This window comes from Kribbella sp. NPDC050124 (genome assembly GCF_044460355.1).
Lineage (GTDB): Bacteria > Actinomycetota > Actinomycetes > Propionibacteriales > Kribbellaceae > Kribbella.
In genome coordinates, this window is sequence record NZ_JBITJU010000003.1 from 394467 (window position 1) to 447811 (window position 53345).

Here is a 53345-nt window from a genome sequence, read left to right on the forward strand (position 1 = left end):
GCTGGAAACGTGGGAGCGCGAAAGCACCCATGACGTGATCGAGAGCATCGAGTCCGAGGGCGGCGATCCGCGAGCCAAGATCCACCGCGCCGGATTGCTCACCTTCTCCGACGATCGACTGCTTCCGATCGACCTGGCGATCCGCGACTGGGCCCGGCGTGACCAGAAGGTGGCGGCGCGCCTGCGCCGGGTGGACAACCGCCGCATGGATCTCCTGCGGGAGATGATCGGCACGTTCTGTTCCGATCCCGTCGAAGTCGAGGCGCGCAGCCTGATCGCCTTCTCTACCGCGATCGGGATGCACTTCCTCGCCGCGGACGCCGGCGAACTCCCCCGCGATCAGGTCCGTGCCCGCGCTGTCGACCTCATCCTCGACCGGCCGCCTGCCAAGCCGAAGAAGTAGACGAAGGAGCCGAGCGTGCCGAATTCCACGGACACCCTTGACCAGAAGCTGCTTGCCGAGCGCCGGGTACAGGTCGGAGAGCACTCGCTCAACGTTGCCGAGGGCCCCGACAACGGGCCGGCCGTGGTGCTGTTGCACGGTCAGGGGTCCCGGTGGCAGGACCACCAGCGGGTGCTGCCCACGCTGGTGGAAGGCCATCATGTCTTCGCGATCGACGTACCCGGCCACGGATCCTCGGCCGCGCTGCCCGCGTCGTCGTACACGCTCTCGAACGTCGGCGAGCTCCTCGCGCAGACCATCGAGCAGGTCGTGACGGAGCCCGCGATCGTGTCGGGGCATTCCTCCGGGGGCCTCGTCGCGCTCGGGATCGCCGCCAATCGGCCCGACCTGGTGCGCGGCCTGCTCCTGGAGGACCCTCCGCTGTTCTCCTCGGTCCTCCCCCGCGGCGACAAGACCACCGGCGGAACCCTCCACCGGCTCGCCGCCGCCTACCTACGGGAGCGCCCCGAGGTGAGCTTCCAACGGTACTACGTTGCGCACAGCAACTACTTCGCCTTCTTCGGGCCATTCGCCCGTCCACTCACGAACTACTCCCTGCGATGGATCGACCGCCACCCAGACCGGCCGCTGCGCATCTGGTTCCTGCCGGGGCTGATCACCGTCTTCTTCGAGGGCCTGATCCACTACGATCCCGCCTTCGGAGCCGCCTGGGACACCGACCAGTGGTACGGCGGATTCGACACCGCCGCCGCACTCGCCGCCGTCAGCGCGCCCACCGTGTTGATCCACACCACGTGGTGGCACGACCACCGCGGCGGTACCTCCTACGACAAGTCCGGCGTACTCATGGCGGCCATGGACACCGACGATGCCACGCGATCGATCGACCTGCTGCCCGAGGCCGAGCTGATCACCGTGAGTTCCGGGCACCTCGTCCACTTCGAACGCCCGAAGGGCTACCTCGCCGCCTTCAGGCGCCTGGCAGACCGCGTGGCGACCGACCGCTGAACCGGACGTCGTCCGCGGCCCGAGCGAGCGGGAAGACTCGGTCGACAGCGGGTTCGAGAGCACCAGAAGCGAGGTACTCGAGCAGCGTGCGGTAGGTGTCGGCGAGGACCGACTGCGGGAAGGCCGTGAAGAGAAAGCCCTTGAGTTGCGAGGTTTTCCAGATCAGATCCGTCACTTCGATCGTGGCCGCTGTGCCCGCGGTGTACCCGATACTGACCTGCATTCCGCCATGCCGGAGGGTGTGCAGGGCTTGGCCAGTGATCGCACCGCCGAGGCTGTCCAGGACAAGTCGTGGAGATCACCTGAGCGGCGCCGAGGACCGGAGCCACCTGAGCGGCTGCCGACGCCGGCCCCGGCGGCCGCTACATCACCGGCACCACCCTCGCTGTGGACGGCGGCTACACCGTCTGACCCAGCCGGGCCGGCGGCGTCAGTAGTACTGAACCAGGCAGAACTCGTTCGCTTCCGGATCTGTCATGATGACGACCACCCCCTCGGTGTAGTCGTGGCGTTCCCCGGTGAGGTGGCCGCCGAGTGCGATGACCTGGGCGATACCCTCGTCGATGTCATCGACTGCGATGTCGAGGTGCAGGCGGACCTTACCGATCTTCGGCTCGGTCACCGGCTGGAAGACGAGGCGTGGTCGCGGGTCGCCAGGCCGGCCGAGATAGATCCAGCCGGGCCGTGACTCCGCGCGCGGACGGTCGAGCAAGGCACCCCAGAAGTCCGCGACCCGTTCGACATCGACACAGTCGACAGTCACGCCGACCCAACGGTTGGTCATCCTTCGCTCAGCCGTCCCGTGTGAGTCCGCTGCCAGGCTAGCTCGGCGGCGGCCTCCGCCGGTGTGATCTGGCGGGTCCGGGCGGCGTCGAAGATCTGCCGGAGGGTCCCCGCGATGCCGTCGATGCGCTCAGACAGACGGTCCTCGGATTCTCGACGTAGTTCGACGCCGGTGGCGTGGATGACTCCTCCGGCGCTGACAGCCACATCCGGAGCCCAGAGGATGCCTCGCTCTGCGAGCAGCTTGGCGGTGGCTGGCTGATCGAGTTGATTGTTGGCCGGACCCGCAACAGCAGCGCATCGCAGCTGCGGAACAGTTTCGGGTGTCAGGAGGCCGCCGAGCGCGGCAGGCACGAGGATGTCGACTTCGGCGGCGAGCGCGTCGCCTGGTTCCGACCAGCTCGCGCCCAGTTCCTCGGCCACGTCCCGAGCGGCGGGGGCGACGTCTGTCACGACGAGCCGCGCGCCGGCCTGGTGCAGGAGCCGCGCGACGTGGGTGCCGACGGCGCCGAGGCCGATCACTCCGAAGGTGCGGCCGGCGAGTTCCGGCGTACCGAAGATCTCTTCGGCCACCGCGTGCAGGGCTGCCAGGGTGCCCCGCGCGGTGTGCAAGGAGGAGTCGCCGCTCCCGCCGTCCTCGACGGGCCTGCAGCAGACGTACGAGGTGCGTTCGCCGAGGACCGACATGTCCACCGGACTGCTTCCGACGTCTGGGCCCGCGATGTAGCGACCGCCGAGCGATTCGATCGCGTCGCCGATGTCGTGGAGGAGTTCCCCACGCTCCGCTCCCGTGGGCCGAGCGGCAGTGGGAAGGGCCACGACCGCCTTCCCGCCGCCGTGTTCCAGACCCGCCAACGCATTCTTCTCGGTCATCGCCGCGGACAGCCGGAGCGCGTCCGCGATCGCGGCGCTCGGGTCTGTGTAGTGCGCGATACGGCACCCGCCGGCGGCCGGCCCGAGAGCGGTGGAATGGATCGCCACGCAGATCGCGAAGCCGCTGCGCGGGCCGCGGACAACTTGGACCAGCTCATGAGACGGATTCGGGATAGTCACCGACAAGGCGTGCTGAAATGCGACTGTCATGGGCCGAAGCTAACTGCTTCGACGACGCTGACGGCAGCAGTCCGAACTTCATTCGAGCGGAAACGGATATTGACCAGATGGACGAACTTGATTCGGCGATCATCCGGCATCTGCAGCGCGATGCGCGGCAGACCAACCGCGACCTCGCCCGCGCGCTCGGAGTCGCCCCGTCGACCTGCCTGGAGCGCGTCCGTTCCTTACGCGCTCGCGGTGTCATCACCGGGTACCACGCCGCCGTCGACCCAGCGGCGTTGAACCGCAACGTCCAGGCGCTCATCCACTTCCAGATCCGGCCTCTCAACCGGGCCGTCATCGAGGCGTTCAAGACCTATGCCGCCGGACTGCCCGAGGTCATCACGGTCTATGTCGTCACCGGCGGCGACGACATGATCGTGCACGTCTCCGTACCCAGCACCGACTACCTCCACGGTTTCCTGATGGACAAGTTCACGCAGCGCCGCGAAGTGGTTGGATTCCGGAGCTCCGTGATCTACCAACACGCCCACAACCGGGTGCTCGCGCCTCTTAACCCGTGACTCCGAACCCCGCGAACCACGCGGCGTAGCTGCCACTGGCAATCCACGGGGAGCTGCGACGGGCATCACAGCGCACTCGCCTATACGTCGCCGTATAGATGGGTCTACGCTCCATCTATACGCAATCGTATGGATGGGCGGGACACAGATGAGGATTCCGAAGTCGGAGCACACCGCACGGCCCTGGCGGATCCATGAGATCACCCAGGATTTCACTCTCGAGGACGTCTGGAGGCTGCCCGCATCGGGCGGGCCGGACAATCTTCAGCTCTTCGTGGCGGACGTCACCGGTACGACCGACCCGTCGGCGAACTGGGCCTGGCCGGCCCGCGCGCTCTGGGCGATCCGCTGGAAGCTCGGCGAGCTGTTCGGGTGGGACGACCCGGATTACGGGCTGAAGGCCAGGGTGCCCTCCCTGCGCGACCGGCTGCCGGATGACCTGCGAGACGGGCCGTCCGGACCGGAGTTCACCGGACTGCCGTTCTCGCCGCTCTACCAGTTGCAGGACGAGTGGGCGTCCGAGATGGCCAACCGCACCGTGCACGGGGTGATGCACGTCGGCTGGGTGCCGGACGGGGAGGGTCGCTACCACGCCCAGATGGCGGTGCTGGTGCGGCCGAACGGATTCTTCGGCCGGCTGTACATGTCCGGGATCGCGCCGTTCCGCTACTGGATCGTCTATCCGCAACTCATGCGCGCGATGGAACGCGAATGGCGCGCGGCCGAAGGCCGCGTCCGTGCCGTGCGGTGAGCGGAGGCCTGGTTGCGGCCGCGGCGGTGATCGTGGGCTTGCTCGGTGCCGCGCATCTGGTGTTGTCCGACTCGCCGTACCTGCTCGTGGTCGGCGCGGTGTACCTGCTGACGATGCTGCCGGCCAGCCTCCGCTACTGGTTCAACGTGCCGAGCACCGGTCTTGCTCTCGCAACCCTTCTCTACCTCGTCGGTGCCGTGCTGGGCGCGACCGGCGTGGCGTGAATCCCACGAAATTCTCTTCGTTGAAAGGTGATTGGCTTCAATGGCACAACCTCTGCGCACCATAATCGGGTCGGCGCTGTCCGTGACGGGCCTTGCGATCGCGGCGGGCGTTTCCGCGACGCCGGCCCAGGCGGCCACGTATTACGCCTACCAGAACGAGCATTCGCGCACCTGCCTGACCGGCGGCAAGACCGGGACGGTGTTCGTCTCGACCTGCAACGGCAGCTGGTATCAGCAGTGGACGACGGCCGGCGGGGACGACGCCGGCTACTACCGGTTGAAGAACCGCGCGACCGGCAAGTGCCTGATGACCGACTACAAGAGCCAGGTCAACGCAGTGTGGACCAGTACGTGCAGCACCGACGACGACGTACAGGGTCAGCTCTGGCGGACACCTGGCTACATCATCAACCGCGACTTCATCAGCAGCCTGCGGACGAGCCCGCGCGCCGGTGCCGTCTACAGCGACAAGAGCATCAGCTCCTATGACGCGTCCTACTACGAATGGCACTCGAGGCTTCCGTAGTCCATCACCGAGGGGGTCGCGCCACAAAGCGCGGCTCCCTCGCTCTCGGGTTGTAGAGGTGTGCAGATGATTCGCACTGTGGTTCCGGTTGTCCTGGTGTTCGTCCTTGCGGTGATTGGTGTTCTGCACTTTGTCTGGGCGGTCACGCCTTGGCCGTGGCGCGACAAGATCGCTTTCACCAAGGCGATCTACGGCAGCGACAGTGGCGAGCTGCCGCCGCCGCCGTTGTCGGCTCTGGTTGGTGCTGCATTGCTCGGTAGTGCGGTCCTGACGCTCATGGTCAGCGACGCCATTCCGGGGATCGGGCCGGATTGGCTTCAGTTCACCGGCATGGTCGGTTTGGCGCTGGTGATGCTCGGGCGCGGCGCCGGCGGCTACTTCATGAACGCCGGTCGGGCTGCCGAGTTCAGACGATGGAACTCGGTCCTCTATTCACCGTTGTGTCTCGGCCTGTTCCTGTTGGCGACAGTCGTCGCGGTGTCGGCGACTGCCCGTTAGAGAGTGAAAGCGGAGGATTCGTGCGAGATTTCAGATTCGGCTGCAGCGTGTTGGGACTGCGGTCCCGGAAGGACTTCGTTGAGCAGTGCCGCGCTGCCGAGCGGTACGGCTACGACGTCGTGGTCGCTGCCGATCACTTGGGAATGCCGGCGCCGTTTCCAGTTCTCACCGCCGCGGCCGATGCCACCACCCGGCTCCGCGTCGGCACGTTCGTGCTCAACGCCGGCCTGTGGAATCCCCACGTGCTCGCCCGTGAGGTGGCGACCGTCGACCGGCTCACCGGCGGTCGCCTCGAAGTGGGGCTTGGTACGGGGTACGTGAAATGGGAGAACGACGCGGCGGCAATCGGATGGGGAGGACAGGCCGCTCGAGTCGACCGGCTGCACGCCACAGTGGACAAGCTCACCGAATTGTTCGCGGCACCGGGCTATGAGGAGCAGCGGCCGCTGCGTGACATGTTCGACCTGCCGGTCCTCGCACCGACACAGTCGCGAGGCTTCGGCGGGTACGGTCCGCCGCTGCTCGTGGGCGGCACCGGCGACGCCGTACTGGAACTGGCAGCGCAGCGCGCCGACATCGTCAGCATCGCGGGCACCTACCAGATCAAAGGCATGCCGCCGGGAACCGTCCGGCTCGGCACCGCGCGAGAGGCCGAGGAACGGGTGCAGTTCGTACGGCGTGCGGCCGGGGCGCGGTTCGCCGACATCGAGTTGAACACGATCGTGCAGCTGGTCATCGTCACCGACGACCGACGCGCTGCAGCAGAGAAGCTGATCGCCACGCAGCTACCCACCCTGTCGGTCGACGAAGCCCTCGCAACACCCCATCTGCTCATCGGAACCGTGGACGAGATCGCCGGCCAACTCAAGGCGCGACGAGAGCAGTACGGCTTCAGCTACTTCACCGTCCAGGAACCTTTCCTGCCGGTCCTTGCCCCCGTCATCGAACGCCTTCGAGCCTGAGGTCCAGCTGCTGTTCGCCGCGCGCGGTCTGATCGCCCGGATGCGTCACGGCCACACGCAGCTCGACCTGCCGAACCTCTTCATCCCGCTGGCAGAGGATCACCCGCACGAGATCGTGGAGGGAGTCGTGGGCCGATGGTGGGCCTTCGGAGCACACGACAACTGAACCGAGATCGACGGTCCCGACGCCTTCCAGGCGTTCGCCGAGCCTGGCTACGGCAAGGGGATCATCGCCTTCCGTCTCAGGGAAGTGCCGCCCGGACGAACCCGCGTAACCACCGAGACCCGGGTGAGCCGGCGTCGTGCAGCACTCTGCGCAGATGCTCGATCTTGAGATGCTCGTGAGTGTCGATCGTGGCCGCGATGGTGCGGGCCACCCCGGACCCGAGCTGGGTTACGTCGCACACCTGCCGGAAGACCGTCGCGACCCGGCTGGATGAGGTGGGGCTCTCTGCCCGGGAGATCGCCGATCACCTCGGGCATGCCAAGCCCTCGATGACTCAGGACGTGCACACGGGGCGCGGGTGTGGCGAGCGCTGCGGCGGCCCAGGTTCCGCTCCGGGCGGCAGCATGAGGTGGTCGTTAAGTGGTCGCGGACAGCAGAACGCGCAGGTCAGATGTGCTCTGACCTGCGCGTTCTCCAGGGGTGGAGGTGGCGGGAATCGAACCCGCGTCCTTCAGCGTTGCTCCAAGACTTCTCCGGGCGCAGTCTGTTAGGCGTTTTTCTCAGCCTCAGCGCTCTCACAGACAAGTCGCTGACAGGCTCAGTCACTGTAAATGTCCCGTGCTAGCCCCGTGACCGGGCTAACAAAGCAAGCTTCCTAGCTGAGGCCAGGAACCGGGTCGGAAGCATCCCCGGGCTGACCGCTTCTTTAGGTGCTCAGGCCGTCAGGCGGCGAGAGCGAAGCTACTGCGCGTCTTAGCGTTGGCAGTTATTGGTTTCCAGAGATCGTTAACGAGATAACCCTGGATCCTCGGCCCGCTTCCCTTGGAACTAACGTCCAAAGTCGAAACCGTTCACCCCCTGTTGAGTTGTCAAACTCCCACCGGCGCCGGAGCCCCGGTGGAAGATCCACACTACCAAGTCCAACAACCCGCCCGCACCTCGGATTCCCGCGCGGCGCGACCCGCGGGCGCGACCACCTGAGTCACGCCGTGGGGTTACCCAGCGTCACTTGATCAGACGGAGCGTGAACGGGTAGCGGAAGTTGGAGCCGACCGCGGTGGCCAGGCCGCCGATCCCGGTGAGAACGAACCACAGTACGCCGAGCAGCGGGAACAGGAACGCGGTGAACCCCTCCGTCACCCCGGTCATGATCCCCAGCAGCACGAACGCGCCGAACGCGCTCAACTGGAAGTTGAGCGCCTCGACGGCGTGCTTGCGGACCGCCGGGTTCTTCTGGCCGGCGGTCGCGACCACGATCGCCGGGCCGACGAACGAGGTCGGGTACCCGAGCCAGTGGGCGACCGTACCCATCCCGCGCCCGTCGCCGTTGTACCGCTGCAACTGCGCCGGCCGGGTGAAGGCGGCGGGTGCGAACGTCGGGACGGGCCGGGATACGAGGCCGTTGAACGTGCTGTTCAGCTCGGCCCGGGTGCGCGCCTTGAGCGCGAGCTCCAGCCGGGTGTCGAACTCGCCGTGGTCCAGCCGGCCGTCGGCGTACATTTCTTTGAGGATCTCGACGGCTCGGTCCCGTTGGGCCGGCGTCACCAGCAGGTCTGAAGTGGACATGTACCCACTCTGCGCGCCAAGCGCCCCGCCCCCCATCGGGTGCAGCCCCCACCCACCCCTGACCGGACCCCAGCCCTCGGCCCGGGCCGGGGCGTGCACCGCGATCCAGCGCGAACGGCGGGAGCCAGCGGACTGCGGAAGCCAGTGGGACCGCGGGACCGCAGACCCCGGGGCGTCGGGTGGGGCGGTCCGGTGGCGGCGAGGGTGGGGGGTACGGCGGTCAGCGGCGACGGCGGTCCGAGAGGGCTCGCTGGGCCTCGCGGTTCGCCTGGCGCTCGGCCAGGGCGTGACGCTTGTCGTAGTCCTTCTTGCCCCGGCCGGTGCCGAGCTCGACCTTGGCGTAGCCGTCCTTGAAGTACAGCGACAGCGGGATCAGCGACACGCCCTGCTGCTCGACGGCGCGGATCAGCTTCTGGAGCTCGTCCTTGTGCAGGAGCAGCTTGCGGGTACGGCGCGGCTCGTGGTTGGTCCACGTGCCGTGCTTGTACTCGGGGATGTGCATCCCCTGCAGCCACAGCTCGTTCCCCCGGACGGCCGCGAACGCGTCGACCAGGGAGGCCCGGCCCTGCCGCAGGGACTTCACCTCGGTCCCGGTCAGCACGAGCCCGGCCTCCACCACATCCTCGATGTGGTAGTCGTGTCGCGCCTTACGGTTCTGCGCGATCGGTTTCCGACCGGTCTCTTTCACCATCCGACCAGTATCCCAGATCGCTCACAACCACTTCATCGGATTAACCACGCGACCGTCCTGGTAGACCATGAAGTGCAGGTGGCAGCCGGTGGAGTAGCCCGTCGTACCGACGTACCCGATGATCTCGCCTCGGGAGACGCGCTCGCCGACGCGGGCCTTGTAGCGGGACAGGTGGTTGTAGACGGTGGTGATGGAGGAGCCGTCGATCACCCCGTGCGAGATGAACAGCCGGTTTCCGTAGCCGCCGTTGTAGTACTTGTCGGTGACGACCCCGCTGGCCGCCGCGCGGATCGGCGTACCGCAGCCACCGCCGAAGTCGGTGCCGTCGTGCAGCTTCCAGTAGTGCAGGACCGGGTGGAACCGCATGCCGAACGGTGACGTGATGTAGCTGCGGATCGGGTAGCTGAGCCGCCCGTTGTCCTTCGGCTCGTCCGGGACGTCCCGCGGCGGCCGGCCCTCCTTGCGGGCCTTCTCCCGCTCGGCCTTCTCCCGGGCTGCCTTCCGGCGGGCCGCGGCGGCCTTCTCGGCGCGGGCGCGGGCGATCAGGATCTGCTCGACCCGGTTCCGCTCCCGGACCAGGGCGTTGTACTGCGCCTGCTCGGAGTTCCTCTCCATCTCGGCGGCTTTGAACGCAACCAACTTGAGCTGCGTGACCGCGGCGGCCTCGGCCTTGTCGGCGGCGACCTGCTTGGTCAGCGCGGTCACCTGCCGGACGGTGCGAGCCGCCTCGGCGCGCGCCTCCTCGGCCGCCTTCTCCGCCGCCGCGACCTTGACCCGCCGGCTGGCGAGCTGGGCCTGGGCGTTGTTCAGGTTGGTGATCGCGTTGCCCTGGATGCCGAACACGTTGCGCTGGACCTGCATCCCGGTGGCGATGTCGGCCGGCGACGCGCCGCGGAGCGCGATCGACAGCCCGACCAGGCTGTTCTGCTGCTGGTACGCCGACCGTACGGCGCGACCCGCCACCGCTCGCTTCTCGGCGATCTGCCGCTCGCCCGCCTCGACGTCGGCGACCGCCGACCGGAGCGCCTGCTCGGCGGCCCGGAGCTTGCCCGCGGCCACCGCATCGGCGGCTTTCGCGGCCGCGAGTTTGCCCTGGGCAACGGCGTACCGGGCCTGGACGACCTTGTACCGCGCCTCCGCCTGGTTGTAGGCGAGCACGGACTTGCCCAGCTGGTCGGACGCGTGCGCGAGATCGGCCTTGGACTGGTCGATCTGCGAGTCGAGTTGCTTCTTCTTGGCGGCCGGGTCGGGTGGGTCCGCCTGGGCAGACGGAACCACCGCCAGGGCGCCGGCGGACAGGGACAGGACAAGGCAGCAGGCGGCGACGACCGTCGGCCGACCCGGCGCCCTCGTGCGGAGGCGCAGGCGTGGCTTCGCGGAGGTGCCGCTGCTGTCGTCTCGCTTGATGCTCCCCCGCTCACGCGGGTTCGCACCGGGGAAGTGCGGGACCACAGTCGACCCCTTGCTCTGGATTGAGTTGTCGTGCTACCGAAGCACGATAAGTCACCCGGGTCAGACTTTGAGGTATTTCCGCGTTGTCAGGAATGTCGGGACCACGGCGAGCACCAGTCCGACCACGACCATGATGAGCGTGGCGCGGAAGGTTTCGGTGGCGCCGATCCATTGCCAGACCCGGAACGTCTCCTGGGCCCGCTGCATGACCACGAAGTACACGCCGACCCACAAGGTGCCGCAGGCAAGGACCGCGCCGATCAGCGCAGCCAGCACCGCTTCTAACAAGAACGGGAGCTGGATATAGAAGTTCGAGGCGCCGACCAGGCGCATGATGCCTATCTCACGTCTGCGTGCGTACGCCGCCAGCCGGATCGTGTTCGAGATCTGCATCAGCGCGGCAACCAGCAGCAGTCCGGCGGCCACCAGCGCGCCGACTTGCAAGCCGTTGAGGGCCTTGAACAAGGGATCCAGGTACTGCCGGAGATCCTGGACGGTGTCGACTCCGGGCAGGCCGGCGACCGCGCTGACCAGGTTCTGGTAGCGCTGCGGATCCTTCAGCTTGACCCGGAAGGACTCCTGCATCTGGTCCTCGGTGACCGTGCTGACGATCGGCGAGTCCTTGTAGAGCTTCTTGAACTGGTCGAACGCTTCCTTCTTCGACTCGCCGAAGACGCCGTCCGGGGCGGTGTCCGGGTTCGACTCGATCACCTGCCGGATCCGGTTCTTCTGCTCCTGGGTCACCTCGGCGCCCGAGCAGCCGCGGCCGCCGGAGTCCTTGGTGCAGAGGAAGACCGAGATCTGGATCTTGTCGTACCAGTTGCCCTTCATCAGCTCGACCTGCTCGCGGGCGAGCAGCGCACTGCCGAACAGCGACAGCGAGACCCAGATGGTGACGACGACCGCGATCGTCATCGACAGGTTCCGCTTCAGGCCGATGCCGAGGTCGGAGAGGATGTAGTTCAAGCGCATCAGTCAGTAGTCCCTGCTTCTCAGTGCTGGTAGCCGTAGACGCCGCGCGACTCGTCGCGGACGACATGACCGTTCTCCAGCTCGATCACGCGCTTGCGCATCTGGTCGACGATGGACACGTCGTGGGTGGCCATCACGACCGTCGTCCCGGTGCGGTTGATCCGGTCCAGCAGCTTCATGATGCCGACCGACGTGCCGGGGTCGAGGTTTCCGGTGGGCTCGTCGGCGATCAGGATCATCGGCCGGTTCACGAACGCCCGGGCGATCGCGACCCGCTGCTGCTCGCCGCCGGACAGCTCGTCGGGCAGCCGGTCCTCCTTGCCGTCCAGACCGACCAGCTCGAGGACCTCGGGGACCGTCTTGCGGATGTGCGAGCGCGGTTTGCCGATCACCTGCAGCGCGAACGCCACGTTCTCGGCGACGGTCTTGTTCGGCAGCAGCCGGAAGTCCTGGAAGACGGTGCCGATCTGGCGGCGCATCTGCGGGATCCGCCAACTGGCCAGCCGGTTCAGGTCCTTGCCGGCCACCATGATGTGGCCCTTGGACGACCGGTGCTCACGCAGGACCAGGCGCAGGAACGTCGACTTGCCGGACCCGGAGGTGCCGACGAGGAAGACGAACTCGCCCTTCTCGATCTCGACGTTGACGTTCAGCAGAGCGGCCTTGGACTGGCCCTCGTACGTCTTTGACACATTCTCGAAGCGGATCACGGGATCATCCGGCCGTGGTCGGGAACAGGGAGCGGCGCAGCGGTAACCACCAGGAGACCGTACGCCACCGGAGCGGCCGCAGGTCAGTCTAGGTGGTCCCGGGCGTGCCGCCGACCAGGCATGCCGCACCGTACGGCGGCGTCCGATACCCGGTCGCCACGAGAGCGTTACGGACGGCTACCGGCTGCTTCGGCGCCGATGCTGCCCGCCCCTGTTCTTCCTGCTTGAGCGTATCCGTTTCCACCGGTTCGCCGGTGGAGTTATCCACAGGGTCAGGCGGGGGCTGGGGCGGTGCCGTTGCCGTTGTCGGGGCGGGCGTCGGCGATGCGGGCCAGGCCGGGCTCGGGTTTGCGGCCGGCTCTGCGGGCCGCCTCGACGTGCAGCCGGGCCAGCTCGACGGCCTGGCGGGAGACCTTGACGGTCTTCTTCTCAGCCATTGGCACTGACTCCCTCGACGACTTCGGTGTCGGACTCCGCGATATCAGCGTACGCGGCCTGACCGACGCGGTCGATCGCAACCGAGGCGGTCAGCGCGGCCACCAGGTCGTAGTCCTCGGGCTGTAACAGCTCCGACCGCATCAGTGAGCGGAGCGTGACGACACCGGCGTCCGTCCCGGGGTCGCTCCCCTCGAGGATCTGCTCGACCGCCCAACGGACCATCCGCATCGTCTCCTCGCGGTGCCGCCAGGTGTCCAGCTCGCGATCGGACTTACGGATCAGGTACGCGCCGAGCATGACGCCACCGAGAGCCAGGAACGGGCTCAGCACAGTCACCACCACGCCGACCACCGAGATCCAGGTAGGTATCACGGACACACCCCGCCGCTCATACGCGACCTCCCAATTCCATGGAGTTGATCGCCCGAAGATGTTACGAAAGGAAGCATTCCACCCGCGACCGACAAGAACTGCCAAAGTCTGACAAGGAGCAGTGTCACTGAGATGGACGAGCCGGACGCCTACGACGTGTTCGTGCAGGGGACCGTGTTCCTCGACATCGTGCTGACCGGTCTGGAGTCCGCCCCGGCCACCGGGACCGAGATCTTCGCCGAGGGGATGGGGTCGTGCCCCGGCGGCGTCGCGAACTTCGCCATCGCCGCCAGCCGGCTGGGCCTGAAGACCGGCCTGGCGTCGGTGTTCGGCGACGACGTGTACGCCGACTTCTGCTGGCGGACCCTGGCCGACCAGGAGGGTGTGGACCTGTCGCACTCCCGCCGGATCGGGCACTGGCACTCCCCCGTCACCGTCTCGATGACGCTCGACCGGGACCGGGCGATGGTGACGCATGCCCATGAGGCCCCCGGCGACCCGAGCAAGCTGGTCGGCCCGGGTCTGAACACCCGCTCCGCGATCGTCCCGGTCGAGGACGAGCTGCCGGGCTGGACGCTCGACGCGATGCGGTCCGGCGCGCTGCTGTTCGGCGACGTCGGCTGGGACCCGACCGACCAGTGGTCCCCCGCCGTACTCGACGTGCTCGAGGGCTTCCACGCGTTCACGCCGAACGCGAGCGAGGCGATGGCGTACACCCGGACCGATTCTCCGAAGGCCGCGCTGCACAAGCTGGCCGACCGGGTGCCGCTGGCGGTGGTGACGAACGGCGCGGACGGCGTACTGGCGATCGACGCGACCACCGGCGAGGAGGAGCAGGTGCCGGCGTTGCCGGTCAGGTCCTACGACCCGACCGGCGCCGGTGACGTCTTCCTCGCGTCACTCGTCCTGGGCACGCTCCGTGGCTGGCCGCTCGCGCATCGGCTTGCGTTCGGCAACCTCTGCGCGGGGCTGTCGGTGCAGCACTTCGGCGGCTCGCTCGCCGCTCCGGGCTGGGGCGACATCATCGACTGGGTCCGCGACCACAGCCGGCACCGCCCCGGCGGGATCGACCCCGAGGTGCTTGCCCACTACAACTTCATTGGCGACGTCTTGCCCGAGGGCCCGGTCCCGATCGTCCGCCGCGCCTCGGCCACCATCGCGCGCCTGTCGGACGCCTGACCGCCACGGCGACCAGGGCAAGGAGGACGCCGCCACCCAGGAAGCCGTGGGACGGCGTCGTCCGATCGAGCGTCAGGCCCGTGAGCGCAGACCCGGCCGCGCTGCCGAGGTTGTTGGCGGTGTTGATCCAGGTGCTGGCCTCGGTGCGCTGGTACGGCGGCGTGACCGTGTCGGCCGCCAAGTAGGACACCACGAAGATCGGCGCCACAGCGACCCCTGCGGCCGCCATTACCAGCCCGAGCACGACCAGGTTGCCCACGAGCGAGGCCGTGAGCAGTCCAGCAGCCAGTACGGCGATCAGTCCGCCGAGGTGCACGTGCCACGGCCGGGTGTGCTGACGACGACCCCACAGGAGCCCGCCGACGACGCTCCCGGCTCCGATGGCGGCCTCGACGTACCCCGCCGCGCCCGGACTGCCGCTGCGCTGAGCCACTCCGGCCACGCACAGGTACGCGACGCTGATCCCCGCGGCTGTGGCCGCTATGACCAGCAGGATCCGCTGCAGCCCCGGGATGACGAGCGGGCCTAGAATCTGGCGGGTCGTCGGAGGCGCTGCGGTGTGCGAGGTGACCGGACTGGTCACCATGGCGAGCGTGCCGACGACCATCAGCCCAGCGCTGCAGCCGAGTGCCGCGGGTGCGGAGACCACACTGATCAGTACGCCGACCAGCAGCGGACCGCCGAGGAAGAGCGACTCCTCGCAGACCGCGTCCAGCGCGTAGGCCCGCTCCTTGAGTGGCGACCCTTCGGTCAGCAACCGCCAGTTCGACCGCATCGACGGCCCGAGGGGCGGGGCGAGTAGGCCGGCCAGGCCGACCAGCGCCAGGTTGGTCGTCGTACTGGCGATGAGCACCAGAGCGGCGGAGCAACTGACCGCGAGGACCGGGAGCACCCGGCGCTGGCTGAAGCGGTCGACGAGTCGTGCCTTGTAGGGCATCGACAACGAGGTGAGCCCGAACAGCGCGACCGCGGCGCCGGCGGTAGCGAAGGAGTCGGTGGACTCCTGGACAGTGAACAGCAGAGACAACGGGAGCAGACCGTACGACAGCCGCCCGAGCAGCGCCGGCACGAAGGTGCGCAACGCCGACGGCAACGACAGCACGTCGCGGTAGCTCCCGGCACGACCTGTGCCGGACAAGAGAACGCTCCTGAAGAGACGAAGGGAGGTGGGCTCGACCGCGCGAACGCGGGAGCCGTCTCTAGTCACAGGGAGCGAACATGCCGCAGAGCATACCCCGGCCGGTGCCCTTGAAGTCGTAGGGTCGGGGGTCGGCGTACGGGCTGTGGGACCGCGCGGAGACGGAGGTACGGCAGGACGCGTGGACCGTGCAGATCGCGCTGTCGACGTTCCTCACCGCGCAGACGATCAACCTCCCGCAGCTTTTCATCGCCGCCGCGATCGCTATCCTCCCGCTGGTCGTCATCTTCGTCTTCCTCCAGCGCTGGATCGTCCAGGGCGTCGAAAGGTCGGGTATCAGCGAATGAACGTGCAGGCACTGACCGATGCGGACCGCGAGCTGATCGAGCTGGCCCGCCGTACCGTCGACGCGAACACCGACGGACCGGACGGCGTCTACACGATGGGCGCCGCGGTACGGGGTGTGGACGGGCGGATGTACGCCGGGATCAACCTGTACCACTTCACCGGCGGACCGTGCGCGGAGCTGGTCGCCCTCGGCCGAGCCCGGGCCGAAGGCGCCCGCGAGCTCACCACAATCGTAGCCGTCGGCAACGAAGGCCGCGGCGTCGTCGCCCCCTGCGGCCGAGACCGCCAGGTCCTCCTCGACTACCACCCAACCATCCGCGTCATCCTCCCCACCGCGGACGGCGTCGGCTCAGTCCTGATCACCGACCTCCTCCCCGCCTCGTACCACTGGACCCCAACCACCTGAATCCACGGACGCGACCACCAGGCAGGGGTTTCAGGCAACCTTCCAGGTTCGGTCGCCGAGGGTTGCGACGAGGTCGACAGTTCCACCGAGGGCGGTGACGTATGCGCGGATGACCTCGATACCGGAGATCTCGCCGCTCTCGATCTTCGAGATGCGGGACTGAGACACTTTCATCAACCCTGCGAGCCCCGCCTGTGTGACTCCCGCCGCCTTGCGCATCTCGGCGAGCTGATGTCCACGAACAGAGGCCTCCCGGCGCTCACGGGCCACGTCCTTGCCCGCTGCTCGCTCGGCGGCCGGGCGCGGGTCGGCGGCGCGCGCCTTGGCCTTGACGTCTTTCCAGTCTGCGTACTCGGTCATCCTCACCCCTCCTCTTTCAGCGCGATCAAGTGTTCAGCAAACCGCTCGTCCGCCAGCGGTATCGCGGTCCTGTACCAACTCTCCCACCGCCCCGACTTGTCGCCTGCCACGAGGATGATGGCTTCTCGCGCTGGATCGAAGGCGAACAACATCCGGATCTCACTGTGACCTGACGACGGCGGTCGCAACTCCTTCATGTTCTGGAAACGACTACCTTTGACCCGATCGACCAACGGCCGGCCGTCGGGTCCTCGGTGAGAGCCGGGTAGCGACCGCAGTTCGATCAGGCCAGGTGGATTTCACCCTCGCGGAACCACCAGGTGATGGGGTCGGCGATGAGGATTCCGGCTTGGACGGCGGGGTCGGTGGTGGCGTGGTGGCGGGCCTCGTCGAGGGTGGTGCGGTAGACGCAGAGGCCGCGGAGGGTTGGGTCGTCGTGGTCTCGGAAGGGGCCGGCTGCGCCCAGGACGCCGGCCGCGCGGAGGTCGTCGAGGAAGTCGAGGTGGGCCTGCTGGATCTTGTCGGCCTCGTCGTCGGACAGGTCGGGTGGGTTCGGCGGGCGCCGGAGCAGGATGAGCGACAGGCTCTCCATGCCCGGCCGTGGCGGGGTGCTCACTTGACCCGCTCAGACAGCATGAACGTGTTGCCGTCCGGGTCGTAGAACGTGGCCAGCCGGACCTCGTCGGCGACGAGCCGGGTCTCGCCGTCGAAGCGGGTGCCGAGCGACTCCAGGTGCCGGCGGGCGGCGTCGATGTCGCGCACCCCGAACGTGATCACCGTCCCGCCCTCGGTCTGCGGCTGCTCGACCTGGCCGATGCCGATGTTGATGCCGGGCAACGGTGTCGTCAGCTCGGCCCAGCCCCAGCTGTCCAGTCGGTGCACCACCTCGAAGCCGAGGGCCTCCCGGTACCACTGCAGTGAGCGCTCCAGATCGGAGACGTCCAGCGCACAGACGGCCCTGCCGTCGTACTCGATCCCCGCGGCCTGCCCCTCCGACGTACCCCTCATAGTCCTGTTTTTATACTAGGCTTACTTTTGTGTCAACGCTCGCCCGCCTGGTCCACCTCCGATGGAACGTCCCAGTGATCGCCGAGCTGCACCGCGGTCGCGGCGGCCGCTTCGTCAACCTGGTCCACGGCCTCGGCGTCAGCCGGGAGTCGCTGCGGCGCACCATCGCGTTCCTGGAGGCGGATGGCCTGGTCCAGCGCAACCCCGGCTACGGCCACCCGCTGCGCCCTGAGTACCTGCTCACCGACGCGGGCGCCCGCCTCGGCGAGCCCGCTGTCGCGCTGACCGACCTCCTGCGCGAGCTGGACGCCACGGACGTCGGTCTCCGCAAGTGGTCGCTGCCGATCCTCACCGGCCTCGGCGACCGCCCCCGCCGCTTCTCCGAGCTCGGCAACAGCCTCCCGGGTACGACGAACCGCGCCCTCACGTTGGCCCTCAAGGACCTGGAGGCAGCCGGCCTGGTCACCCGAACAGTCACGACCGACTACCCACCGGCAACCCTGTACGGCGCGACACCGCCGGCGACCCGGGTCGCCCAGGCGGCCGAGCGACTCAGAATGCCGGAATGATGTCCTTGCCGTACGCGGCCAGCGTCTCTTCCTTCGCGTCGTGCTGGAGGTAGACCGCGAACTGGTCCACCCCGAGGGACCTGAGCTCCGAGAGCCGCGCGAGGTGGTTGTCGACCGGGCCGAGAATGCAGAACCGATCCACGACCTCGTCCGGGACGAAGTCCGTGTGAGTGTTGCCCGCCCGCCCGTGCTGAGCGTAGTCGTACCCCTTGCGCCCCTCGATGTAGTCGGTCAGCGCCTTCGGCACCGCACCCGTCGTCCCGTAGCGCGCGACGATGTCGGCCACGTGGTTGCCGACCATCCCGCCGAACCACCGGGTCTGCTCCCGCTGGTGCTCGAGGTCCTCCCCGACGTACGCCGGGGCCGCGACACAGAACTTGATCGCCGCCGGATCCCGGCCGGCTTCCGCGGCGGAACGCCGTACCGCTGCGATCATCCACTCGGCGATGTCCGGGTCGGCGAGCTGCAGGATGTAGCCGTCGCCGACCTGGCCGGTCGCGGCCAGCGCCTTCGGCCCGTAGGCGGCGACCCAGACGTCCAGGGCGCCGTTCTCGACCCAGGCGAACTTGAGCTGCTGACCGCGATACTCGACCGTCTCGCCGCGGGCCAGCGCGCGGACCACGTCGACGCACTGCTTCATCTCGTCGATGGTGCCCGGCTTGGCGCCGAGCGTGCGCAGCGCGGAGTCGCCACGGCCGATCCCGCAGATCGTCCGGTTCCCGAACATCTCGTTCAAGGTGGCGAACTGGGACGCGATCACGGTCCAGTCCCGGGTCCCCGGGTTGGTCACCATCGGGCCGACGATCACCCGCTCGGTCGTGGCCAGGATCTGGCTGTAGATGACGAACGGCTCCTGCCAGAGCAGGTGCGAGTCGAACGTCCAGACGTAGCCGAACCCCGCCTCCTCCGCCTTGCGCGCCAGGTCCACCACCGCGGACGCCGGCGGATCACACTGGAACACCACTCCGAAGTCCACGGCGCTCCCCCCTTAGGTCGATTCTGATGGTCTCACGCCGTAGCGAGCAGGTGCTCGGTGCGGTGGCTCGGCGCGCTGGAGTGAAGGCCTCGATGTGGTGCCATCGTGGCCTTTGCTCCAGGGCGGCGAGGTGCCGTGCCGAGTGCCGCGCAGTAGGCGTGAGACCATCAGGATCGGCCTACATCAAGTACGACGACAGGCCGCGTTGGAGGAACTTCCCCCGGCCCTTGCGGCCATGGTAGTTGCCGTCGGCCACGATCACCTCGCCGCGCGAGATCACCGTGCCCACCCGGCCCTTGATCTCGACCCCTTCGTACGCCGAGTAGTCCATGTTCATGTGGTGGGTGTCGACACTGATCCGGGTGGTCGCGTTCGGGTCGTAGACGACCAGGTCCGCGTCCGAGCCCGGGGCGACGATCCCCTTCTGCGGGTACAGCCCGAACATCCGGGCCGGCGTGGTGGCGATGGTCTCCACCCAGCGCTCCAGCGACAGCTGGCCGTCCACGACGCCTTGGTAGATCAGGTCGACCCGGTGCTCGACGCCGCCGATCCCGTTCGGGATCTTGGAGAAGTCGCCGAGGCCGAGCTCCTTCTGGTCCTTCATGCAGAACGGGCAGTGGTCGGTCGAGACGATCGCGAGGTCGTTGCTTCGCAGGCCCTTCCACAGGTCCTTCGCGTGCGACTCGTGCTTGCTGCGCAGCGGGGTCGAGCACACCCACTTCGCGCCCTCGAAGCCGGGCGCGCCGAGCTGGTCCTCGAGTGTGAGGTACAGGTACTGCGGGCAGGTCTCGGCGAACACGTTCCGCCCCGCGTCCCGCGCCTCGGCGACATGCTCCAGCGCCTGGCTGGCTGACAGGTGCACGATGTACAGCGGGCAGTCCCGAGCGACCTCGGCGAGCGCGATCGCCCGGTTCGTCGCCTCCGCCTCGAGCGCGGCCGGCCGGGTGATGCCGTGGTAGATCGGGTCGGTCTCACCGCGGGCGATCGCCTGCTGCACGAGCACGTCGATCGCGATGCCGTTCTCCGCGTGCATCATGATCATCGCGCCGTTGTCCCGGGCGGTCTGCATCGCCCGGAGGATCTGGCCGTCGTCGGAGTAGAAGACGCCCGGGTAGGCCATGAACAGCTTGAAACTGGTCACGCCCTCGTCCGAGACCAGCTGGTCCATCGCCTTCAGCGAGTCGTCGTCGACGCCGCCGAGGATCATGTGGAACGCGTAATCGATGTGACAGTTACCGTCGGCCTTCGTGTGCCAGGCGGCGAGCCCGTCCTGGACGACTTCACCGGTGCGCTGGACCGCGAAGTCGATGATCGTCGTGGTGCCGCCCCAGGCCGCGGCGCGGGTCCCGGTGTCGAAGGTGTCACTCGCCGCGGTGCCGCCGAACGGCAGCTCCATGTGCGTGTGCGCGTCGATCCCGCCCGGGATCACGTACTTGCCGGTGGCATCGATCACCTCGTCCGGCGTGATCGTCTGGCTGAACGCCGGGTCCAGCAGCGCGACGATCTTCTCGCCCTGGACCAGCACGTCGGCGACCTGCGTCCCGGTCGGCCCGACGACGGTCCCACCCTTGACCAGCAACATATCCGTACTCCCCTTTGAGACGGCGTGTGCAGATTTACGGTTTGGTCAGGTCTCCGTAGGCGTCCGGGCGGCGGTCGCGGTAGAACTGCCAGCGGTCCCGGACCGTGTCCAGCAGGCCCAGGTCCAGGTCCCGGACAACCAGTTCCGGATCGTGGTCGTGCCCGGTCTCGCCGACGAACTTGCCCTCCGGATCGACGAAGTACGACGTCCCGTAGAAGTCGTTCTCGCCGAAGTCGGACTCGATCCCGACCCGGTTGATGGCGCCGATGAAGTACTCGTTGGCCACCGCCGAGGCGGGTTGCTCCAGCTTCCACAGGTACGACGACAGCCCGCGGTGCGTCGCGGACGGGTTGAACACGATCTTGGCCCCGGCCAGCCCGAGCGCCCGCCAGCCCTCCGGGAAGTGCCGGTCGTAGCAGATGTACACCCCGATCCGGCCGACCGCGGTGTCGAACACCGGGTAGCCGAGGTTGCCGGGACGGAAGTAGAACTTCTCCCAGAACCCCTTCACCTGCGGGATGTGGTTCTTCCGGTACTTGCCCAGGTACTTGCCGTCAGCATCGATCACGGCCGCCGTGTTGTAGAGCACGCCCGGCTGCTCCTGCTCGTAGACCGGGAGCACCATCACCATGCCGAGCTCCTTGGCCAGCGCGGCGAACCGCTCGGTCGTGGGCCCTGGCACCGCCTCGGCGTACTCGTAGAACTTGGCATCCTGCAACTGGCAGAAATAGGGGCCGTAGAACAACTCCTGGAAGCAGATCACCCGTGCACCCTGCGCGGCAGCCTGCCGCGCGTACTCCTCGTGGGCCTTGATCATGGACTCCTTGTCCCCGGTCCACGACGTCTGCACCAACGCAGCCCGCACAACCTCCGACATCAGCCCTCCCACCACTAGCCGAGCACCCATGCTCCATCCGTCAACCCGCGCCAGTCAACGGATGTCGAATCGGATGTGGAAAACCCGTCAGATCGTGATGCTGCGGGACTCGGCGGGCAGCACGCGGCCGCCGACGGTGGCGTGGCCCGGCGGCTGCCAGGTGGTGTGCAGGTGCGAGCCGGCGCCCTGGACGACGAGGAGATCCCGGGATAGTTGAGCGGTCAGCTGAGTGACCGCGGACCCGGTCGCCTCGTCCTCGGCGACGCCGATGGCCGGGACGAACGCCCGGCCGCGGACGATCCCGGCGGACTCGTCCTGCCACGACCAGATGAATGTGTGACCGGCCGGATACGAGGCGGGGTCGGCGGCCAGTACGGCGTCCGGTGACTCGAGCTGATGCCAGTCGAAAGCACTGCCCCAACTGGCGTCGGCGCGGACCGAGAACAGGTCGCCCTCGCGGCTGACCGGAATGTCACCGGCGGGGACACGTAGGGTCTCGACGGCTACACCCTGGGAGTGCAGCCACCAGGCGATGCCGACGGTCGGGTGACCGGCGAAGGGCATCTCACCGGCCGCGGAGAAGATCCGGACCACGCCGGCGGCCGCGTCGTCGACGTACACGGTCTCGCTGTAGCCGAGTTGCGCGGCCACGCGCTGCCGGTCGGCGGGCTGGACGGCGGCGCCGTCGACGATGCCCAAGGGATTGCCGAAGCGGCCATCGGGGTCGGTGAAGACCCGGACGACCTCGACATGAAGCTGGGTCAAGTCAGAGGACGGTGATCGCGGCGACGACGGCGATCAGCACCACGGCGGCGCCGACGAAGGCCAGCACGCGGCCGTTGAGCTTCGGTTCGGCGGCCGTCTCGACCTGACCCTCGTTGACGAAAGCGCGGAACATCTGGGTGTTCGCGCCCGGGTCCTGCTCGTTCTCGACGTTCTGCGGGACGTTCTGGTCAGCCATGGCCCCAGACCCTACCGGCAGGCCCGATCGCGGTGTCTCAGCGGCCCGTTAAATCTCGCTGCGCCGTCAGGTTCCCGCGGGTGTACCATTTGGTACATGCGCTTCGATCATTCCAGCACGATCCAGGCCTCGCCCGAGCGGGTCTGGCAGGTGTTCAGCGACGTCGAGCGGTGGCCCGAGTGGACACCGACCGTCGACTCCGTCGAGCGGCTCGACGAGGGCCGCATCCACATCGGGTCCAAGACCCGGATCCGGCAGCCGAAACTCCCGGTCGCGGTCTGGGAGGTGACGGAACTCAAGGAGGGCGAGTACTTCGAGTGGGTCTCGAAGGCTCCCGGAATCAAGACCACCGGCGGCCACCGGGTCATCAGCACCCCGGAGGGCACGGTCGCGACGGCCACGATCATCCAGGAGGGCCCGCTGGGCTGGCTCTTCGGCAAGCTGTACGCCGGCCTCACCCGCCGCTACATCGCCACCGAGACCGAGAAGCTGAAGCAGGTCAGTGAGTCGTGAGTCGCTGCTCGTTGATGCGGTCGAGCATTTCGCCAAGAACGGCATCGGCGACGCGAGCCTGCGGAGTATCGCGACCTCGATCGGCACCAGCCACCGGATGCTGATCTACCACTTCGGCTCCCGCGAGGGACTGCTCGCCGAAGTGGTGCGCACGGTCGAGCAGCAGCAACGAGACCTGCTGGCCGACGTGATGGCGCTGGACCTGCCGATCGAGGAGCAGGCGGACCTGTTCTGGCGGCGCGTCACCGAGGCGACGCTGATTTACGGACCGCTGTTCTTCGAGCTGAGCGCCCACGCCATGCAAGACCGCCCGCACACTGCCGCGCTCAAGGCGGACCTGATCAATGTCTGGCTGCCACCGGTCATCGAACTGTGTGTCCGGGCGGGCATTCCGCCCACGCAAGCACCGTCGTACGCACGGCTCGGCCTGGCCGCGTCGCGCGGTCTGCTGTTCGACCTGCTGCTGACCGGCGACCGGGAGGCGATCGACGAAGCGTCCGCGCTGCTCAACCGGCTGTTCAATCTGCCGGCTCGGTAGGCGTCTCCACCCACCCGGCCACGATCGGCAGCCGCGACTCCCGCAGTACGGCGACAAACCCGAACGGCCGATCCAACGTCACCTCGAGCCGCCGCGCTTCCTGTGTCGGCATGGAGGTCCGCATCAGCCCCACCGCGGTCACCGCGGCCGCCTCGAAGCCGGTGGCGAAGAACCGCGCCAGCACCTTCTGCTTCGCCTGCCCGACCGCGAGCGGCATCGGGCTGATCGCACTGAAGTGACCGTGCGCGCCGGGATCCGTCGTCACCGCGCCCAGCCCGAACAGCTCCCGCGCCGCCAGCAGGTCGTGCTCGGCCTCCACGTTGAACGACGGCAGCGACAGCTTCAGATCCGGCAGCGGCGCCGTCGTCTGGCCGACCTTCACCCCGGGCGCGACCTCGACCCCCGGCTCTCCCTGATTGACCAACCGGCTCCCCGGCACCCCTTCCCCCTGCGCCTCCAGCAACCCAGTCAGTACGTCGGCCTGCGACACCTGCGGCTGCCCGATGCCCAAGAGCACGTCGACATCGGCATCGCCCGTCACGGTCACCACAGTCAGATCGTCGTGCCGCCGTACGGCGTCCAGCTCGCCGTCGACGCGCTCCAGCCAGTGCCAGGACCCGCCGGACCACGGGCCGTCGTAGAACCGCCGCGTCATCTCCTTGAACGGTGTGGCCCAGGTGGTTTTGAGCGACAGCGCGGAGGCGAGGACGAGCATCAGGTCCGGCGTCACCTGGATCGGCATTTCGCGGATCAGGTTGTTGGTGTGCTGGGCGGCCCAGGCATCGAGCTTGGGTTTGTCGACGGAGGCATTGCCGGTGAGCTGGCCGACCAGCGGCGCCGGCATCACGCCGTCGAACGACTCGGCGAGCTTCAGTTGCTCGCTCACCCAGACGCCGAGCGCGGCGTGCAGATCGTCGGAACCCTCGATCGCCTGGACCAGTTCCAGCGCCTGCCGGGAGCCTGCGGAGGCGTCCACTCCGGCGGCAGCGGCCAGCTCGGCGCGGCCTGGTTCGTCCGCGGCGGTCGCGAGGATCGCGAGCAGCGGCCACAGACCGAGGCCGGACACCACGGTGTTGCCAGCCGGGAGTTCGCGGGCCCAGCGGGCGGTGAGGTCGTTGACTGCGCGCACCACGTCGGCATCCATACCTCCACCCTGCCATGCGGACGCCAGTGCCATCACAATTCCCGGATCCCGGCCCGCCCCGCGGGCGACCCCGCGAATGGGCCGATTGATGGCCTGGCGGTCCGCGACTATTTGCCGGAACGACGCTGATTTTCATTTCACGGGTGCGGCGAGTCCTCGTCCGAGTGCGTTCCGTTGTGTCAGGATGCCGCCCATGACGGCCCATCCGACCGCCCCACCACCCGTCGACTCGCCGCCCCCGGACGCGGAAAACAAGGAGTCCACCGGCTCGTCGATCGCGTTCACCGCGACGCTGATCCTGCTGGTCGGGCTCGCGTTGTTCGGGCGGAAGATCTTCGCCGGGTGGTTCACCGACGACGGGATCCGGACCTGGGCGACGATGTTCGTCGGGGTCACCGTCCAGGCGATGCCGTTCCTGGTCCTCGGGGTGCTGCTGTCGGCGGCGCTGACCGCGTTCATCCCGGCGTCGTTCTTCGCGAAGGCGCTGCCCAAGCACCCGGCCCTCGCCGTACCGGTCGCCAGCGCGTCGGGCGTCGTGCTGCCCGGGTGTGAGTGTGCGTCGGTGCCGGTGTCGGCGGCGTTGATGAGCCGCGGGGTGACGCCGGCGGCGGCGCTCGCCTTTCTGTTGTCCGCGCCGGCGATCAACCCGGTCGTCCTCGCGTCGACGGCGGTCGCGTTCCCGGGGCAGCCGAAGGTGGTGGTTGCCCGCGCGGTGACCTCGCTGGGAGTGTCGATGATCCTCGGCTGGCTGTTCCTGGCGACCGGCAAGGGCGCCTCGTGGTTGCGGATGCCGAAGAACCGGCACGCGGAGGGCACCGGCAAGTTCGACGTGTTCCGGTCGGCGATGCTGCATGACTTCCTGCACGCGGGCGGGTTCCTGGTCATCGGTGCGGCCGCGGCTGCCACGCTGAACGTCGTCGTACCGCGCAGCTGGCTCGACCACGTGGCGGGCAACCTCCTGCTGTCCGTGGTCGTGCTTGGTCTGCTCGCCGTACTGCTGGCCATCTGCTCCGAGGCGGACGCGTTCGTGGCGGCCAGCCTGACGCAGTTCTCGCTGACCGCGCGGCTCGCGTTCATGGTGGTCGGGCCGATCGTCGACGTGAAGCTGATCGCCCTGCAGACCGGGACCTTCGGCCCGAAGTTCGCCGCCCGGTTCGCCCCGGCCACCTTCGCGGTCGCAATCTTGGCCAGTCTCGTCGTGGGGTGGTGGTTGCTGTGAAGCGCAACGTTGCCGGTCTGGTCATCGTGTTCGTCGGTGCCGCGGTCGTGCAGTTGGCGACCTCGAACACCTACCTGCGGTACGTGAAGCCCGGGATGCGGTGGATGCTGCTCGCCGCCGGGCTGATCCTGATCGCGCTGGCGGTGTTCGACGTACTCGCGGACACCCGGAAGAAGAAGCCCGTGGACGACGGTCACGGCCATCACGGACTGCCTCGGGCGGCCTGGTTGCTGCTGATCCCGATCTTCGCGCTGCTCGTCGTCGACCCGCCCGCGCTGGGTGCGGACGCGGCGCAGCGGCAGTCTCCGGTCGCGGCCAAGCCGGCTGATCCGAAGAGCAACTCGTGGCTGTCGAACAACTCGCAAGGCGACGCTCCGGTGGCGCTGGCGGTCCGCGACTACGCGGTCTGGGCGGTGTGGGAGAAGGAGAGCATGAAGGGCCGCGCGTTCCAGCTGACCGGCTTCGTCACCCCGGCGAAGAACGGCAGCTGGTACGTGACCCGCATCGGCCTGACCTGCTGCGTCGCCGACGGTACGGCGTTCATGGTCGAGGCCCGCGGCCAGGCGGCCCCACCGAAGAACCAGTGGGTGACCGTCACCGGCCAGTGGGCCGAGCCGACCAAACGCGCCGACGGCGACGTCGCCGCCCTCACGGTCGAGACCGTCAGCCCAGTCACTGCACCGGCCAATCCATACGAGTAGGCGTGCATCAGGACAGGAGGTAGTGCCCATGCGGCCGCCTCCCGGCGGGAACCTGCGCGGGCGGCGGGCAGGTACTACCCGTATACGTCCTGTCGTCAGGTACCAGCCACCCAGCCGACGACCACGGGGATGCCGGTCGGGCGGTGGACGGCGATGAAGCCGAAGGGCTGGTCCAGGGACACCTTCAGGGCCTTGCCTCCCGGCATCGGGGCGGAGCCGGCGGCCATGGCCATTGCGGTGACCGCGGCCGCCTCGAAGCCGGTGGCGGAGAATCGGGCCATCACAGCCTGCTTGGCCTGACTGACCGCGAGCGGGAACGGACTCAGTCCCGGGAAGTGCCCGGTGCGCGTGTCCATCGCCGACTTCAGGCCGAAGATCTCGGGGTACTCGAGCAGATCGTGCTCGGCGTCGATCTCGAAGTACGGCAGAGACAGCACCACGGTCGGCACCGGCGACATCGAGTCGATCACCTCGACCGCCGGCGCCGGCTGCTCCCGCGAGAACAGCCGCTTCCACCGCGAGGACGGGGCATCGGCCAACAACTCGGCACCGCTCACCGCCTCCCCGGTCAGTTCCAGCGCAGCAGCCAGTACGGCGCCCCGCCCGCGACCGGGCTCGCCTGCGATGAGCCGTACGTCGAAGTCGCCCGTCCCGACGACTGTGACCACGGTCAGTGGACCGGCCGGACCGTCGTACACGTGGACGGTGTCGAGGTCCTGGTCGGAGCGACTCAACCAGCGACGATCGCCCCGCGGGTACTCATTGAATGGCAGTGCCCATTTGGTCTGCAGCGCCAGCGCGGAGGCGAGCACCAGCAGCACGTCCTCGCTGAGCTGGATCGGCATCCGCTTCAACAGACCACCGGTCTGTTCAGTCACCCACGCCTCGAGGGCTGCTTGATCCGTCAACTGCCCACGAAGCTCCGGCGGCAGCAGCCGGTCCACACCGGGTTGCAGCGGGATCTCTGGGTGGGTCCACAGGCCGAGGGCCATCCGGAGCTCGGGAGTCTGCAGCAGGCCGCCGTACGACACACCGGCTGCTTCGGCGAGCTCCTCACGGGCCGGGCCGTCGGCCAGCTCGGCGAGGATTGCGAGCAGCGGCTGGACGCCGAGCCCGGAGACGACAGTGCTGTCCTCGCCGGAGAGCGTCTCGATCCAGCGAGCGGTCAGGCGACCGACTTGGCGTGCGTCCACTCACACATCCTGGCCCATCAGCGTTCCATCTGTGTGAAGCGCACTGTTGAACCCAAGGTCCTGTACTTCGGTACGCCGGTCGTCCTGATCAGCTCCCGCAACCCGGACGGGAGCACGAACCTCGGCCCGATGTCGTCCGCCTGGTGGCTCGGGTACACCGCGATGCTGGGCATGGCCACCAGCTCCCAGACGGTCAAGAACCTCACCGAGCGCCCGGAGTGCATCCTCAACCTGGTCGACCCGGCCATGGTCGCGGCGCTCGACCGGATCGCTCTGCTGACCGGATCGGAGCAGATGTCCGACGCCAAGCGGGCCCGCGGCTACCGCTACGAGCCGGACAAGTTCACCGCCGCGGGGCTGACGCCGGCTCCGGGATCGCTCGTCGACGTGGACGCCGTACAGGAGAGCCCGATCAATCTGGAGGGCCGGATCGAGGCGATCCACGACATCGGCGGACCGGACTCGCATCTGGTCGCGCTGGAGATGAAGGTCGAGCGGGTGCAGGTCCGCGAGGACCTGCTGATGAGCAACGACCGCTACATCGACCCGCTGCGCTGGGACCCGCTGATCATGAAGTTCACCGAGTACTTCGCCGGAGGGACACCGGCGTACGCGTCCTCGCTGGCGCGCGGGTGGCAGATGCCTCCGATGGCGCTACCGACTCACTAGTTCGCGTTTCTCGCTGGGCTCCGCCGCCTGACGCGGAGTCCGGCGAAGGACTGTGCAGGCCATGCCTCCGATGACCAGGACCGTCGCGATCGCCTGCTGGACACCGACTTCCTCGCCGCGCAGCAACCAGGCTGCAGCCATCGCGACGATCGGCACCAGCAGCGAGAACGGCGCCACCGTGCTCGCGTCGTACTGGCGCAGCAGGTAGCCCCACACGCCGAAGCCGAACAGTGTCGCGACGAAGGCGAGGTAGCCGATGGCACCGATCCCGGTCAGATCGATCGTCTTCAAGGCATGCAGGTCGGCCTCCATCCCTTCGGTGAGGAGCGACAACACGAGCAGCGGTACGACGGCTACCGCGCTGACCCAGATCATGAAGCGCAACGTGTCCCGCGGCTTCGCGTAGCGCGTGATCGTGTTCGAGACACCCCAGGACGCACCGGCCACGATCACCAGGACGAGCGCGCCCAGCGGTGCGGACAGCCCGCGGTCCAGCATGATCAGCGCCATCCCGCCGCACGCGATCGTGATCCCGGCGAGCTGCGCCGGTCGCGGCCGCTCCCGCAGTACGAGGATCGCGAACAGGACCGTGAAGATCACCTGGCACTGCAGCACCAGCGACGACAACCCGGCCGGGACGCCGTGGTCCATCGCGACGAACAACAGGCCGAACTTGGCCACGCCGAGGGCGAGCCCGACGCCGACGACGTACCGCCACGGCACCGGTGGCCGGCCGAGGATGAAGATCGCCGGGACGGCGGCGAAGAAGAACCGCAGCGCGGAGAAGAGCAGCGGCGGGAAGCTCTCCAGGGCGACCTCGATGACGACGAAGTTCACACCCCAGACGAGGACGACGGCCAGGGCGAGGATCAGATCACGAGGTTTCACACAGTCCAGTCTTCGTGGGACTACACTTAAGGACCAGCACCGATTCGTACGGGGTTCACTGTAGGAGTGCTACATGATCGATCTGGGCCGGCTTCGGGCGCTGCATGCCGTGTCGCTGTACGGATCGGTCAACCGTGCCGCCGAAGTACTCGGCTACACGCCGTCGGCGGTGTCGCAGCAGCTGGCGAAGCTGGAGCGAGAGACGCGGACCGTGCTGGTCGAGCGGCGCGGGCGCGGGATCGTGCTCACCGATGCCGCCGTACAGCTGGCCGCGACCGCGGCGCGGATCCTCGAGTTGGTCGAGGACGCCGAGCTGACGCTGGAAGAGCAGCGCGGTCAAGCGATCGGGACGCTACGACTGGCAGCCTTTCCGACCGCGGCGCGCGGGCTGTTGCCGAACGCGCTGGCCCGGTTGGTGCACGAGCATCCAGGACTGGACATCCGGGTCACGGAGACGGATCCGTTCGAAGCCGTTGCTGCGGTCAACCGTGGCGAGCTCGACATCGCGGTCGTGCACGACTGGCACAACACGCCGCTCAGCCTGCCCGAGGGGTTGTCGCGGGTGAAGCTCGGCTCCGATCCGGCGGACGTGCTCGTGCCGGCGACGCATCGGCTTGCGGGCAAGGAGTTCGTCCGGGCGGAGGATCTGGTCGGCGAGCGCTGGATCTGCCAGCCGGCCGGGTCGATCTGCCACGAGTGGCTGATGCGGACGATGCGCCGCGCCGACGTCGAGCCGGACGTCGCGTACTCGGTCGCCGAGTACCAGACCCAGCTCGCGATGCTTGCCCGCGGCATCGGCATCGGACTGCTGCCCCGCCTCGGCCGCGGCACCATCCCGGACGGCGTCGTCGTCATCCCCCTGCAACCCGCGCCGAGCCGCCGCCTGTACGCCGTCTGGCGCACCACCACCTCCCGCCGTCCCGCGATCACCGTCACCCTCGCCACCCTGAAATCGACCTGGCCGGACCGCACGACCGCCTGACCCCGCCCGTTCGCCTCACCGCCTGGGATGATCGGTTGTGATCACATCGCGCGACCGGTTGACAGCGTTCCGCATCAGGCACTACGTTCCGATGAACTAATAGGAAACCTTCCTAACCATCCTTGCTCCGTCCCCGCCCCGACGCAGTAGGAGGCAGTTCATGATCCGCACCCTCGCGACCGGCGTTCTGCTGGCCGCATCAGCACTTCTCCCGACCACGCCGGCGTCCGCGGCTCCCGCCGTACCGAAGGCCGTCGTACCAAAGGCAGCCGTGCCGGTGGACGCCGCACCAGCCGCCGACACCCCGGTCTCGATCAACGGGCAGCTACACGTCTGCGGCACCAAGCTCTGCAACCAGCACAACCAGCCGGTCCAGCTGCGCGGCATGAGCACGCACGGCATCCAGTGGTACTCCCAGTGCGTCAAGACCGCGTCCCTCGACGCGCTCGCCTACGACTGGAACGCCGACATCCTGCGCATCTCGCTGTACGTGCAGGAAGGCGGCTACGAGACCGACCCGCGCAAGTTCACCGACCTGGTGCACAACTACATCGAGGAGGCGACCCGACGCGGGATGTACGCGCTGGTCGACTGGCACCAGCTCGACCCGGGCGACCCGAACTACAACCTGTCCCGGGCCAAGACGTTCTTCACCGAGGTCGCCGACCGGCACAAGAACAAGAACAACATCATCTACGACATCGCCAACGAGCCGAACAACGTGAGCTGGGCCGGGATCAAGTCCTACGCCGAGCAGATGGTACCGGTGATCCGGGCCAAGGATCCCGACGGCGTGATCTTCGTCGGCACCCACGGCTGGGCCTCGCTCGGGGTCTCCGACGGCCGCAGCGAATCCGACATCGTCAACAATCCGATCCAGGCGTCGAACCTGATGTACACGTTCCACTTCTACGCGGCGTCACACCAGCAGGAGTACTTCGACGCGCTGTCCCGCGCGGCCGACAAGATCCCGCTGTTCGTCACCGAGTTCGGCACCCAGACCTACACCGGCGACGGCGGCAACGACTTCACCTGGTCGCAGAAGTACCTCGATCTCCTGGCCAGCAAGAAGATCGGCTGGACCAACTGGAACTTCTCCGACGACTTCCGCTCGGGCGCGGTCTTCAAGCAGAACGTCTGCGCGGGCAGCACCTTCACCGGCACCTCGGTCCTGAAGCCGGCCGGCGTCTGGGTCCGGGACCGGATCCGTACCCCGGACGCCTTCGAGACCCCCACCGCGACCATCAACGTGGGTACGGCGGCCGAGCTGAAGTCCGCGCTCTCGAGCGCCAAGCCCGGTGACACGATCAAGCTTGCCGACGGCACCTACACCGGCAACTTCAAGACCACGGTCGCCGGCACGTCGTCCGCACCGATCACGCTGATCGGCTCGGCTCGCGCCGTACTGAAGGCCAATGGCGGTGGTTACGGTCTGCATCTCGACGGAGCGTCGTACTGGAACGTGCGGGGCGTGACCGTGACGGGCGGCCAGAAAGGCATCATGATCGACCGCGCGACCCGGGTCACCGTCGACGGCGTCACCGTGCACGGGCTCACCATGGAGGGCGTGCACTTCCGCAACAGCAGCACGTACGGCATGATCCGCAACTCTCGCATCTATGACACCGGCAACGACGGCCGCGGGATGGGCGAAGGCGTGTACGTCGGCAGCGCGGGCGGGACCTCGGACAAGTCCGACTACATCCAGATCCTCGACAACACGATCGGGCCGGATGTCGGCGGCGAGGCGATCGACCTGAAGGAAGGCACCCGCGGCGGCCGGGTCGCGGGCAACAGCTTCGACGGCCGCGGGCTGACCGGCGCGAACTACGACGACAGCTGGATCGATGTCAAGGGCAACAACTACGTGATCGAGAACAACACCGGCAAGAACACCACGAACAACGGCTTCGAGACGCACACCCAGCAGTCCGGCTGGGGCTGCGGCACGGTGTTCCGCAACAACAAGTCGGACCTGACCGGCGCCACCGGCAGCGGCCGCCACGCCTTCAACATCACCAACTACAACGCCTCCACCTGCAAGGTCACCATCGACCGCACCAACACCGTCACAGGCGGCCGCGGTCTGACCAACCCAGGCATCCCGGTCAGCTGACCCGCCCCTCAACTGCCCGGAGGGACGAGGGCACGGAGCTTCGTCTCCGTGTCCTCGTCGGCGGCTGTGTAGACGGTGGCGCGGGTTTGGCCCAGTTGGGAGAGCCACATGATGGCCGGCTCGATGCGGAGCATGCCGGCGGTCGGGTGTTCCAGGACCTTGATGCGGGTGCTGGGGGCGGCGACCTCGTAGCGCTCCCACTGCTCGGCGAACTGCGGCGAGCCCGCGAGCAGGCGCTGGGTCAGGTCCTGCCAGTCGTGCTCACCCAGGTGATCGGCGATCGCGGCGCGGTAGCCGGCGACCAGGTGCACCTTGATCGACTCGGCGTCAGAGAACCGGCACCGCCACTCCTTCGAGACGAACGTCAGCCAGAGCATGTTGCGTTCCTCGACCGGGATCTCCCGGATGTCCAGCACGACCTCGCAGTAGGCGTCGTTGAACGCGAGGATGTCGTAGCGCGAGTTCAGCACGATGGCCGGGTACGGCGAGACGGCGTCGAGCATCCTCTGGACCGCGCCGGGGAGTGCGGCGCACTCGCCGGTCGCCGGACCGAGCCGGACGCCGGCCAGGGTGTAGAGGTGGTTGCGCTCCTGGCGGTCGAGGCGGAGCGTATTGGAGACCGCTTCGAGGACCTGCGCCGACACGTTGATGTCGCGGCCCTGCTCGAGCCAGGTGTACCAAGTGACGCCGACGCCCGCGATCAGCGCCACCTCCTCCCGCCGCAACCCCGGCGTCCGCCGCCGGCCACCCGGCGCCAACCCGACCTCCTCCGGCCGAATCCGCTCCCGTCGACTCCGCAGAAACACCCCCAACTCCCGCCGCTGCACCCCCTTGTCCACCCCACCAGCACGAGCAACTGACTGGGTGGCGTCCGGCTCCTCCGGCTCTCCGCCCCCGGCGTGCTGCCGCCGCGCACCGGCGGCGGGTTTGTCGGTGGTTGGTGGGAGGGTGGGCATGGTGATCACCGTTCTATGGTGGACCGGGTTGCAGGGTGGTTCCAGGTGGTGTTAATACCAGGATAAGCAGGCTCTAACTACCAGGCTCCGGGGCTCCGCATGCTGGGAGGCATGACAGCAACCCAGGTCGCCGCCCGGCCGCGCGTCAGCGCGTCGCCGCTGGGGCCGGTGGCACTCACGACCCTCCTCTTCGGCGCCTTCCTGCCGATGCTCTCCTTCTTCATCATCAACGTCGCCCTCCCCGCGATCGGCTCCGACCTGCGGGCCAGCTCCGGCGAGCTCCAGCTGGTCGTCGGCAGCTACGGCATCGCGAACGCGACCCTGCTCGTGGTCGGCGGCCGGCTCGGCGACGGCTTCGGCCGCAAGCGCCTGTTCCTGATCGGCCTGACCGGCTTCACCGTCATGTCCCTGATCTGCGCCATCGCCCCGACGATCGGCGTGCTGCTCGCGGCGCGCGTCGTACAAGGGGCCGCCGCAGCCGCCATGACCCCGCAGGTCCTCGCGTCCATCACCAGCCTGCTCACCGGCGAGCACCGCGCTCGCGCGATGGCGTGGTTCGGTGTGGCCGGCGGAGCCGCGGCAGCGCTCGGTCAGATCCTCGGCGGCGTACTGGTCGAGGCAGACGTCTTCGGCCTCGGCTGGCGCGCAGTGTTCCTCGTCAACGTGCCCGTAGGCGTGCTGGCCCTGGCTGCCGCGATCCGGTTGCTCCCAGAGACCAAGGCGGACCAGGCACACCGCGTGGACCTCGTCGGAGCGACCCTGCTCGCGTTGACGCTCGTACTCCTGCTCCTGCCCCTCACAGAAGGCCGTCCGCTCGGCTGGCCGCTCTGGACGTGGCTCTGCCTCGCCGCGACCATCCCTGCCGTCGCCGTGCTCGGCCTGCATCAGCACCGGGCTGAGCAGTCAGGCCGGGCTCCACTGATCCCGCCGACCGTACTGCGGCTGCGCGCGATGCGGATCGGTCTGCTGCTCGCGGTCGCGTTCTTCACCACGTTCGGTGGCTTCATGTTCGTCTTCGCGCTGGCGACACAAGGCGAGGCCCACATGTCCCCACTGGAAGGCGGTCTGAGCCTGCTGCCGATGGCGGTCGGCTTCCTGATCACGTCGATCTACGGACCGCGTCTGCAGCAGCGGTACGGCGCTGGGCTCATCCTGCGCGGCTGGATCGTCCAAGCAGTCGGCTACGGCCTGCTCGCCGTCGCCGCCCTCACCCTCTGGCCGGACGTCGACCCGCTCAAGCTCGCCGTACCGATGCTGATCGCCGGCTTCGGCAGCGGCCTGGTCATGGTCCCCCTGATGGGCGTCGTCGTCAGCCAGGTCCCACCAGCCCAGGCCGGTCTCGGCAGCGGCATCCTCCTCACCAGCCAGCAAACCTGCCTAGCCCTAGGCGCCGCCACCGTAGGCACCGCCTACCTAGCCCTAGCCGGCACCCCCTGGAACCAAGGCGGCGCCCTCGCCGCAGTAGCCCTAGCCATCACCGCGGTCTCGCTCCTGATGACGCCTGTCACGCACCAACTACGCGCCACCCGCGACTGACACGTAGGATCCGCTCACGCGAGAAGGGGCGGGATTTCGATGGGCACGGGGACGTCGCGGGCACGCGGCATGCGGCACGCGCTGTCCAGGTTCGGGGCAGGCCTGGCCAGCCTGGCGTACGCCGTGGTTGCCGTGTTCGTGCTCGGCTTCGCCATCATCGACCTCCCCGACAGCCTGCGGGCAGCGCGCAACGAAGGCGTCCCCGGCACGTTCACCACGACCCGCAAAGAGTGCCGGCCCTGGTGGGAGAAGGGCGGCGGGTGCACCTACTTCGGCAACTTCACGAGCGGTGACGGCCGAGTCCAGTCGACCAACGTGCTGTTCGAAGGCGATCCCGGTGAGGTCGGCGAGAAGGTTCCGGCCCAGTACGTCGGTACGCCAGACCGACCGTCGATCCACGGGGCCGACTCGGACGAGTGGGTGTTCGTTGCAGCGCTCGGCCTCGGAGCGACCGGCTACCTCGGCTGGCGAGGGTGGCGTGGATGGCGGTTCGTCCGGGCACGCCTACGGCCGGTCACCAGTGCGAGGGCCGAGTGACTGCCTCGGGCAGCTTGGTGGTCTCGTCGCCGAGTGCAGCGTTGATCTGGGATTGAGTGAGGAAGAGGGCGCCGGTGAGGTCGGCTTGGCGGAGGTCGGCATCGCGGAGGTCGGCGCCGATGAGGTCGGCTTGGCGGAGGTCGGCGTCGCGGAGGTCGGCGCCGATCAGGTAGGCGCCGCGGAGGTTGGCCTTGTGCAGGTCGGCGCCGCGGAGGCGGGCTCCGATCAGGTCTGCGCCGCGGCGTTCCTTCTTCTTGCTCTGCTTGCCGCGGACGAGCTGACTGGTCTTCAGCAGGATCTCGTTGACCGCTGCGCGTTCTGCGACCACGTCGACCGTGGTGAGGTCCGCCGTACGGCTGACGTCCTCGACACGCGCTATCGCCGTACGCACGTCTGCGTCGAAGGCCTTGTATTCAAGGCACTCAGTGAGATACCAGAGCAGCTCGTGCAGCTGGCGGAGGATGGGCAGGGCCGCGAACATATCCTGGCCCGGCTGCTCCCGCCAGCTCTTGCCGGCGCGGCGCGAGATCTCCTGGCCCGCGCCGAAACAGTCGTACACCGTGCAGCCCGGGAAGCCCGCCGGCCGCAGCTTGCTGTGGATCGAGCAGCGGAAGTCTTCGCTGAGATTCGGGCAGGGGTCTCCGGCGGGCTTGTCGATCGCGAAGTCCGCCGACCTGCTGAACGTCAGCGCGACGCAGCAGAGGCCGAAGCAGCTGCCGCAGTCGGCCCGAAGCTCAGTTCTGCTCGGCAACCGTCTGGCCGGTCCGGCGCCAGCGGATGCCGGCCTCGACGAAGTCGTCGATCTCACCGTCGAAGACACCGGACGTGTTGCCGGACTCGTACTGCGTCCGCAGGTCCTTCACCATCTGGTACGGGTGCAGCACGTAGGACCGCATCTGGTCACCCCACGAGCCGGCCACGTCACCGCGCAGCGCGTCCAGCTGGGCCCGCTCCTCGGCCTTCTTCAGCGCGAGCAGCTTCGCCTTCAGAATGACCATCGCGCTGGCCTTGTTCTGCAGCTGGGACTTCTCGTTCTGGCAGGAGACCACGGTCCCGGTCGGGATGTGCGTGATCCGGACCGCGGAGTCGGTGGTGTTGACGCTCTGACCACCCGGACCGGACGACCGGTACACGTCGATCCGCAGCTCTTCCTCGGGGACGTCGATCTCGTCGGTCTGCTCCAGCACCGGGACCACCTCGACCGCGGCGAAGGAGGTCTGCCGGCGGCCTTGGTTGTCGAACGGCGAGATCCGGACCAGCCGGTGCGTGCCCGACTCCACACTCAGCGTGCCGTAGGCGTACGGCGCCTTGACCGCGAACGTGGTCGACTTGATGCCGGCCTCTTCGGCGTACGACGTGTCGTAGACCTCGGTCCCGTAGCCGTGCCGCTCCGCCCAGCGCAGGTACATCCGCTGCAGCATCTCGGCGAAGTCCGCCGCGTCCACGCCGCCCGCGCCGGAGCGGATCGTGACCAGCGCCTCGCGCTCGTCGTACTCACCGGACAGCAGCGTGCGCACCTCGAGGGACTGGATCGCCTTGCCCAGCGAGCCGATCTCCTTCTCCGCCTCGGCCAGGCTGTCCGCGTCGTTTTCCTCGCGGCCGAGCTCGACCAGGACGCCGAGGTCCTCGATGCGGCCACGCAGCCCGGTCACCCGCTCCAGGTCGGCCTGCAGGCTGGACAGCCGCGACGTCACCTTCTGCGCGTTCGCCTGGTCGTCCCACAGGTCGGGCGCGGCGACCTGCTCGCCGAGGTCGGCGATCTCTTTGCGCAGGGCGTCGAGATCGAGCACCTTCTCGATCGAGGTCAGCGTCGCGTCGAGCTGCTTGAGCTCAGCGTCAAAATCCAGTCCAGCCACAACCAAGCAGACTACCCGCTAGTCGCTGCTTGCCGTTAAAAGACCGTGACGCAGGACCCCGAAGACCTCGGCGATCGCCGACTCGATCCGACCTGCGTCTTTGGCCAGCTGACCCTCCAGCACCTTCTGAGCGGCCGCATACTGCGCCGCGATCAGCGCACTCCGCAGGTCGCCGAGTTGCGGATCACGAGCGCGAAGGGCCTCGGCGATCGACTCCTCCATCCGGGCGAGGTACTGCCGTTGCCGGGCCAGCAGCGCCGGACTCTCCTCGATCGTCCGGCTGAACTGCTTCCAGGTAGCCAACTGCCCCGACTCGCCGCGCGCCCGCAACTCCTGCCGGTAATGCGCCTCCAGCACGTCGAGCGGATCCGCCCCGTCCGCCGCAGCCCGGATCGCCTGGCCCGGACCTGCCCACCACCCGTCGTCGTCGAAGAACAGGTCCTCCTTGGTCGGGAAGTGGTTGAACACCGTCTGTACGGCGACATCGGCCGCGCGGGCCACCTCCGCCACAGTCACCGCGTCGAACCCACGCTCCAGGAACAACGCGGTCGCCACATCCGAGATCGCCCGCCGCGTCTGCAGCTTCTTCCGCTCCCGCCGCCCTTCCACTCAACAGAGCGTAAAGCGCCTGCTGTACTCCCTCCAATCTTGTAGTCACTACAAGCTTTGGAGACAACCCGCCTGACCGGGCTAGCGGAGGGGGACGATAGCCGACGCTTCGGAGGCGATGTCGGCGGCGCCTTGCCAGTCGGGCGGCTCGAAGGGGAGGTCGACGGTCGAGGTGAGGCGGACGGTGACCGTCGTACCGCTGACGTCGGCGGACCAGTCGAGGCCGTCGAACCTGTTGCTGGCGGCAACTTGGTCGAGGTACTCCGCGGTGAGGCGGCGGGCCTGGTCCGGGTCGAGCTCGGCGTTCCCGCCGGCCGCAGGCTGGGAGTAAATCGCCGCGAGGCCGTTCGCCGCCGCGAGGACTGCGCCGTCCGCGGTCGCATCGAGGTCCCGCCGTACCAGGAAGACCTTCGAGATGTCGGTCACCACGACGATCATCAACAGGATGACCGCCATGAAGCCGATGATCAGGACGGTCATCTGCCCTTGCTCGTCGCGCTTCATCCGTCGCCCTTGGCTTCGCGGTAGTCGCCGTACGGCTCGGTGTGCGAGGCGCTGATGTGGACGGCGGGCGGTTCACCACCGAGCGCGTCGGGGATCAGGGGCAGTCGTACGGCGGTGTCGAGCGTGACGGTCACTGTCGACCCGGGCTCCAAACAGGCCGGACTGCAAGTGATGGACAGCTCGTCGGAGCTCAACTCCATCCCCTGGTCCTTCATCGCCAGCCGCGCCGCCTCGAACGCCCGCCCACGCGCCTCGTCCTCCGACAACCCGGCCGGCACGATGACGAACGCCCGCCCCGCCGCCCGAGTCGCCGCCGTCGCGCCGTACGACGCCCGCTGTACGTCGAACACCGCCAGCATCACGTAGACCAGCGGCACCATCAACAACAACGCCAGCCAGGAGAACTCCACAACAGCACTCCCGCGCTGATCCCGCGAGATCCGGCGGATCGTCATTCGCCGGTCTCCTTCACTGCGTGGCCCTCGATGGTGAAGTCCATGCCGGGACCCCACAGACCGAGCGGCGGCATGTGCGCCTCGACCACGACCCGTACGCCCGGTTGCCCGTTGACGTCGACCTCCTCAGCCGCGACCGAGTCGATCAATTGGTCGTTCACCACCCCGTCGACCAGCTCACGCGTCCGCGCCTCACCGTCGGCCGGCTCCCGGTTCAGCACCGCGGCGTAGTGCGCCCCCTCTGACGCCGCAGCAACCACGGTGTTCCGCACATACAGGTAGAGCCCCACTTGCAACACCCCCAGGAACAGAGGCACCACAAGCATGGAAACCAGCACGAACTCCACCACCGCACTCCCCCGCTCACCCCGCGGACGGCGGGGCGGGGCGTGGGTGAGCTCCGCACAGCGAGCCGCGGGACTCGGCTGCCCGGAGTGGGTGGGTTGGACCGGCGTCACTTGTTGGTGACTGAGCTCAGAGCGTCTTGGAGCATCCTGGACAGTTGCGGACCGGCGACCGCCCAGATGGCGACGACGAGACCGGCGGTCATCACGGTGATGAGGACCCAACCGGGGACGTCGCCGCGTTCCTTGCGGGCGGGGCGCGGGGTCAGGACCAGCGCCACGAACAGTTTCGTCAGCAGTGACTGCATGAACTCTCCTCAGTTCATCCGGCGATCAGCCGGATTCCGACAGCGCCTGGGTAGAAGGCGAAAGCGATCGTCACCGGCAGCACCAGAAACACCACCGGGATCATCATGGCGACCTCGCGGCGGGCGCCGGACTCGATCAGCTCCCGTCGCCCGGCCTCACGAATGTCACCCGCCTGGGCCCGCAGTACGTCGGCCAGCGGGGTACCGCGTTCGAGCGCGACGGCAAGCCCGTCCGCGAACCGTGACAACGCCAGCAGGCCGGTCCGGTCCGCGAGCCCGTCGAGCGCGCGGACGAGTGTCTCGCCCGCACGGGTCTCGCCGAGGACACGCTTCAGCTCCTCGGCGAGCTCTCCGCGGCAGGACCGCGCGACCCGATCGAGCGCAGCTCCCGGCCCTTCGCCGGCGGCTACCGACAGGGCCAGCAACTCGGCGACGGTCGGCAACTCCTCGAGCAGTCGCCGCTCGCGTCGCCGTACCTGCGTGGTCAGATAGGTGTCGCGGGCAAGCACTCCGAGCACGCCGAGCAGGGCGCAGAACAGGAGCATGCCGACCGGGTTCCCGGCGCCGAAGGACAGCGCGACGATCGACACGACGAGCCCGCCGCCGAAGCAGGCCGTCCCCCACAGCAACTGCTCGATCCGGAACTCCTCGACCGTTCGATCGATGCCGGCGCGAGACAGCCGACGCCGGATCGAGCTCGCGCCACCGAGCAGCCGCTCCAGCCGCGTCGCGCCCGCCCGCAGCGTCGGCCCGAACAGCCGCAGGATCGCGTAGAACGGCGACCCGGAGTCGACGACCCCGAGGAACACCTCGGCCCCACCAAGGTCTCGCAGGTAAGGCCCGACCCGATCATCCACCGACGGCTTCCGCAGAAACGGCAGCCGCCGCACGACCAGCAGCAACCCGAGGCCGAGGATCGCACCCAGGACAGCCCCCAACACCATCGGGCTCACGGCAACCACCATCCACTGTTCATCGGAGCACCCTCTCGGGGGTGGGGAGGCGGGCAATGCGGAGCATCACGCGGTAGGCGAGGAGACAGACCAGGGCACCGGTGGCGATGATGAGGGCGCCAACCGGGGTGTTGTACCGCTGGATGACGTCGCCCTGGAACGACAGGAGGGCCAGAACGAGCCACGGGGCGGCGACGGCTACTCGGGCGCCGTTGACCGACCAGGACTGGCGGGACTCGAGCTCGGATCTGGTGCGGGCGTCGTCGCGGAGGAACGTCGAAAGCGACCGCAGCAACCGACCCAGGTCTCCACCACCAACCTCGCGGGCGATGCGGAGCGCCTCGACGACGCGGTCACCGACGGGGTCCGCCAGCCGCGCCTTCAACCGGTCGAGTGAGTCCGCGAACCGTCCGGTCGACGCGTAGTCCGCGCCGAACCGCCGGAACGGTTCGCGCAACGGCAACGGCCCTCGCTCCCCCACCTGAGCCAATGCCTCCGACAACGACAACCCGGCTCGCACCGCCGACGCGATGTTGTCCACCACGTCCGGCCACAACTCACGGAACTCCGCGAGCCGCCTGCGCGCCCGGCTCCGCAACAGCGCAACTGGCCACCACCCAGCCATCAACCCGAACACCGCACCGACCGGCCAAGCACCCGACACCACGAACATCAGCACGCCGCCGACCATCCCCGTGATCACGCACGCGCCGATGAACGCACCCGGCGTCACCCCTTCCACGCCGGCACTCGCGAGCAGATCCCGGCTCCGCGAGACCAACCGGCCCTCGCCGGCCGACTGTTCATCCGCAGGCGCCACAAACGTCCAGATGATCAGCAACAGGCCGACCCCGAAGAACAACCCCAGCAGCAGCCCCATCAGCTCACCCCGCGCGGCAACTCGGTGAGCAACCCGGCCAGGTTGTACCCGGCCTGCTGGAACCGCTCCGGATGCGGCAGATGCCCCTCGGCCCGCCGCAACGTCCCCTCATACGTGCCGAACAACGTCTCCGTCTCGATCGCCTGCTCCTCGATCCGCCCACTGACCGCCACGATCTCCCGCACCCGCCGCTGCCCGTCCGGCCCGATCCCCAGATGTACGACGAGATCCACGCAGCCGGCCACCGTCGGCAGCACGAAGCGCGAGCCGATGTTCTCGCCCGCGAGCAACGGCAGGGTGCACATCTTCGTCAGCGCCTCACGCGCGGAGTTCGCGTGGATCGTGCACATCCCGGGCAGTCCGCTGTTCAAAGCGAGCAACAGGTCCAGGCACTCCTCACCACGCACCTCGCCGACGATCACCCGCGACGGCCGCATCCGCAGCGACTCCTTGACCAGGTCACGCAGCCGCACCTCACCGGTCCCCTCGAGACCGGCCTGCCGGGTCTGCATCGACACCCAGTCGGGAATCGGCAACTTGATCTCGAAGACTTCCTCGCAGCTGATCACCCGCTCACTGCCCGGGATCGAGCCGGCCAGCGCGTTCAGCATCGTGGTCTTGCCGGCCTGCGTCCCGCCGGAGACCAGGATGTTCAGCCCGACCGCGACCGCCGCGTCCAGGACCGCCGCCGCGTGCGGGGTCAGCGAACCGAGCGCGACCAGATCGCTCAACCGGGTGGCTCGGACGGTGAACTTCCGGATGTTGATCGCCGCGTGTATGTGCGTGATCCCGCCCAGCACGACATGCACCCGGCTCCCGTCCGGCAACCGCGCGTCCGTGAACGGCTGCGACACGTCGATCCGGCGCCCGGTCGACTTCAGCATCCGCTCGACGAGGTCGCTGACCTCCTCCTCGGTGAGCACGGTCGTGGTCAGCTCATGCCGCCCGTCCCGGGCGATGAACACGCGCGAGGGCTCGTTGATCCAGATCTCTTCGACCGCCGGGTCATCCAGGTACCGCTGCAGCGGACCGAAGCCGGCGACCCGGTCGTGCACCTCACGGCTGACCGCCTCGAGGTCGCCGATCGGTGGGACCACGCCGGTCAGGCTGCGCTCGTCGTACTCGCGGACCACCGTCGCGACGATGCGGTCGACCGCGGCCGGGTCACGGAGCGGGTCGATGCCTTCGCGGCGGACGACGTCGCGCACCTGGGCGTCGATCACCTCGACGACGCCGTCCCAGCCCGACCGGCGCGTGGCGAGTCTGTCGGCTGTCATCGATCTCCCCGTGGGTCCCGTCTGGCGACCACTCGGTCACCATGCGCGACCATACTTTCAACCGGGGACCACGCGGCGCCACCCAGTGACGACAGCCTGTGGATAACGTCAGCGATGAACGAGCGTGTGCTCGAAGGCGTAGCGGCTGGCGCGGAACAGGTGCGACCCGTACTCGACCGGCTGACCGTGGTCGTCGTACGTGATCCGGGTGGTCGCCAGCAACGGGACGCCGGGCTCCTCGGCGAGCAGGCGCGCCTGCTCGGGGGTGGCGGGCAGCGCGGAGATGGTCTGGTGCGCCACCTTCAGCCGCACCCCCTCCGCACGCAGCAGCGAGTACAGACCGCGCTCAGCCAGCGTGGCCGGGTCGGTCTCCAGGAGCTCCGGCGGCAGCCAGTTGCGCATCAGCGCGAGCGGCTCGCCGTCTGCTCGCCGCAGCCGCTCCAGCCGCAGCACGCGGTCGCCCTGCTCGATCTGGAGCGCAGTGGCGACCTCTGCAGTCGCAGGAGCGATGCCGAACCGCAGTACCTCGGTCTCCGGCTTGCGATGCGCTGCGGCCAGGTCGTCGTACAGGCTGGTCAGCTCGAGAGAGCGCCGTACCTGACCTGAGTTCCCCACCACCTGCGTGCCGACGCCACGCTTGCGCACCAGCAGCCCCTGGTCGACCAGTCGCGCGATCGCCTGCCGGACGGTCGGACGGCTCAGCCCGTACGCCTCTGCCAGGTCCACCTCGTTGCTCAGCCGCGAACCGACCGGCAACTCCCCACTCTGAATCGCCGCTTCCAACTGCTGCGCCAACTGCACATGCAACGGCGTGCGACTACTCCGATCCACCTGGACTTGCACGGTACTCATGCGCACATCCTGAAGGCTTCCCCCTGATCCGTCGAGCTACCACCCTGATTTGATCAGATCTCTGCGTTTGTGAACGCGTCCCGGAAACGCCGCAGCGCGAGTTCGCTGTCCTGCGACGCGAACGCCTCCAGACCGACCGTGCCCCCATATCCGTGCTTTCGCAGCGCGGCCGCGATCGCCGGATAGTTGATCTCGCCGGTCCCCGGTTCGCAGCGTCCGGGGACGTCGGCCACCTGGATCTCACCGAGGTACGGAAACGCCTTGCCGATCAGTTCGATCAGGTTCCCCTCGCCGATCTGCGCGTGATACAGGTCGAGCATCAGCCGCACCCGCGGGTGGTCGACGGCTTTCACCAGGGCGAGGGTGTCGGCGGCTTTCCCGAACGGCACGCCGGGATGGTCGACCTCGGCGTTCAGATTCTCCAGCACGAACGTCACGTCGTACCGCTCCGCGAGTTTCGCCAGCCTTTCCAGCGTCCGCGCGGCGGTCAGCCACATCTCCCCGCTGACCTCGTACTGCGGCCGCACCGGCAACCCGCGATCGTCGAGCTCGGTGCCGTGCAGGTTGAGCCTGGGACAGCCGAGCTCGAGCGCGACCCGGATCGACTGTTCCGCCGTTTCCAGCAGCCGATCCTGATCGTGCGTGAGCGACCCGCCGACATATCCGGTCATCGACGAGAAAGCGGCGCCGGTCTTCTGCAGCGCGGCGATGTTCTTCGTCGTCCAGTTCCAGATCTCGACGTCGAACCCGGCCGCGTGAATGCGTTCCACCCGCTCCACGAACGGCAGCTCGGTGAACACCATTTCGGCACAGACGGCGAGCCTCATCCGAGCTCCTCGACCTTCACCGGACGGTTTTCCTGGTACGACGCCATCGCCGCCAGCGCGACCCGCAACGCATTCCGCGCATCCGCCCCGGTCACCGGCGGTACGGCGTTCCCGCGAACGACGTCGGCGAATTCCGCGAGCTCCTGAATGTAGGCGTCCCGGAACATCTCCTCGTCGCTGCGCACGGTGGCCTGCTGCAAACCACTCACGTCGTAATGCACCATCGGGCTGCTCGCGTGCCGACCGGTCACCACCATGCCCTTGCTGCCGAACACCTCACCGCGGACGTCGTACCCGTACAGCGCGGAGAAGTTCGCCTCGGCTGTCGCGATGGCGCCGTTGTCGAACGTGATCACCACGACCGCCGTGTCGAGCAGCCCGTTCTCCTTGTACTGCGGGGCGACGAGCGCATCCGCCTTCGTGTAGACGTCGACCGGTTGCGCGCCCGGGTTGAGCCAGAGCAGCGTGTCGAAGTCGTGGATCAGCGTCTCGCGGAAGATCGTCCACGGCTTGATCCCGGCGGCCGACGTACCCATGCCCTCGGGCCGGCCCGGGTCACGGGTGATCGACCGCATCAGCTGCGGCGTGCCGATCCCGCCGGCCTCGATCGTCTCGCGCGCAGCGGCGAAGTCGCGGGCGAAGCGCCGGTTGAAGCCGACCTGGAAGGCGACGCCGGCCCGCTCGGTCGCGGCGATCGCGCGGTCCATCTCCTCCAACGTCAGGGAGGCAGGCTTCTCGCACCAGACCGGCTTGCCGGCCTCGGCCGCGCGCACGATCAACTCCTCGTGCACTGCCGCGATCGACGTGATCACGACGCCGTCGATCTCGGGGTCCTTCAGCACCCCGTCGACGTCGCGGGGATCGGCGTCGTACCTGCTGGCCAGCCGTTGGGCCGCTTCGGGCCTGGTGTCGGCGACCGCGGTGAGCTCGGCGCCGGGGACGTGCCGGGCGATGTTGCCGGCGTGCATCGTCCCGATCCGCCCGGCGCCGATCAGGCCGAGCCGCACCACCCGCAGCCCATGGTCGTTGCGCATGTTCCACCCCTTCAGCCGGCGCTGCTACTAGAGCGCTCTAGTCAGGACATAGCGAACACTGCTTTGATGGTCGGGGTCAAGACCCCAGGAGAGCAGGTGAGATGAACCCCCGACCGACCATGGAGGACGTGGCGGCCCGCGCCGGCGTGTCCCGAGCCCTCGTCTCGATCGTCTACCGGAACGTGCCGGGCGCGAGTGACGAGACCAGAGCCCGGGTGTTCGCGGCCGGCGACGAGCTCGGCTACCGCCCCGACCACCGGGCCCGGCTCCTCGGCAGCAGGCAGCGCACGCGTCTCATCGGAGTGGCCTTCGACGTGCGCTACCCCTTCCACGGCGATCTGGTCGAGGCGCTCTACCCAGCGGCAGAGTCACTGGGCTACAGCCTCACGCTGAGCGCTGTCACCGGCAGCCGTGGCGAGAAGGCCGCAGTGCAGTCCCTGCTGGACTACCGGTGCGAGTCACTGGTCCTGCTCGGCCCCACCTCGTCGCCAGCCGCACTGACCGCGCTGGCCGAGGCGCAGCCGACTGTTGTCCTCGCTCGCAAGGTCCGAGCCGCGGGGGTGCACGTCGTACGCACCGACGACGCTGCGGGGTCACGTCTGGCGGTTGAACACCTGCTGTCCCTCGGCCACACCCGCATCGCCCACGTGGACGGCGCACGTGCCCCTGGTGCGGCAGAGCGCCGTACGGCTTATGTGCAGACCATGCGACGGGCCGGTCTGAGCCCTGTGGTCATTCCCGGCGGGCTGACCGAGGCTGCCGGCGCGACAGCAGCGCAGGAGTTGGGGCGGGACCTCACGGCGGTTGCCGCGTTCAACGATGCGTGTGCGATCGGCCTGCTGCACGCGCTGCGGGAGACCGGCCGTCAGGTGCCCGAGGACGTCGCGCTCATCGGGTACGACGACTCCACGCCGTCCCGCCTGGACCACATCCAGCTGTCGACCATCACCCAGAACGCCGACCGGCTGGCAGCGGCCGCGCTCGAGCTTGCTACGCGGCCAGATCGTGAGCCGCCGCAGGAGGTCATCACCAGCCCGGACCTGCTCCCTCGCAAGACGACCTAGGGCACGTTGTACGGCGTGATCGGCTGCAGGTTGCTCGGCGTACTCGGGACGCTGGGCAGCAGCCGGTGCGCGTGCAGGAGATGCTGACACGCGCGATGCAAGTCGGTGGGCAGGTCGTGGTGCAGCACGACCGAGAGCGCGCCGGACCGCAGTAGCGCCAGGTTGTCCGCGTCGAGGTCGTGCGCGACGAAGCATCGATACGGGCGCTCGAGATCGGCGAACGCCTGGACGATAGCCCGGTTGCCACCGCCGATCGAGTAGACGGCGTTGATGCTCGCGTCCGCGGTCAGCGCCGCCAGCGCCTGCCCGTGGATCGTGGTGTCGAGCCCGTCCGTCTCGGCCAGCTCGACGACCGCGCGACCGGGCGCCAACCGGCGAAGCGTGAAGCGAAAGCCCATCTCGCGTTCCTCCTCGCCACGGAACGACCCGCGGCTCAGCGTGACGAGCACACTGCCCGGACCGTCGCCCAGCCACTGCGTGAGGAAGTACGCCGCTGTCGCACCGGCGGCCCGGTTGTCGATGCCGACGTACGCGAGGCGGCGGCTGCTGGGCAGGTCGGTGACGAGGGTGACGACCGGGATGCCGGCCGCAACCAGCTTGTCGACGGCCTCGACCACTTCGGCGTCGTCCGGCGCCTTCAGGATCAGGCCCTGCGAGCCGCGCTTGCGCACGTTGTCCAGTGAGGCGACCACGTCCGCGGCGGAGGCGGTCTCGCTCAGGTCGAACCGGGCGCGCAGGACGGCCGGACGGAGGCCGGGGAGTGCGGCTTCGAGCGCCGTACGGACCGCGCCGGAGAACCGGCTGGGCGCCTGCATGACGAGGTCGATCACCAGCGTCCGGCCGCCGAGCCGGATCTGGGTGACCTGCCGATCCAGGTCGTGCACCGCCTGCTCGACCTGCCGGCGGGCGCGGGCGCTGACCCCGGCCCGGCCGTTCAGCACCCGGTCGACGGTGGTCTCGCTCAGCCCGGCCTGGACCGCGATGTCGCGGACCCGGTGCGCACGTGCCATCACGGTCCTCCGGCAGCCTGGAATGACGGGTTTTTGACGGATTCAGGGGATTCCAAACCCATCAGGAAACCACCACGCTAGAACAACACCGGCGAGCAGGAGAAGGAGTCACCCCGATGAACTGGCTGAACCCCGACGACGTCCGGCTGGACGATCTGCTGACCGTCCTCAAGGAGCAGACCGACACCGCCGACTACCCGCACGCGACCCGGATCGAGCACCAGGTCCCGGTGTACGACGCCGAGCGGATTCGGAGCGCGGATCCGCGGGTGGTGCAGGCCGAGTTCGCCGCCGCGTTCGGGACCGGGCCCGGCATCGTCGTCCTGAAGGGTGCCTTTGGCAACGAGGTGGTCGACGCCACGACGGCCGAGTTCACCAAGCTGATCGACGAGCAGCACAGGTCGGGCGCCGCCGGCGGCGACCACTTCGCCAAACCGGGCGCCAACGACCGGGTCTGGAACGCGCTGGAGAAGCTGGCCGTCGGTGCACCTGAGGTGTACGCCGCGTACTACGCCAACGACCTACTCGCGCTGGTCGCGACGGCGTGGCTCGGACCGGCGTACCAGGTGACGTCGCAGGTGAACGTGGTGAACCCGGGCGGCGAGGGGCAGACGGTCCACCGCGACTACCACCTCGGATTCCAGTCCGACGAGGTTGCGGCGCAGTACCCGGCTCATGTGCACCGGCTGTCGTCCGTGCTGACGCTGCAGGGCGCTGTGGCGCACTGCGACATGCCGGTGGAGTCCGGGCCGACGCTGTACCTGCCGCATTCGCAGAAGTACGAGCTCGGCTACCTGGCTTATCGGCGGCCCGAGTTCTCGGACTACTTCGTGGCAAACCACGTGCAGCTGCCACTGGAGAAGGGCGACGCCGTGTTCTTCAACCCCGCGCTGTTCCATGCAGCCGGCAGCAACCATTCGACGGACATCAAGCGGATGGCGAACCTGCTGCAGGTCTCGTCCGCTTTCGGCCGGGCGATGGAGAGCATCGACCGGGCCCGGATGGTGTCGGCCGTCTATCCGGCCCTGCTTCGAATGGCGAAGCAGGATCCGGAGGGCGCCGGCAACGTCATCGCCGCCACCGCCGAGGGCTACGCCTTCCCGACCAACCTGGATCGCGACCAGCCGATCGGCGGACTCGCTCCGCTGTCCCAGGCCGACGTACTGCGGCAGGCCGTGACCGAGGCGTGGACGCCCGAGCGATTGGACCAGGCCCTGGCCGAGCACCACACCCGGCGGTTGACCAACTGACCCACTATCAGATAGGTGAATCTTGGATGAACGCGGTCCGGATCACGGGCAGGTGCTGTCGCAGGGGTGCGGTCGTCAGGCAGGATGGCGCGTTCGCCGGGCGCGCCGAGGGCTACCCTTACCGGCGAAACGCGCCACTCAGACGACTTGCTGTACGCCGCCCGTACGGCCGCCCATCGAAGGAGAAGGCATGGAACCGCTGCGAATCGGGATTCTCGGGGCTGCCCGGATCGCCGGCCGGGCGATCGTCGAGCCGGCCCGGCTGACCGGTGCCCGGCTGGTCGCGGTGGCCGCCCGGGACGGCGACCGGGCCGAGGCGTTCGCGGCGGAACACCAGGTCGAACGGGTGCACGCGTCGTACCAGGACGTGCTGGACGACCCCGAGGTCGACGCGATCTACAACCCGCTCGCCAACGGCCTGCACGGGCCGTGGAACCTGCGGGCGATTGCCGCGGGCAAGCATGTGCTGACGGAAAAGCCGTCGGCCAGCAACGCGGCCGAAGCGGTCCAGGTCCGGGACGCGGTCCGTGAGCACGGCGTGGTCTTCATGGAGGCCTTCCACTACGCCTACCACCCGGTGATGCGCCGGCTGCAGGAGCTGCTCGCCAAGGGTGAGCTCGGCGAGCTGCAGCACGTCGAGGCGACCATGGTGATGCCTCCGCCACCGGACGCCGACCCGCGCTGGTCGCTACCGCTGGCCGGTGGCGCGGTGATGGACGTCGGCTGCTACGCGATCCACGCGCAGCGGATGCTCGCGCCGTACGCCGGTGGTGCGCCGAAGCTGATCAGCGCCCGGGCCGGCGAGCGCAAGCGGCTGCCGGGGGTGGACGAGTGGCTCAACGCCGACCTGGAGTTCCCGAGCGGTGCGACCGGAGCGGTCCGGACCAGCATGGCGGCGGAGAACGTCGAGTTCAGCCTGAAGGTCGTCGGCAGCCGTGGTGAGGCGTTCGCGCCGTTCTTCGTGCTGCCGCAGAACGACGACCGGGTGATCGTGACGACCAAGGAAGACACCTGGGTCGAGCACCTCGGCACGCGGTCGTCGTACACGTACCAGCTGGAGGCGTTCGCCCAGGCGGTCCGCAACGGGGCGCCGGTGCTCACCGACGCGGACGACGCGCTGGCGACGATGGAGCTGATCGATGCCTGCTACCGCGACGCCGGGATGCTGCCGCGCCCGGTGTCGGATATCTGAGCCTCGGCCGTCTGAGTCTCGGCCGTCTGGGCTCGCTTGGCGGCGGCGTGTGCGAACGCCTGGATGAACGGGTGTGGTCGCGTGCCGTCGCCGGACAGCTCCGGCTGGAACAGCGTCACCAGGTAGAACGGGTGCTGCGGTAGCTCGGCGATCCGTGGCGCGCCCTCGACGTCGTCCGCGCTGAAGACGAGCCCGTGCTCCTCCAGCAGGCTCTGCCGGGACGGATCGAGCCCGTACGAGCAGTGGTAGCGCTCGGTCGACCGCTCCGCGCCCAGGAGCTGACCGGCCAATGTGCCGGGCCGCACCTCGACCGTGGCCTCGTGCCCGTCGAGCGAGCAAGCCAGCGGGACGATCAGCAGGTCATCGGCATCCGGTGTGTTCTCGGCGTGCTGTACGGCGGTCGCCCCGCAGACGTTGCGCGCGTACTCGAGCATCGCGTGCTGGAAGCCGCCGCAAGTCCCCAGGAATGGGATGTCGTGCGTCCTGGCCGTCCGGATCGCGCTGATCGCCCCGGCTTCGCTCCGGTACGGGCTGCCCGGCAGCACCCAGATCCCGTCGAACGCCTCCATCGCGTCGACCTCGTCAGTGGGCACCCAGTACACGTCCAGGTCGAGGCCTTCGCGCTCGCGCAGCCGGTCGAGCACGACCGGCACCCGCTGGTGGGAGCGAACGTGCGGAGAGCGATCGCCGACCAAGGCAATTCGGGCGGAGTATGCGTGCGTCATGGCTTCATCCTGCGTCGCCGATCCCGATCAGCACCAACGATGATCTCTGCATGGTCGATAAGCGATACTGATCCTCGTGGATCCGCATCTGCTCCGCACCTTCATCGCGGTGGCGACAAGTGGCTCCTTCTCGGCCGCGGCGACCGAGCTCGGCTACACCCAGTCGGCCGTCTCGCAGCACATCGCCGCCCTCGAGAACTCGGTCGGCGCCGCGCTCCTGACTCGCCGCCCGGTGGCGCCGACCCCGGCGGGCGAGCGGCTGCTCGAACACGCCGGCGCGATCCTGCTCCGCATCGAGGCAGCCCAGGCCGACGTACGGCGGGTGGTCGGTGAGCCACCGGGATCGATCGTGTTCGCCGCCACTCCCCTGGCCGGGGCGACCCGGGTCGCGCGGGCGTTGACCCGGCTCCGGCAGGACCGGCCCGGGATCGCGGTCACGTTCGAGGTGGCCCGCCGGGACGAGGTAGCTCGAGGTGTGGCCTCAGGCACATACCACCTCGGCCTGATCGACGGGATCGCCGCGCCGAGCGATCCGTTGCGCCTGCCGGACGTCGGCCTGCTTCGCACGTCAGCAGTCGCGCAGGAGAAGCTCGCCGTCGTCCTGCCGACCGATCATCCCCTGGCCGGGCGCGAACGGCTCGGCCTGCCCGCGCTGGTCGACGCCCGCTGGATCGACGCACCCGCAGTGAGCGCACCGCTCGACGAGCTGCGCGCCGCCGTCGAGACCGACAGCCTGCGGGCAGCCCTCACCTACACCGGCGCCGACCTGCTCACCCTGCTCGAACTGGTTGCCGCCGGCCATGGTCTCGCCGTACTGCCCGCATCCGTCCCGGTGCCGGACGGCGTACGCGCGGTTGCTGTCGACGCGCCTCGGCTCGTGCATCGCGTCGAACTCCTCCACGGGCACCTCGACTCGACAACCGCGTCAGCCCTCGCCGAACTGCTCGACGAGGGCTGACGCGACACCGGTCAGTCGTGGGTCGGGAAGCCCAGGTTGAGGCCACCGTGCGAGGGGTCCAGCCAGCGCGACGTGACGACCTTGCCGCGGGTGAAGAAGTGGACGCCTTCGGTGCCGTGGGCGTGGGAGTCGCCGAACAGCGAGTTCTTCCAGCCGCCGAACGAGTAGTAGGCCATCGGCACCGGGATCGGCACGTTGACGCCGACCATGCCGACCTCGACCTCGGTCTGGTACCGGCGGGCGGCGCCACCGTCGTTGGTGAAGATCGCGGTCCCGTTGCCGTACGGGTTCGAGTTCACCAAGTCGAGGGCGGCGTCGTACGACGGAACCCGGACGACCGACAGCACCGGGCCGAAGATCTCGTCGGTGTAGATCGACATGTCCGGCGTAACCTTGTCGAACAGCGTCGGGCCGAGCCAGAAGCCGTCGTCGGCGCCGTCGAACGGCCCTTCCCGGCCGTCCACCGTCAGCTCGGCGCCGGCCTCGACCCCGGCCTCGACGTACCCGACGACCTTGTCGCGGTGCTCGCCGGTGACCAGCGGGCCCATGTCGCAGCCGCGCGTCCCGTCGCCGGTGCGCAGCTGTGCCATCCGCTCCTTGATCTTGCCGATCAGGTCGTCGGCGACCGGCTCGACCGCGATCAGCGCGGAGATCGCCATGCAGCGCTCACCCGCCGAGCCGAAGCCGGCGTTGACCGCGGCGTCCGCGGTCAGGTCGAGATCGGCGTCCGGCAGCACGACCATGTGGTTCTTGGCGCCGCCCAGCGCCTGCACCCGCTTGCCGTTCTTCGTACCGTTCTCGTAGACGTACTTGGCGATCGGGGTCGAGCCGACGAACGAGACCGCCTTGATGTCCGGGTGCTCGAGCAGCCGGTCGACAGCCTCCTTGTCGCCGTGCACGACGTTCACCACGCCGTCCGGCAGGCCCGCCTCCTTCCACAGCGCGGCGACCGCGTTCACGGCGGACGGGTCCTTCTCGGACGGCTTGATCACCACGCTGTTGCCACAGGCAACGGCAATCGGAACGAACCAGAGCGGCACCATGGCCGGGAAGTTGAACGGCGAGATCACCGCGACCGCGCCGAGCGACTGGCGGATCGAGTACACGTCGACGTTGGTCGACACGTTCTCGCTGAAACCGCCCTTCAGCAGGTGCGGGATGCCGCAGGCGAACTCGACCACCTCCTGGCCGCGGGTCACCTCGCCGAGCGCGTCCGACAGCACCTTGCCGTGCTCGGCGGTGATCAGCGCGGCGACCTTCTCCTTGTTCGCGTTCAGCAGCTCACGGAACGCGAACAGCACCTGGGCCCGCTTGGTCAGCGACGTCCGGCCCCAGGCCTTGGACGCGTCGTGGGCGACCTTCACCACCTCGTCGACCGTCGCCGCCGAGGCCAGGTCCAGCTCGCCGGTGACCTCACCCGTCGCCGGGTTGTAGACCTTGCTGGTGCGCTCCGAGACCCCGGTCCACGGAGCCCCACCGATCAAATGGGTGATTCGTTCAGTACTCACAACCGCATCCCTTGTTCGTTGATCTTCCTCGCTCGACTTCGCCCGGCCTCAGCCGAGCACTTCACTTCTCGGAACCATCTCGACCTGCACCGGGCGGCCCTCCTGCAGGGAGCGGACGCCGGCTGTGCAGACCGCGGCGGCGGCGTAGCCGTCCCAGGCTGCCGGGCCGTCGATCGTGCCCTTCGCCACCGCGTCCACCCAG

The 53345-nt window shown here is 68.5% G+C and carries 67 protein-coding genes, 1 other RNA gene and 1 pseudogene (2 of these 69 cut by a window edge); 27 read left to right on the plus strand and 42 right to left on the minus strand.

The genetic code is table 11. The features are described 5' to 3' along the window. Both ACIBL3_RS11670 and ACIBL3_RS11675 read left to right on the plus strand, forming a co-directional pair. Positions 1-403 carry the 3' portion of a TetR/AcrR family transcriptional regulator gene (locus ACIBL3_RS11670; RefSeq protein WP_396353235.1) on the plus strand. The gene continues 173 nt to the left of window position 1, outside the view, so only the last 403 of its 576 coding nucleotides appear in the window; its start codon lies beyond the left edge, outside the window; the stop codon is at positions 401-403. A 15-nt stretch (positions 404-418) separates the two neighbouring features. Further along, a complete protein-coding gene (locus ACIBL3_RS11675) occupies positions 419-1411 on the plus strand; it encodes an alpha/beta hydrolase (protein ID WP_396353236.1) in 993 nt (330 codons plus the stop codon). On the opposite strand, the gene ACIBL3_RS11680 is transcribed toward ACIBL3_RS11675, so the two are convergent. The 3 genes from ACIBL3_RS11680 to ACIBL3_RS11690 all read right to left on the minus strand — a co-directional run bounded on the left by ACIBL3_RS11680 (position 1374) and on the right by ACIBL3_RS11690 (position 3277). After that, positions 1374-1694 carry a zinc-binding dehydrogenase gene (locus tag ACIBL3_RS11680; protein WP_396353365.1) on the minus strand — a complete coding sequence of 107 codons (321 nt, stop codon included), beginning with the start codon at positions 1692-1694 and terminating at the stop codon, positions 1374-1376. The genes ACIBL3_RS11675 and ACIBL3_RS11680 overlap by 38 nt on opposite strands. Before the next feature lie 147 nt (positions 1695-1841). Further along, complete coding sequence (locus tag ACIBL3_RS11685) at positions 1842-2195, minus strand: VOC family protein (protein WP_396353237.1); 354 nt, start codon at positions 2193-2195, stop codon at positions 1842-1844. Then, positions 2192-3277 (minus strand): Glu/Leu/Phe/Val dehydrogenase dimerization domain-containing protein, encoded by a 1086-nt coding sequence (locus ACIBL3_RS11690; RefSeq protein ID WP_396353238.1) that lies wholly within the window; start codon positions 3275-3277, stop codon positions 2192-2194. The genes ACIBL3_RS11685 and ACIBL3_RS11690 overlap by 4 nt, the downstream gene beginning before the upstream one ends. Between ACIBL3_RS11690 and ACIBL3_RS11695 the strand changes: the two genes are divergently transcribed. From ACIBL3_RS11695 to ACIBL3_RS11730, 8 genes and pseudogenes are all read left to right on the plus strand, one after another. Continuing rightward, complete coding sequence (locus ACIBL3_RS11695) at positions 3265-3813, plus strand: Lrp/AsnC family transcriptional regulator (protein ID WP_396353239.1); 549 nt, start codon at positions 3265-3267, stop codon at positions 3811-3813. The two genes, ACIBL3_RS11690 and ACIBL3_RS11695, sit on opposite strands and share 13 nt — an antisense overlap. 148 nt (positions 3814-3961) lie before the next feature. Continuing rightward, entirely contained in the window at positions 3962-4564 is a 603-nt protein-coding gene (locus tag ACIBL3_RS11700) for a DUF2867 domain-containing protein (RefSeq protein WP_396353240.1), read from the plus strand. Continuing rightward, the gene (locus tag ACIBL3_RS11705) at positions 4561-4788 is read left to right on the plus strand and encodes a hypothetical protein (protein ID WP_396353241.1); all 228 of its coding nucleotides are present in this window, start codon (positions 4561-4563) and stop codon (positions 4786-4788) included. Before ACIBL3_RS11700 ends, ACIBL3_RS11705 begins: the two co-directional genes overlap by 4 nt. Positions 4789-4828: 40 nt before the next feature. Continuing rightward, positions 4829-5314 carry an RICIN domain-containing protein gene (locus ACIBL3_RS11710; protein ID WP_396353242.1) on the plus strand — a complete coding sequence of 162 codons (486 nt, stop codon included), beginning with the start codon at positions 4829-4831 and terminating at the stop codon, positions 5312-5314. 66 nt (positions 5315-5380) lie between these two features. Beyond that, entirely contained in the window at positions 5381-5812 is a 432-nt protein-coding gene (locus ACIBL3_RS11715; RefSeq protein WP_396353243.1) for a DUF3995 domain-containing protein, read from the plus strand. A gap of 20 nt (positions 5813-5832) precedes the next feature. After that, a complete protein-coding gene (locus ACIBL3_RS11720) occupies positions 5833-6774 on the plus strand; it encodes a TIGR03621 family F420-dependent LLM class oxidoreductase (RefSeq protein WP_396353244.1) in 942 nt (313 codons plus the stop codon). Next, a complete protein-coding gene (locus tag ACIBL3_RS11725) occupies positions 6743-6940 on the plus strand; it encodes a hypothetical protein (RefSeq protein WP_396353245.1) in 198 nt (65 codons plus the stop codon). Before ACIBL3_RS11720 ends, ACIBL3_RS11725 begins: the two co-directional genes overlap by 32 nt. Before the next feature lie 197 nt (positions 6941-7137). After that, positions 7138-7266, plus strand: a pseudogene (locus ACIBL3_RS11730) (site-specific integrase); the annotation flags it as partial. 152 nt (positions 7267-7418) lie between these two features. Here the strand turns inward: ACIBL3_RS11730 and ssrA are convergent. From ssrA to ACIBL3_RS11770, 8 genes are all read right to left on the minus strand, one after another. Next, positions 7419-7799: a transfer-messenger RNA gene (gene ssrA, locus ACIBL3_RS11735) on the minus strand. A gap of 146 nt (positions 7800-7945) precedes the next feature. Next, entirely contained in the window at positions 7946-8506 is a 561-nt protein-coding gene (locus ACIBL3_RS11740; RefSeq protein WP_396353246.1) for a DUF1707 and DUF4870 domain-containing protein, read from the minus strand. Positions 8507-8726: 220 nt separating this feature from the next. Then, positions 8727-9197, minus strand: a complete 471-nt coding sequence (gene smpB / locus ACIBL3_RS11745) for an SsrA-binding protein SmpB (RefSeq protein ID WP_396353247.1) — start codon at positions 9195-9197, stop codon at positions 8727-8729. A gap of 21 nt (positions 9198-9218) precedes the next feature. Next, positions 9219-10649: a M23 family metallopeptidase gene (locus tag ACIBL3_RS11750; protein ID WP_396353248.1), complete on the minus strand. Its 1431-nt coding sequence runs from the start codon at positions 10647-10649 to the stop codon at positions 9219-9221. Between the two features lie 60 nt (positions 10650-10709). Further along, positions 10710-11621 (minus strand): permease-like cell division protein FtsX, encoded by a 912-nt coding sequence (ftsX, locus tag ACIBL3_RS11755; protein WP_396353249.1) that lies wholly within the window; start codon positions 11619-11621, stop codon positions 10710-10712. 20 nt (positions 11622-11641) lie between these two features. Beyond that, positions 11642-12331, minus strand: coding sequence for a cell division ATP-binding protein FtsE (ftsE, locus tag ACIBL3_RS11760; protein ID WP_132325159.1), 690 nt, complete (start codon positions 12329-12331; stop codon positions 11642-11644). A 272-nt stretch (positions 12332-12603) separates the two neighbouring features. Next, a complete protein-coding gene (locus ACIBL3_RS11765) occupies positions 12604-12768 on the minus strand; it encodes a hypothetical protein (protein ID WP_396353250.1) in 165 nt (54 codons plus the stop codon). Then, complete coding sequence (locus ACIBL3_RS11770) at positions 12761-13141, minus strand: hypothetical protein (RefSeq protein WP_396353251.1); 381 nt, start codon at positions 13139-13141, stop codon at positions 12761-12763. Before ACIBL3_RS11770 ends, ACIBL3_RS11765 begins: the two co-directional genes overlap by 8 nt. A gap of 132 nt (positions 13142-13273) precedes the next feature. Between ACIBL3_RS11770 and ACIBL3_RS11775 the strand changes: the two genes are divergently transcribed. Next, the gene (locus ACIBL3_RS11775; protein WP_396353252.1) at positions 13274-14320 is read left to right on the plus strand and encodes a carbohydrate kinase family protein; all 1047 of its coding nucleotides are present in this window, start codon (positions 13274-13276) and stop codon (positions 14318-14320) included. Here ACIBL3_RS11775 and ACIBL3_RS11780 read toward each other — a convergent pair. Next, positions 14238-15458: an MFS transporter gene (locus ACIBL3_RS11780; protein ID WP_396353253.1), complete on the minus strand. Its 1221-nt coding sequence runs from the start codon at positions 15456-15458 to the stop codon at positions 14238-14240. The genes ACIBL3_RS11775 and ACIBL3_RS11780 overlap by 83 nt on opposite strands. A 188-nt stretch (positions 15459-15646) precedes the next feature. Between ACIBL3_RS11780 and ACIBL3_RS11785 the strand changes: the two genes are divergently transcribed. Together ACIBL3_RS11785 and ACIBL3_RS11790 are read left to right on the plus strand one after the other, a co-directional pair. Further along, entirely contained in the window at positions 15647-15805 is a 159-nt protein-coding gene (locus ACIBL3_RS11785) for a hypothetical protein (RefSeq protein WP_396353254.1), read from the plus strand. Further along, positions 15802-16212, plus strand: a complete 411-nt coding sequence (locus ACIBL3_RS11790) for a cytidine deaminase family protein (protein ID WP_396353255.1) — start codon at positions 15802-15804, stop codon at positions 16210-16212. The genes ACIBL3_RS11785 and ACIBL3_RS11790 overlap by 4 nt, the downstream gene beginning before the upstream one ends. A gap of 30 nt (positions 16213-16242) precedes the next feature. Here the strand turns inward: ACIBL3_RS11790 and ACIBL3_RS11795 are convergent, their stop codons facing one another. The 4 genes from ACIBL3_RS11795 to ACIBL3_RS11810 are packed head-to-tail and all read right to left on the minus strand — an operon-like array spanning position 16243 to position 17580. Next, complete coding sequence (locus ACIBL3_RS11795) at positions 16243-16572, minus strand: helix-turn-helix domain-containing protein (protein ID WP_396353256.1); 330 nt, start codon at positions 16570-16572, stop codon at positions 16243-16245. A 2-nt stretch (positions 16573-16574) separates the two neighbouring features. Continuing rightward, on the minus strand, positions 16575-16859 hold the full coding sequence (locus ACIBL3_RS11800) for a type II toxin-antitoxin system RelE/ParE family toxin (RefSeq protein ID WP_396353366.1): 285 nt from the start codon (positions 16857-16859) through the stop codon (positions 16575-16577). Then, positions 16856-17188, minus strand: a complete 333-nt coding sequence (locus tag ACIBL3_RS11805) for a YciI family protein (RefSeq protein WP_396353257.1) — start codon at positions 17186-17188, stop codon at positions 16856-16858. Before ACIBL3_RS11805 ends, ACIBL3_RS11800 begins: the two co-directional genes overlap by 4 nt. Further along, the gene (locus ACIBL3_RS11810; protein ID WP_396353258.1) at positions 17185-17580 is read right to left on the minus strand and encodes a VOC family protein; all 396 of its coding nucleotides are present in this window, start codon (positions 17578-17580) and stop codon (positions 17185-17187) included. The genes ACIBL3_RS11805 and ACIBL3_RS11810 overlap by 4 nt, the downstream gene beginning before the upstream one ends. Before the next feature lie 29 nt (positions 17581-17609). On the opposite strand from ACIBL3_RS11810, the gene ACIBL3_RS11815 reads away from it, so the two are divergent. Then, positions 17610-18149 carry a winged helix-turn-helix transcriptional regulator gene (locus ACIBL3_RS11815; protein WP_396353259.1) on the plus strand — a complete coding sequence of 180 codons (540 nt, stop codon included), beginning with the start codon at positions 17610-17612 and terminating at the stop codon, positions 18147-18149. Here the strand turns inward: ACIBL3_RS11815 and ACIBL3_RS11820 are convergent. The 5 genes from ACIBL3_RS11820 to ACIBL3_RS11840 form a co-directional block, all read right to left on the minus strand. Next, positions 18133-19125, minus strand: a complete 993-nt coding sequence (locus tag ACIBL3_RS11820) for a TIGR03842 family LLM class F420-dependent oxidoreductase (protein ID WP_396353260.1) — start codon at positions 19123-19125, stop codon at positions 18133-18135. The two genes, ACIBL3_RS11815 and ACIBL3_RS11820, sit on opposite strands and share 17 nt — an antisense overlap. A 178-nt stretch (positions 19126-19303) precedes the next feature. Further along, positions 19304-20707 (minus strand): dihydropyrimidinase, encoded by a 1404-nt coding sequence (hydA, locus tag ACIBL3_RS11825; protein WP_396353261.1) that lies wholly within the window; start codon positions 20705-20707, stop codon positions 19304-19306. Positions 20708-20741: 34 nt separating this feature from the next. Next, the gene (locus ACIBL3_RS11830; protein ID WP_396353262.1) at positions 20742-21584 is read right to left on the minus strand and encodes a nitrilase-related carbon-nitrogen hydrolase; all 843 of its coding nucleotides are present in this window, start codon (positions 21582-21584) and stop codon (positions 20742-20744) included. An 87-nt stretch (positions 21585-21671) separates the two neighbouring features. Next, entirely contained in the window at positions 21672-22349 is a 678-nt protein-coding gene (locus tag ACIBL3_RS11835; protein ID WP_396353263.1) for a PhzF family phenazine biosynthesis protein, read from the minus strand. A 1-nt stretch (position 22350) separates the two neighbouring features. Further along, entirely contained in the window at positions 22351-22545 is a 195-nt protein-coding gene (locus ACIBL3_RS11840) for a hypothetical protein (protein ID WP_396353264.1), read from the minus strand. Between the two features lie 96 nt (positions 22546-22641). Here ACIBL3_RS11840 and ACIBL3_RS11845 point away from each other — a divergent pair, with 96 nt between their 5' ends. Both ACIBL3_RS11845 and ACIBL3_RS11850 read left to right on the plus strand, forming a co-directional pair. Then, a complete protein-coding gene (locus ACIBL3_RS11845) occupies positions 22642-23058 on the plus strand; it encodes an SRPBCC family protein (protein ID WP_396353265.1) in 417 nt (138 codons plus the stop codon). Further along, positions 23048-23596: a TetR/AcrR family transcriptional regulator gene (locus ACIBL3_RS11850; RefSeq protein WP_396353266.1), complete on the plus strand. Its 549-nt coding sequence runs from the start codon at positions 23048-23050 to the stop codon at positions 23594-23596. Before ACIBL3_RS11845 ends, ACIBL3_RS11850 begins: the two co-directional genes overlap by 11 nt. On the opposite strand, the gene ACIBL3_RS11855 is transcribed toward ACIBL3_RS11850, so the two are convergent. After that, positions 23577-24740, minus strand: a complete 1164-nt coding sequence (locus ACIBL3_RS11855) for a serpin family protein (protein WP_396353267.1) — start codon at positions 24738-24740, stop codon at positions 23577-23579. The two genes, ACIBL3_RS11850 and ACIBL3_RS11855, sit on opposite strands and share 20 nt — an antisense overlap. A gap of 193 nt (positions 24741-24933) precedes the next feature. Between ACIBL3_RS11855 and ACIBL3_RS11860 the strand changes: the two genes are divergently transcribed. Together ACIBL3_RS11860 and ACIBL3_RS11865 are read left to right on the plus strand one after the other, a co-directional pair. Next, positions 24934-25959, plus strand: coding sequence for a permease (locus tag ACIBL3_RS11860; RefSeq protein WP_396353268.1), 1026 nt, complete (start codon positions 24934-24936; stop codon positions 25957-25959). Then, positions 25956-26660: a TIGR03943 family putative permease subunit gene (locus ACIBL3_RS11865; protein WP_396353269.1), complete on the plus strand. Its 705-nt coding sequence runs from the start codon at positions 25956-25958 to the stop codon at positions 26658-26660. Before ACIBL3_RS11860 ends, ACIBL3_RS11865 begins: the two co-directional genes overlap by 4 nt. A 95-nt stretch (positions 26661-26755) precedes the next feature. On the opposite strand, the gene ACIBL3_RS11870 is transcribed toward ACIBL3_RS11865, so the two are convergent. After that, positions 26756-27853, minus strand: coding sequence for a serpin family protein (locus tag ACIBL3_RS11870; protein WP_396353270.1), 1098 nt, complete (start codon positions 27851-27853; stop codon positions 26756-26758). 33 nt (positions 27854-27886) lie between these two features. Here ACIBL3_RS11870 and ACIBL3_RS11875 point away from each other — a divergent pair, with 33 nt between their 5' ends. Next, on the plus strand, positions 27887-28522 hold the full coding sequence (locus ACIBL3_RS11875; RefSeq protein ID WP_396353271.1) for a flavin reductase family protein: 636 nt from the start codon (positions 27887-27889) through the stop codon (positions 28520-28522). Here the strand turns inward: ACIBL3_RS11875 and ACIBL3_RS11880 are convergent. Further along, positions 28508-29410 carry an EamA family transporter gene (locus ACIBL3_RS11880; protein ID WP_396353272.1) on the minus strand — a complete coding sequence of 301 codons (903 nt, stop codon included), beginning with the start codon at positions 29408-29410 and terminating at the stop codon, positions 28508-28510. The two genes, ACIBL3_RS11875 and ACIBL3_RS11880, sit on opposite strands and share 15 nt — an antisense overlap. 73 nt (positions 29411-29483) lie before the next feature. Between ACIBL3_RS11880 and ACIBL3_RS11885 the strand changes: the two genes are divergently transcribed. Both ACIBL3_RS11885 and ACIBL3_RS11890 read left to right on the plus strand, forming a co-directional pair. Then, entirely contained in the window at positions 29484-30392 is a 909-nt protein-coding gene (locus tag ACIBL3_RS11885; RefSeq protein WP_396353273.1) for a LysR family transcriptional regulator, read from the plus strand. 160 nt (positions 30393-30552) lie between these two features. After that, the gene (locus ACIBL3_RS11890; RefSeq protein WP_396353274.1) at positions 30553-32508 is read left to right on the plus strand and encodes a cellulase family glycosylhydrolase; all 1956 of its coding nucleotides are present in this window, start codon (positions 30553-30555) and stop codon (positions 32506-32508) included. 8 nt (positions 32509-32516) lie between these two features. On the opposite strand, the gene ACIBL3_RS11895 is transcribed toward ACIBL3_RS11890, so the two are convergent. Then, complete coding sequence (locus ACIBL3_RS11895) at positions 32517-33464, minus strand: helix-turn-helix transcriptional regulator (RefSeq protein WP_396353367.1); 948 nt, start codon at positions 33462-33464, stop codon at positions 32517-32519. A gap of 111 nt (positions 33465-33575) precedes the next feature. On the opposite strand from ACIBL3_RS11895, the gene ACIBL3_RS11900 reads away from it, so the two are divergent. Both ACIBL3_RS11900 and ACIBL3_RS11905 read left to right on the plus strand, forming a co-directional pair. Beyond that, a complete protein-coding gene (locus tag ACIBL3_RS11900) occupies positions 33576-35000 on the plus strand; it encodes an MFS transporter (RefSeq protein WP_396353275.1) in 1425 nt (474 codons plus the stop codon). 39 nt (positions 35001-35039) lie between these two features. Beyond that, positions 35040-35537: a hypothetical protein gene (locus ACIBL3_RS11905; RefSeq protein WP_396353276.1), complete on the plus strand. Its 498-nt coding sequence runs from the start codon at positions 35040-35042 to the stop codon at positions 35535-35537. Here the strand turns inward: ACIBL3_RS11905 and ACIBL3_RS11910 are convergent. The 13 genes from ACIBL3_RS11910 to ACIBL3_RS11970 form a co-directional block, all read right to left on the minus strand. Next, positions 35515-36288: a pentapeptide repeat-containing protein gene (locus tag ACIBL3_RS11910; RefSeq protein ID WP_396353277.1), complete on the minus strand. Its 774-nt coding sequence runs from the start codon at positions 36286-36288 to the stop codon at positions 35515-35517. The genes ACIBL3_RS11905 and ACIBL3_RS11910 overlap by 23 nt on opposite strands. Then, the gene (gene prfB, locus ACIBL3_RS11915) at positions 36272-37393 is read right to left on the minus strand and encodes a peptide chain release factor 2 (RefSeq protein ID WP_396353278.1); all 1122 of its coding nucleotides are present in this window, start codon (positions 37391-37393) and stop codon (positions 36272-36274) included. Before prfB ends, ACIBL3_RS11910 begins: the two co-directional genes overlap by 17 nt. A gap of 18 nt (positions 37394-37411) precedes the next feature. Beyond that, positions 37412-38002 carry a TetR/AcrR family transcriptional regulator gene (locus tag ACIBL3_RS11920; RefSeq protein ID WP_396353279.1) on the minus strand — a complete coding sequence of 197 codons (591 nt, stop codon included), beginning with the start codon at positions 38000-38002 and terminating at the stop codon, positions 37412-37414. 81 nt (positions 38003-38083) lie between these two features. After that, positions 38084-38506, minus strand: a complete 423-nt coding sequence (locus tag ACIBL3_RS11925; protein WP_396353280.1) for a pilus assembly protein TadG-related protein — start codon at positions 38504-38506, stop codon at positions 38084-38086. Further along, positions 38503-38961, minus strand: a complete 459-nt coding sequence (locus ACIBL3_RS11930) for a TadE/TadG family type IV pilus assembly protein (protein WP_396353281.1) — start codon at positions 38959-38961, stop codon at positions 38503-38505. The genes ACIBL3_RS11925 and ACIBL3_RS11930 overlap by 4 nt, the downstream gene beginning before the upstream one ends. Then, positions 38958-39419, minus strand: a complete 462-nt coding sequence (locus ACIBL3_RS11935; protein ID WP_396353282.1) for a TadE/TadG family type IV pilus assembly protein — start codon at positions 39417-39419, stop codon at positions 38958-38960. Before ACIBL3_RS11935 ends, ACIBL3_RS11930 begins: the two co-directional genes overlap by 4 nt. Next, positions 39416-39613: a hypothetical protein gene (locus ACIBL3_RS11940; RefSeq protein WP_396353283.1), complete on the minus strand. Its 198-nt coding sequence runs from the start codon at positions 39611-39613 to the stop codon at positions 39416-39418. Before ACIBL3_RS11940 ends, ACIBL3_RS11935 begins: the two co-directional genes overlap by 4 nt. A 14-nt stretch (positions 39614-39627) precedes the next feature. After that, complete coding sequence (locus ACIBL3_RS11945; protein ID WP_396353368.1) at positions 39628-40557, minus strand: type II secretion system F family protein; 930 nt, start codon at positions 40555-40557, stop codon at positions 39628-39630. A gap of 28 nt (positions 40558-40585) precedes the next feature. Then, on the minus strand, positions 40586-41446 hold the full coding sequence (locus tag ACIBL3_RS11950; RefSeq protein ID WP_396353284.1) for a type II secretion system F family protein: 861 nt from the start codon (positions 41444-41446) through the stop codon (positions 40586-40588). Beyond that, positions 41446-42723: a CpaF family protein gene (locus ACIBL3_RS11955; RefSeq protein WP_396353285.1), complete on the minus strand. Its 1278-nt coding sequence runs from the start codon at positions 42721-42723 to the stop codon at positions 41446-41448. The genes ACIBL3_RS11950 and ACIBL3_RS11955 overlap by 1 nt, the downstream gene beginning before the upstream one ends. 108 nt (positions 42724-42831) lie before the next feature. Continuing rightward, positions 42832-43575: a GntR family transcriptional regulator gene (locus ACIBL3_RS11960; RefSeq protein ID WP_396353286.1), complete on the minus strand. Its 744-nt coding sequence runs from the start codon at positions 43573-43575 to the stop codon at positions 42832-42834. A 53-nt stretch (positions 43576-43628) separates the two neighbouring features. After that, positions 43629-44402: a TIM barrel protein gene (locus ACIBL3_RS11965; RefSeq protein WP_396353287.1), complete on the minus strand. Its 774-nt coding sequence runs from the start codon at positions 44400-44402 to the stop codon at positions 43629-43631. Then, positions 44399-45436, minus strand: coding sequence for a Gfo/Idh/MocA family oxidoreductase (locus ACIBL3_RS11970; protein WP_396353288.1), 1038 nt, complete (start codon positions 45434-45436; stop codon positions 44399-44401). Before ACIBL3_RS11970 ends, ACIBL3_RS11965 begins: the two co-directional genes overlap by 4 nt. Positions 45437-45537: 101 nt before the next feature. Here ACIBL3_RS11970 and ACIBL3_RS11975 point away from each other — a divergent pair, with 101 nt between their 5' ends. Further along, positions 45538-46500 (plus strand): LacI family DNA-binding transcriptional regulator, encoded by a 963-nt coding sequence (locus ACIBL3_RS11975; protein WP_396353289.1) that lies wholly within the window; start codon positions 45538-45540, stop codon positions 46498-46500. Here ACIBL3_RS11975 and ACIBL3_RS11980 read toward each other — a convergent pair. After that, positions 46497-47510 carry a LacI family DNA-binding transcriptional regulator gene (locus ACIBL3_RS11980; RefSeq protein ID WP_396353290.1) on the minus strand — a complete coding sequence of 338 codons (1014 nt, stop codon included), beginning with the start codon at positions 47508-47510 and terminating at the stop codon, positions 46497-46499. The genes ACIBL3_RS11975 and ACIBL3_RS11980 overlap by 4 nt on opposite strands. A 116-nt stretch (positions 47511-47626) precedes the next feature. Here ACIBL3_RS11980 and ACIBL3_RS11985 point away from each other — a divergent pair, with 116 nt between their 5' ends. Both ACIBL3_RS11985 and ACIBL3_RS11990 read left to right on the plus strand, forming a co-directional pair. Beyond that, positions 47627-48760 (plus strand): phytanoyl-CoA dioxygenase family protein, encoded by a 1134-nt coding sequence (locus ACIBL3_RS11985; protein ID WP_396353291.1) that lies wholly within the window; start codon positions 47627-47629, stop codon positions 48758-48760. Positions 48761-48950: 190 nt separating this feature from the next. Next, entirely contained in the window at positions 48951-49952 is a 1002-nt protein-coding gene (locus ACIBL3_RS11990; RefSeq protein WP_396353292.1) for a Gfo/Idh/MocA family protein, read from the plus strand. Here the strand turns inward: ACIBL3_RS11990 and ACIBL3_RS11995 are convergent. Further along, a complete protein-coding gene (locus ACIBL3_RS11995; RefSeq protein ID WP_396353293.1) occupies positions 49907-50677 on the minus strand; it encodes a hypothetical protein in 771 nt (256 codons plus the stop codon). The genes ACIBL3_RS11990 and ACIBL3_RS11995 overlap by 46 nt on opposite strands. Positions 50678-50753: 76 nt before the next feature. Here ACIBL3_RS11995 and ACIBL3_RS12000 point away from each other — a divergent pair, with 76 nt between their 5' ends. Continuing rightward, positions 50754-51635 carry a LysR family transcriptional regulator gene (locus ACIBL3_RS12000; protein ID WP_396353294.1) on the plus strand — a complete coding sequence of 294 codons (882 nt, stop codon included), beginning with the start codon at positions 50754-50756 and terminating at the stop codon, positions 51633-51635. Between the two features lie 11 nt (positions 51636-51646). Here ACIBL3_RS12000 and ACIBL3_RS12005 read toward each other — a convergent pair whose 3' ends face one another. Together ACIBL3_RS12005 and ACIBL3_RS12010 are read right to left on the minus strand one after the other, a co-directional pair. Then, positions 51647-53143 (minus strand): CoA-acylating methylmalonate-semialdehyde dehydrogenase, encoded by a 1497-nt coding sequence (locus ACIBL3_RS12005; RefSeq protein ID WP_396353295.1) that lies wholly within the window; start codon positions 53141-53143, stop codon positions 51647-51649. A 48-nt stretch (positions 53144-53191) separates the two neighbouring features. Beyond that, positions 53192-53345: the end of a Gfo/Idh/MocA family protein gene (locus tag ACIBL3_RS12010; protein ID WP_396353296.1), read on the minus strand. It continues 857 nt past the right edge of the window; 154 of the gene's 1011 nt are visible here — the last part of the coding sequence; its start codon lies off the right edge, out of view; its stop codon occupies positions 53192-53194.

Excerpts from the sequence above, each read along its gene's own strand:
- ACIBL3_RS11685 (WP_396353237.1), bottom strand. The coding sequence starts at position 2,195 with ATGACCAACCGTTGGGTCGGCGTGACTGTCGACTGTGTCGATGTCGAA.
- ACIBL3_RS11695 (WP_396353239.1), top strand. The coding sequence starts at position 3,265 with ATGCGACTGTCATGGGCCGAAGCTAACTGCTTCGACGACGCTGACGGC.
- ACIBL3_RS11690 (WP_396353238.1), bottom strand. The coding sequence starts at position 3,277 with ATGACAGTCGCATTTCAGCACGCCTTGTCGGTGACTATCCCGAATCCG.
- ACIBL3_RS11700 (WP_396353240.1), top strand. The coding sequence starts at position 3,962 with ATGAGGATTCCGAAGTCGGAGCACACCGCACGGCCCTGGCGGATCCAT.
- ACIBL3_RS11710 (WP_396353242.1), top strand. The coding sequence starts at position 4,829 with ATGGCACAACCTCTGCGCACCATAATCGGGTCGGCGCTGTCCGTGACG.
- ACIBL3_RS11715 (WP_396353243.1), top strand. The coding sequence starts at position 5,381 with ATGATTCGCACTGTGGTTCCGGTTGTCCTGGTGTTCGTCCTTGCGGTG.
- ACIBL3_RS11740 (WP_396353246.1), bottom strand. The coding sequence starts at position 8,506 with ATGTCCACTTCAGACCTGCTGGTGACGCCGGCCCAACGGGACCGAGCC.
- smpB (WP_396353247.1), bottom strand. The coding sequence starts at position 9,197 with ATGGTGAAAGAGACCGGTCGGAAACCGATCGCGCAGAACCGTAAGGCG.
- ftsX (WP_396353249.1), bottom strand. The coding sequence starts at position 11,621 with ATGCGCTTGAACTACATCCTCTCCGACCTCGGCATCGGCCTGAAGCGG.
- ACIBL3_RS11765 (WP_396353250.1), bottom strand. The coding sequence starts at position 12,768 with ATGGCTGAGAAGAAGACCGTCAAGGTCTCCCGCCAGGCCGTCGAGCTG.
- ACIBL3_RS11775 (WP_396353252.1), top strand. The coding sequence starts at position 13,274 with ATGGACGAGCCGGACGCCTACGACGTGTTCGTGCAGGGGACCGTGTTC.
- ACIBL3_RS11790 (WP_396353255.1), top strand. The coding sequence starts at position 15,802 with ATGAACGTGCAGGCACTGACCGATGCGGACCGCGAGCTGATCGAGCTG.
- ACIBL3_RS11795 (WP_396353256.1), bottom strand. The coding sequence starts at position 16,572 with ATGACCGAGTACGCAGACTGGAAAGACGTCAAGGCCAAGGCGCGCGCC.
- ACIBL3_RS11810 (WP_396353258.1), bottom strand. The coding sequence starts at position 17,580 with ATGAGGGGTACGTCGGAGGGGCAGGCCGCGGGGATCGAGTACGACGGC.
- hydA (WP_396353261.1), bottom strand. The coding sequence starts at position 20,707 with ATGTTGCTGGTCAAGGGTGGGACCGTCGTCGGGCCGACCGGGACGCAG.
- ACIBL3_RS11830 (WP_396353262.1), bottom strand. The coding sequence starts at position 21,584 with ATGTCGGAGGTTGTGCGGGCTGCGTTGGTGCAGACGTCGTGGACCGGG.
- ACIBL3_RS11840 (WP_396353264.1), bottom strand. The coding sequence starts at position 22,545 with ATGGCTGACCAGAACGTCCCGCAGAACGTCGAGAACGAGCAGGACCCG.
- ACIBL3_RS11845 (WP_396353265.1), top strand. The coding sequence starts at position 22,642 with ATGCGCTTCGATCATTCCAGCACGATCCAGGCCTCGCCCGAGCGGGTC.
- ACIBL3_RS11855 (WP_396353267.1), bottom strand. The coding sequence starts at position 24,740 with ATGGATGCCGACGTGGTGCGCGCAGTCAACGACCTCACCGCCCGCTGG.
- ACIBL3_RS11860 (WP_396353268.1), top strand. The coding sequence starts at position 24,934 with ATGACGGCCCATCCGACCGCCCCACCACCCGTCGACTCGCCGCCCCCG.
- ACIBL3_RS11885 (WP_396353273.1), top strand. The coding sequence starts at position 29,484 with ATGATCGATCTGGGCCGGCTTCGGGCGCTGCATGCCGTGTCGCTGTAC.
- ACIBL3_RS11890 (WP_396353274.1), top strand. The coding sequence starts at position 30,553 with ATGATCCGCACCCTCGCGACCGGCGTTCTGCTGGCCGCATCAGCACTT.
- ACIBL3_RS11895 (WP_396353367.1), bottom strand. The coding sequence starts at position 33,464 with ATGCCCACCCTCCCACCAACCACCGACAAACCCGCCGCCGGTGCGCGG.
- ACIBL3_RS11900 (WP_396353275.1), top strand. The coding sequence starts at position 33,576 with ATGACAGCAACCCAGGTCGCCGCCCGGCCGCGCGTCAGCGCGTCGCCG.
- ACIBL3_RS11905 (WP_396353276.1), top strand. The coding sequence starts at position 35,040 with ATGGGCACGGGGACGTCGCGGGCACGCGGCATGCGGCACGCGCTGTCC.
- ACIBL3_RS11925 (WP_396353280.1), bottom strand. The coding sequence starts at position 38,506 with ATGAAGCGCGACGAGCAAGGGCAGATGACCGTCCTGATCATCGGCTTC.
- ACIBL3_RS11930 (WP_396353281.1), bottom strand. The coding sequence starts at position 38,961 with ATGACGATCCGCCGGATCTCGCGGGATCAGCGCGGGAGTGCTGTTGTG.
- ACIBL3_RS11940 (WP_396353283.1), bottom strand. The coding sequence starts at position 39,613 with ATGCAGTCACTGCTGACGAAACTGTTCGTGGCGCTGGTCCTGACCCCG.
- ACIBL3_RS11945 (WP_396353368.1), bottom strand. The coding sequence starts at position 40,557 with ATGGTGTTGGGGGCTGTCCTGGGTGCGATCCTCGGCCTCGGGTTGCTG.
- ACIBL3_RS11950 (WP_396353284.1), bottom strand. The coding sequence starts at position 41,446 with ATGGGGCTGCTGCTGGGGTTGTTCTTCGGGGTCGGCCTGTTGCTGATC.
- ACIBL3_RS11955 (WP_396353285.1), bottom strand. The coding sequence starts at position 42,723 with ATGACAGCCGACAGACTCGCCACGCGCCGGTCGGGCTGGGACGGCGTC.
- ACIBL3_RS11960 (WP_396353286.1), bottom strand. The coding sequence starts at position 43,575 with ATGAGTACCGTGCAAGTCCAGGTGGATCGGAGTAGTCGCACGCCGTTG.
- ACIBL3_RS11965 (WP_396353287.1), bottom strand. The coding sequence starts at position 44,402 with ATGAGGCTCGCCGTCTGTGCCGAAATGGTGTTCACCGAGCTGCCGTTC.
- ACIBL3_RS11970 (WP_396353288.1), bottom strand. The coding sequence starts at position 45,436 with ATGCGCAACGACCATGGGCTGCGGGTGGTGCGGCTCGGCCTGATCGGC.
- ACIBL3_RS11975 (WP_396353289.1), top strand. The coding sequence starts at position 45,538 with ATGAACCCCCGACCGACCATGGAGGACGTGGCGGCCCGCGCCGGCGTG.
- ACIBL3_RS11980 (WP_396353290.1), bottom strand. The coding sequence starts at position 47,510 with ATGGCACGTGCGCACCGGGTCCGCGACATCGCGGTCCAGGCCGGGCTG.
- ACIBL3_RS11985 (WP_396353291.1), top strand. The coding sequence starts at position 47,627 with ATGAACTGGCTGAACCCCGACGACGTCCGGCTGGACGATCTGCTGACC.
- ACIBL3_RS11990 (WP_396353292.1), top strand. The coding sequence starts at position 48,951 with ATGGAACCGCTGCGAATCGGGATTCTCGGGGCTGCCCGGATCGCCGGC.
- ACIBL3_RS11995 (WP_396353293.1), bottom strand. The coding sequence starts at position 50,677 with ATGACGCACGCATACTCCGCCCGAATTGCCTTGGTCGGCGATCGCTCT.